Source organism: Finegoldia sp. P3-F-LR (assembly GCF_052932165.1).
The window spans coordinates 1-57,671 of the sequence record NZ_JBRFJE010000003.1 but is presented as its reverse complement, the minus strand read 5'-3'; the positions used below and the strand labels follow the sequence as shown (position 1 = coordinate 57,671).

General features: G+C 33.1%; 60 protein-coding genes (1 of these 60 running past the window's edge). 55 read left to right on the top strand and 5 right to left on the bottom strand.

Annotation, left to right across the window (positions count from 1 at the left end; translation table 11 throughout):
• The 14 genes from ACU68U_RS02185 to ACU68U_RS02120 all read left to right on the top strand — a co-directional run.
• Positions 1-273: the final stretch of an ABC transporter ATP-binding protein gene (locus ACU68U_RS02185; protein ID WP_094207573.1), read on the top strand. It extends 723 nt beyond the left edge of the window; only the last 273 of its 996 coding nucleotides appear in the window; the start codon falls outside the window, past its left edge; the stop codon is at positions 271-273.
• 9 nt (positions 274-282) lie between these two features.
• Positions 283-1,221 carry an ATP-binding cassette domain-containing protein gene (locus ACU68U_RS02180; RefSeq protein ID WP_446762630.1) on the top strand — a complete coding sequence of 313 codons (939 nt, stop codon included), beginning with the start codon at positions 283-285 and terminating at the stop codon, positions 1,219-1,221.
• A 1-nt stretch (position 1,222) separates the two neighbouring features.
• Positions 1,223-2,191, top strand: a complete 969-nt coding sequence (locus ACU68U_RS02175; protein ID WP_094207571.1) for an ABC transporter permease — start codon at positions 1,223-1,225, stop codon at positions 2,189-2,191.
• 9 nt (positions 2,192-2,200) lie between these two features.
• Positions 2,201-3,121 (top strand): ABC transporter permease, encoded by a 921-nt coding sequence (locus tag ACU68U_RS02170; RefSeq protein ID WP_316530980.1) that lies wholly within the window; start codon positions 2,201-2,203, stop codon positions 3,119-3,121.
• 11 nt (positions 3,122-3,132) lie between these two features.
• Complete coding sequence (locus ACU68U_RS02165; protein WP_227930618.1) at positions 3,133-4,986, top strand: oligopeptide ABC transporter substrate-binding protein; 1,854 nt, start codon at positions 3,133-3,135, stop codon at positions 4,984-4,986.
• 138 nt (positions 4,987-5,124) lie between these two features.
• The gene (locus ACU68U_RS02160) at positions 5,125-6,081 is read left to right on the top strand and encodes an SH3 domain-containing protein (RefSeq protein ID WP_094224326.1); all 957 of its coding nucleotides are present in this window, start codon (positions 5,125-5,127) and stop codon (positions 6,079-6,081) included.
• A gap of 259 nt (positions 6,082-6,340) precedes the next feature.
• Positions 6,341-7,384, top strand: coding sequence for a DNA polymerase IV (locus ACU68U_RS02155; protein WP_446762629.1), 1,044 nt, complete (start codon positions 6,341-6,343; stop codon positions 7,382-7,384).
• Between the two features lie 68 nt (positions 7,385-7,452).
• Positions 7,453-7,767, top strand: coding sequence for a PadR family transcriptional regulator (locus tag ACU68U_RS02150; RefSeq protein ID WP_002835632.1), 315 nt, complete (start codon positions 7,453-7,455; stop codon positions 7,765-7,767).
• Complete coding sequence (locus tag ACU68U_RS02145; protein ID WP_446762628.1) at positions 7,768-8,802, top strand: DUF4097 family beta strand repeat-containing protein; 1,035 nt, start codon at positions 7,768-7,770, stop codon at positions 8,800-8,802. It abuts the gene before it with no gap.
• Between the two features lie 131 nt (positions 8,803-8,933).
• Entirely contained in the window at positions 8,934-10,055 is a 1,122-nt protein-coding gene (locus tag ACU68U_RS02140) for a THUMP domain-containing class I SAM-dependent RNA methyltransferase (protein ID WP_446762627.1), read from the top strand.
• Positions 10,056-10,067: 12 nt separating this feature from the next.
• Positions 10,068-11,174 carry a PP2C family protein-serine/threonine phosphatase gene (locus ACU68U_RS02135; RefSeq protein ID WP_094208196.1) on the top strand — a complete coding sequence of 369 codons (1,107 nt, stop codon included), beginning with the start codon at positions 10,068-10,070 and terminating at the stop codon, positions 11,172-11,174.
• 8 nt (positions 11,175-11,182) lie between these two features.
• A complete protein-coding gene (locus tag ACU68U_RS02130) occupies positions 11,183-12,460 on the top strand; it encodes a glucose-6-phosphate isomerase (protein ID WP_446762626.1) in 1,278 nt (425 codons plus the stop codon).
• A 1-nt stretch (position 12,461) separates the two neighbouring features.
• The gene (locus tag ACU68U_RS02125; RefSeq protein WP_446762625.1) at positions 12,462-12,971 is read left to right on the top strand and encodes a hypothetical protein; all 510 of its coding nucleotides are present in this window, start codon (positions 12,462-12,464) and stop codon (positions 12,969-12,971) included.
• Positions 12,972-12,986: 15 nt separating this feature from the next.
• Positions 12,987-14,438: a helicase HerA-like domain-containing protein gene (locus tag ACU68U_RS02120; protein WP_446762624.1), complete on the top strand. Its 1,452-nt coding sequence runs from the start codon at positions 12,987-12,989 to the stop codon at positions 14,436-14,438.
• 44 nt (positions 14,439-14,482) lie between these two features.
• Here ACU68U_RS02120 and ACU68U_RS02115 read toward each other — a convergent pair whose 3' ends face one another.
• Positions 14,483-15,187 carry a class I SAM-dependent methyltransferase gene (locus ACU68U_RS02115; RefSeq protein WP_316524186.1) on the bottom strand — a complete coding sequence of 235 codons (705 nt, stop codon included), beginning with the start codon at positions 15,185-15,187 and terminating at the stop codon, positions 14,483-14,485.
• Between the two features lie 113 nt (positions 15,188-15,300).
• Between ACU68U_RS02115 and ACU68U_RS02110 the strand changes: the two genes are divergently transcribed.
• The 37 genes from ACU68U_RS02110 to fusA all read left to right on the top strand — a co-directional run bounded on the left by ACU68U_RS02110 (position 15,301) and on the right by fusA (position 49,481).
• Positions 15,301-16,281 (top strand): C39 family peptidase, encoded by a 981-nt coding sequence (locus tag ACU68U_RS02110; RefSeq protein ID WP_316524185.1) that lies wholly within the window; start codon positions 15,301-15,303, stop codon positions 16,279-16,281.
• A complete protein-coding gene (locus ACU68U_RS02105) occupies positions 16,282-16,986 on the top strand; it encodes a TrmH family RNA methyltransferase (protein WP_316449927.1) in 705 nt (234 codons plus the stop codon).
• Positions 16,986-17,681 (top strand): HAD family hydrolase, encoded by a 696-nt coding sequence (locus ACU68U_RS02100; protein WP_446762623.1) that lies wholly within the window; start codon positions 16,986-16,988, stop codon positions 17,679-17,681. Before ACU68U_RS02105 ends, ACU68U_RS02100 begins: the two co-directional genes overlap by 1 nt.
• Positions 17,653-18,273 carry an epoxyqueuosine reductase QueH gene (locus ACU68U_RS02095; protein ID WP_446762622.1) on the top strand — a complete coding sequence of 207 codons (621 nt, stop codon included), beginning with the start codon at positions 17,653-17,655 and terminating at the stop codon, positions 18,271-18,273. The genes ACU68U_RS02100 and ACU68U_RS02095 overlap by 29 nt, the downstream gene beginning before the upstream one ends.
• 115 nt (positions 18,274-18,388) lie before the next feature.
• Positions 18,389-19,141: a formate dehydrogenase accessory sulfurtransferase FdhD gene (fdhD, locus tag ACU68U_RS02090; RefSeq protein WP_446762621.1), complete on the top strand. Its 753-nt coding sequence runs from the start codon at positions 18,389-18,391 to the stop codon at positions 19,139-19,141.
• A 2-nt stretch (positions 19,142-19,143) separates the two neighbouring features.
• On the top strand, positions 19,144-19,779 hold the full coding sequence (locus ACU68U_RS02085) for a formate/nitrite transporter family protein (RefSeq protein WP_094205250.1): 636 nt from the start codon (positions 19,144-19,146) through the stop codon (positions 19,777-19,779).
• A gap of 10 nt (positions 19,780-19,789) precedes the next feature.
• Entirely contained in the window at positions 19,790-20,971 is a 1,182-nt protein-coding gene (locus tag ACU68U_RS02080) for a molybdopterin molybdotransferase MoeA (protein ID WP_446762620.1), read from the top strand.
• Positions 20,968-21,975 carry a molybdopterin-guanine dinucleotide biosynthesis protein B gene (gene mobB, locus ACU68U_RS02075; protein WP_446762619.1) on the top strand — a complete coding sequence of 336 codons (1,008 nt, stop codon included), beginning with the start codon at positions 20,968-20,970 and terminating at the stop codon, positions 21,973-21,975. The genes ACU68U_RS02080 and mobB overlap by 4 nt, the downstream gene beginning before the upstream one ends.
• A 9-nt stretch (positions 21,976-21,984) precedes the next feature.
• Positions 21,985-22,440 (top strand): NUDIX domain-containing protein, encoded by a 456-nt coding sequence (locus ACU68U_RS02070; protein ID WP_446762618.1) that lies wholly within the window; start codon positions 21,985-21,987, stop codon positions 22,438-22,440.
• Entirely contained in the window at positions 22,440-23,348 is a 909-nt protein-coding gene (locus ACU68U_RS02065) for a DMT family transporter (protein ID WP_446762617.1), read from the top strand. The genes ACU68U_RS02070 and ACU68U_RS02065 overlap by 1 nt, the downstream gene beginning before the upstream one ends.
• Positions 23,341-24,081 carry an NAD-dependent protein deacylase gene (locus ACU68U_RS02060; protein ID WP_446762616.1) on the top strand — a complete coding sequence of 247 codons (741 nt, stop codon included), beginning with the start codon at positions 23,341-23,343 and terminating at the stop codon, positions 24,079-24,081. The genes ACU68U_RS02065 and ACU68U_RS02060 overlap by 8 nt, the downstream gene beginning before the upstream one ends.
• Positions 24,071-24,469, top strand: a complete 399-nt coding sequence (locus tag ACU68U_RS02055) for a hypothetical protein (protein ID WP_094205255.1) — start codon at positions 24,071-24,073, stop codon at positions 24,467-24,469. Before ACU68U_RS02060 ends, ACU68U_RS02055 begins: the two co-directional genes overlap by 11 nt.
• A 220-nt stretch (positions 24,470-24,689) precedes the next feature.
• Positions 24,690-25,844, top strand: coding sequence for a TlpA family protein disulfide reductase (locus tag ACU68U_RS02050; RefSeq protein ID WP_446762615.1), 1,155 nt, complete (start codon positions 24,690-24,692; stop codon positions 25,842-25,844).
• Positions 25,845-25,859: 15 nt separating this feature from the next.
• Positions 25,860-26,012 (top strand): CD1871A family CXXC motif-containing protein, encoded by a 153-nt coding sequence (locus tag ACU68U_RS02045; RefSeq protein WP_002835608.1) that lies wholly within the window; start codon positions 25,860-25,862, stop codon positions 26,010-26,012.
• On the top strand, positions 26,005-26,901 hold the full coding sequence (locus tag ACU68U_RS02040; protein WP_316532427.1) for a 4Fe-4S binding protein: 897 nt from the start codon (positions 26,005-26,007) through the stop codon (positions 26,899-26,901). The genes ACU68U_RS02045 and ACU68U_RS02040 overlap by 8 nt, the downstream gene beginning before the upstream one ends.
• A 101-nt stretch (positions 26,902-27,002) precedes the next feature.
• On the top strand, positions 27,003-27,761 hold the full coding sequence (locus ACU68U_RS02035; protein WP_278735048.1) for a rhodanese-like domain-containing protein: 759 nt from the start codon (positions 27,003-27,005) through the stop codon (positions 27,759-27,761).
• A 54-nt stretch (positions 27,762-27,815) separates the two neighbouring features.
• Positions 27,816-29,297 (top strand): TIGR04282 family arsenosugar biosynthesis glycosyltransferase, encoded by a 1,482-nt coding sequence (locus ACU68U_RS02030; protein WP_446762614.1) that lies wholly within the window; start codon positions 27,816-27,818, stop codon positions 29,295-29,297.
• The gene (locus ACU68U_RS02025; RefSeq protein WP_278731480.1) at positions 29,269-29,931 is read left to right on the top strand and encodes a TIGR04283 family arsenosugar biosynthesis glycosyltransferase; all 663 of its coding nucleotides are present in this window, start codon (positions 29,269-29,271) and stop codon (positions 29,929-29,931) included. The genes ACU68U_RS02030 and ACU68U_RS02025 overlap by 29 nt, the downstream gene beginning before the upstream one ends.
• Positions 29,906-30,853, top strand: a complete 948-nt coding sequence (locus ACU68U_RS02020; protein WP_446762613.1) for a heterodisulfide reductase-related iron-sulfur binding cluster — start codon at positions 29,906-29,908, stop codon at positions 30,851-30,853. The genes ACU68U_RS02025 and ACU68U_RS02020 overlap by 26 nt, the downstream gene beginning before the upstream one ends.
• Positions 30,850-31,770, top strand: coding sequence for an arsenosugar biosynthesis radical SAM (seleno)protein ArsS (gene arsS, locus ACU68U_RS02015; RefSeq protein WP_446762612.1), 921 nt, complete (start codon positions 30,850-30,852; stop codon positions 31,768-31,770). The genes ACU68U_RS02020 and arsS overlap by 4 nt, the downstream gene beginning before the upstream one ends.
• On the top strand, positions 31,763-32,203 hold the full coding sequence (locus ACU68U_RS02010; protein WP_094204092.1) for a C-GCAxxG-C-C family protein: 441 nt from the start codon (positions 31,763-31,765) through the stop codon (positions 32,201-32,203). Before arsS ends, ACU68U_RS02010 begins: the two co-directional genes overlap by 8 nt.
• 295 nt (positions 32,204-32,498) lie before the next feature.
• Positions 32,499-34,043 (top strand): NAD(P)/FAD-dependent oxidoreductase, encoded by a 1,545-nt coding sequence (locus ACU68U_RS02005; protein ID WP_446762611.1) that lies wholly within the window; start codon positions 32,499-32,501, stop codon positions 34,041-34,043.
• Positions 34,044-34,113: 70 nt separating this feature from the next.
• Positions 34,114-35,067 carry a 1-phosphofructokinase family hexose kinase gene (locus ACU68U_RS02000; protein ID WP_446762610.1) on the top strand — a complete coding sequence of 318 codons (954 nt, stop codon included), beginning with the start codon at positions 34,114-34,116 and terminating at the stop codon, positions 35,065-35,067.
• A gap of 188 nt (positions 35,068-35,255) precedes the next feature.
• Positions 35,256-36,707 carry an IMP dehydrogenase gene (guaB, locus tag ACU68U_RS01995; protein WP_094207541.1) on the top strand — a complete coding sequence of 484 codons (1,452 nt, stop codon included), beginning with the start codon at positions 35,256-35,258 and terminating at the stop codon, positions 36,705-36,707.
• A 9-nt stretch (positions 36,708-36,716) separates the two neighbouring features.
• Positions 36,717-37,190 (top strand): 5-(carboxyamino)imidazole ribonucleotide mutase, encoded by a 474-nt coding sequence (purE, locus tag ACU68U_RS01990; protein ID WP_094205267.1) that lies wholly within the window; start codon positions 36,717-36,719, stop codon positions 37,188-37,190.
• Positions 37,190-38,215 (top strand): phosphoribosylformylglycinamidine cyclo-ligase, encoded by a 1,026-nt coding sequence (purM, locus tag ACU68U_RS01985; RefSeq protein WP_294684137.1) that lies wholly within the window; start codon positions 37,190-37,192, stop codon positions 38,213-38,215. Before purE ends, purM begins: the two co-directional genes overlap by 1 nt.
• A gap of 58 nt (positions 38,216-38,273) precedes the next feature.
• Entirely contained in the window at positions 38,274-39,389 is a 1,116-nt protein-coding gene (locus tag ACU68U_RS01980; RefSeq protein ID WP_278731035.1) for a uroporphyrinogen decarboxylase family protein, read from the top strand.
• Positions 39,390-39,524: 135 nt separating this feature from the next.
• The gene (locus ACU68U_RS01975; RefSeq protein ID WP_446762609.1) at positions 39,525-41,120 is read left to right on the top strand and encodes an ABC-F family ATP-binding cassette domain-containing protein; all 1,596 of its coding nucleotides are present in this window, start codon (positions 39,525-39,527) and stop codon (positions 41,118-41,120) included.
• An 8-nt stretch (positions 41,121-41,128) separates the two neighbouring features.
• Positions 41,129-42,661 (top strand): glutamine-hydrolyzing GMP synthase, encoded by a 1,533-nt coding sequence (gene guaA, locus ACU68U_RS01970; protein ID WP_446762608.1) that lies wholly within the window; start codon positions 41,129-41,131, stop codon positions 42,659-42,661.
• A gap of 254 nt (positions 42,662-42,915) precedes the next feature.
• Positions 42,916-43,254 carry a PadR family transcriptional regulator gene (locus ACU68U_RS01965; protein ID WP_446762607.1) on the top strand — a complete coding sequence of 113 codons (339 nt, stop codon included), beginning with the start codon at positions 42,916-42,918 and terminating at the stop codon, positions 43,252-43,254.
• Positions 43,247-43,819 (top strand): DUF2812 domain-containing protein, encoded by a 573-nt coding sequence (locus ACU68U_RS01960; RefSeq protein ID WP_446762606.1) that lies wholly within the window; start codon positions 43,247-43,249, stop codon positions 43,817-43,819. Before ACU68U_RS01965 ends, ACU68U_RS01960 begins: the two co-directional genes overlap by 8 nt.
• Positions 43,820-43,897: 78 nt before the next feature.
• Positions 43,898-44,230 carry an RNA helicase gene (locus ACU68U_RS01955; protein WP_102164262.1) on the top strand — a complete coding sequence of 111 codons (333 nt, stop codon included), beginning with the start codon at positions 43,898-43,900 and terminating at the stop codon, positions 44,228-44,230.
• A complete protein-coding gene (locus ACU68U_RS01950) occupies positions 44,230-44,415 on the top strand; it encodes a DUF4926 domain-containing protein (protein WP_094210177.1) in 186 nt (61 codons plus the stop codon). The genes ACU68U_RS01955 and ACU68U_RS01950 overlap by 1 nt, the downstream gene beginning before the upstream one ends.
• A gap of 714 nt (positions 44,416-45,129) precedes the next feature.
• Positions 45,130-45,711 carry a DUF2254 family protein gene (locus tag ACU68U_RS01945; RefSeq protein WP_446762605.1) on the top strand — a complete coding sequence of 194 codons (582 nt, stop codon included), beginning with the start codon at positions 45,130-45,132 and terminating at the stop codon, positions 45,709-45,711.
• Positions 45,712-45,734: 23 nt separating this feature from the next.
• Complete coding sequence (locus ACU68U_RS01940; protein WP_446762671.1) at positions 45,735-46,418, top strand: DUF2254 family protein; 684 nt, start codon at positions 45,735-45,737, stop codon at positions 46,416-46,418.
• A gap of 438 nt (positions 46,419-46,856) precedes the next feature.
• A complete protein-coding gene (locus tag ACU68U_RS01935) occupies positions 46,857-47,048 on the top strand; it encodes a hypothetical protein (RefSeq protein ID WP_156850114.1) in 192 nt (63 codons plus the stop codon).
• Positions 47,049-47,423: 375 nt separating this feature from the next.
• Positions 47,424-49,481: an elongation factor G gene (gene fusA, locus ACU68U_RS01930; protein WP_446762604.1), complete on the top strand. Its 2,058-nt coding sequence runs from the start codon at positions 47,424-47,426 to the stop codon at positions 49,479-49,481.
• A gap of 357 nt (positions 49,482-49,838) precedes the next feature.
• On the opposite strand, the gene ACU68U_RS01925 is transcribed toward fusA, so the two are convergent.
• The gene (locus ACU68U_RS01925) at positions 49,839-50,504 is read right to left on the bottom strand and encodes a Crp/Fnr family transcriptional regulator (RefSeq protein WP_446762603.1); all 666 of its coding nucleotides are present in this window, start codon (positions 50,502-50,504) and stop codon (positions 49,839-49,841) included.
• Between the two features lie 108 nt (positions 50,505-50,612).
• Here ACU68U_RS01925 and cysK point away from each other — a divergent pair, with 108 nt between their 5' ends.
• The 4 genes from cysK to ACU68U_RS01905 all read left to right on the top strand — a co-directional run bounded on the left by cysK (position 50,613) and on the right by ACU68U_RS01905 (position 54,348).
• Positions 50,613-51,509 carry a cysteine synthase A gene (gene cysK / locus ACU68U_RS01920; RefSeq protein WP_446762602.1) on the top strand — a complete coding sequence of 299 codons (897 nt, stop codon included), beginning with the start codon at positions 50,613-50,615 and terminating at the stop codon, positions 51,507-51,509.
• Positions 51,496-52,020, top strand: coding sequence for a serine O-acetyltransferase EpsC (gene epsC, locus ACU68U_RS01915; RefSeq protein WP_446762601.1), 525 nt, complete (start codon positions 51,496-51,498; stop codon positions 52,018-52,020). The genes cysK and epsC overlap by 14 nt, the downstream gene beginning before the upstream one ends.
• A gap of 93 nt (positions 52,021-52,113) precedes the next feature.
• Positions 52,114-53,115, top strand: a complete 1,002-nt coding sequence (locus ACU68U_RS01910) for a hypothetical protein (RefSeq protein WP_446762600.1) — start codon at positions 52,114-52,116, stop codon at positions 53,113-53,115.
• A 141-nt stretch (positions 53,116-53,256) separates the two neighbouring features.
• A complete protein-coding gene (locus ACU68U_RS01905) occupies positions 53,257-54,348 on the top strand; it encodes a glycerol dehydrogenase (protein WP_094204076.1) in 1,092 nt (363 codons plus the stop codon).
• Positions 54,349-54,413: 65 nt separating this feature from the next.
• Here ACU68U_RS01905 and ACU68U_RS01900 read toward each other — a convergent pair whose 3' ends face one another.
• The 3 genes from ACU68U_RS01900 to ACU68U_RS01890 form a co-directional block, all read right to left on the bottom strand.
• Positions 54,414-55,988: an antibiotic ABC transporter permease gene (locus ACU68U_RS01900; RefSeq protein ID WP_446762599.1), complete on the bottom strand. Its 1,575-nt coding sequence runs from the start codon at positions 55,986-55,988 to the stop codon at positions 54,414-54,416.
• Entirely contained in the window at positions 55,975-56,715 is a 741-nt protein-coding gene (locus ACU68U_RS01895) for an ABC transporter ATP-binding protein (protein ID WP_110058804.1), read from the bottom strand. Before ACU68U_RS01895 ends, ACU68U_RS01900 begins: the two co-directional genes overlap by 14 nt.
• A gap of 284 nt (positions 56,716-56,999) precedes the next feature.
• A complete protein-coding gene (locus tag ACU68U_RS01890) occupies positions 57,000-57,539 on the bottom strand; it encodes a DUF3783 domain-containing protein (RefSeq protein WP_278725352.1) in 540 nt (179 codons plus the stop codon).
• Positions 57,540-57,671 lie beyond the last annotated feature (132 nt).

Below are 57,671 nucleotides of genomic sequence, written 5' to 3'. Positions count from 1 at the left end.
GTGGATGAGTTGTTCAATAACCCTCTTCACCCATATACTAGAAGCTTATTAAATTCCATTCCACAAGCAGATAATGAATCTGATCAGTTACACGTAATAGAAGGTATGGTTCCTTCATTAAAAGATTTGCCAAGAAAAGGATGCAGATTTGCACCTCGTATTCCTTGGATAGACGATCATGAACACGAAGAAAATCCAGTATTACATGATGTTGGCAATGGACACTTAGTTCGTTGTACATGCTGGAAGAACTTCCATTTTAAAGACGAATAGGAGGAAAATATGGGATTTTTAGAAGTTAAAAATTTGAAAGTTCATTATCCAATTCGTGGTGGATTTTTTAATACAATTCAAGACTATATCAAAGCTGTTGATGGAGTTGATATGGATATTGAACAAGGAAAAACTTATGGATTGATTGGAGAGTCTGGTTCTGGGAAGTCAACTATCGGAAAAGCTATAGTAGGACTCGAAAAGATTACAGATGGACACATTTTGTATGAAGGAAAAGATGTTACAAGTAGATCTTACAGAAAAAAGATTAACTACAATCAAGATGTTCAAATGATTTTCCAAGACTCAATGAGTTCGCTTGATCCTAAAAAAAGAATTTTGGATATAATCGCTGAACCAATCAGAAATTTTGAAAAACTTACACCTAAAGAAGAAAAAGAAAAGGTGTTTAAATTAATAGACATAGTTGGACTTAACGAAAGTGCAATTTACAAATATCCATTTGAATTCTCAGGTGGTCAAAGACAAAGAATTGGTGTTGCAAGAGCTGTTGCATGTAACCCAAGATTGATAGTTGCAGACGAACCAGTTAGTGCACTTGACTTATCAGTTCAAGCGCAAGTATTAAACTACATGAAGTTGATTCAACAAGAGTTTAATCTAAGCTACATTTTCATCTCTCACGATTTGGGGGTTGTAAGACACATGTGTGATTACATTTATATTATGCATAACGGTAAATTTGTAGAAACTGGTAATCGTGATGAGTTGTACTCTGATCCTCAACATATTTACACAAAAAGACTTATCGCAGCGATTCCTCAAATCGAACCAAATAGAAGAAAAGAGCTTAGAGATGCTAGACAAGCTATTGAAAAGAAGTTTGATGAACAAAAAAATGTCTACTACGATGAAAATGGATCGGTGTACGATTTGACGAAATACAAAGATTCTCATTATGTAGCAGCTAGAAAGGGGGAAATATAATATGACTAAAACAATAATCAGAAGATTTTTAATAATGATTCCTCAATTGATAGTGTTAAGTTTATTTATATTCTTTGTAGCTCAAAAGATGCCAGGGGACCCTTTTACAGGGAAAATCACACCAAGTACTGGTAACTCAAAGGTTGAAGAAGAACTTAAAATAAAATCTGGATTTTACGATCCATGGTATGTGAAATATAAGAGATGGGTTGGAAATGCACTTCAAGGAGATTTTGGAGATTCTTATACTCAAAAGCTACCAGTGAAAGACGTTATTGGTCAAAGAGCTAAGAATACATTCTTCTTATCATTGTTTTCATTAATAATAATGTATGCAATTGCTATTCCTCTAGGAATAAACGCTGGTAGATACAGTGGGTCAGCCTTCGATCAGGGGGTTAACTTGTATAACTTCTTGGCATTAGCTACCCCAGGGTTCGTATTTTACTTAATAATGCTTTTAATATTCGGATACAAGTTAGGATGGTTCCCAACAAGTGGAATTATAAGCCTTGAAGCATCAGCAAAAGGTGGCATGGCAGCGGTATTAAGTAGATTTTATCATATGCTACTTCCTGCAATATCATATGCACTACTTACAACTATTGGAACTATTCAATATTTGAGAAATGAAGTTGTAGATGCAAAAAGTCAAGACTACGTAAGAACTGCAAGAGCAAAAGGGGTTCCTATTAAAAAAGTTTACAGTAAACACATTTTTAGAAACTCACTTTTACCAATAGCTGCATTCTTCGGATTCCAAATCACAGGTTTGTTAGCTGGTTCTATCATGATTGAAACAATTTTCGGATATCAAGGAATGGGTTCATTATTCGTTGACTGTATTAACCAAAGGGACTACTCAGTTATGACAGCTCTTGTAATGATTTATGGTTTCTTAACACTTTGCGGTTCATTATTAAGTGATATTATCATGAGTATAGTGGACCCTAGAATAAGGATAGATTAGGAGGTTTTTATGAAAGAAGTAAAAGTAACAGAAGAAAAGCTTGAAGAATATAAAGACCTTGCAAAAGATAATCCTACTGGATTTAAAGTAATTGTTAATGAATTCAAAAAAGATAAACTAGCTATAGTGTCATTGGTGGTATTAGCAGTTTTGTGGATAGGAATTTTCGTAGGAGCGATGTTACTTGATAAAGAACAAGTAATGAAAGTTGACATACTTAATTCATACGTAAGACCTGGAGAAGCTGGACACATACTAGGAACTGACCAAGGCGGTAGAGATTTATTTGGACAATTAATTATTGGAGCGAGAAACTCAATTGTAATAGGTATCGCCGTTACAATACTTACATCTATAATAGGAATAGTTGTAGGTTTATTGATCGGATATTACGGAGGATGGTTGGACAATATTATAATGAGAATTATAGACTTCATCCAAATTCTTCCAACAATGATGATAATCATAGTTTTCGTAACAATTGTTCCAAAATATTCTATGTTTACATTCGTAATGATATTTACGGTGTTCTACTGGACAGGGATGGCAAGACTTGTCAGATCGAAAGCTCTTGCGGAAAGTAAAAAAGACTACGTAAATGCTTCTAAAACAATGGGAACTAGCGATTTGAAGACGATGTTTACAGGAATTTTGCCAAATATTTCTTCAATATTAATTGTAGACATGACATTAAGTTTCGCCGGTAACATCGGTATTGAAACAGGACTTAGCTTTCTAGGTTTCGGGCTTCCACCATCAGATCCATCACTTGGAACTTTGGTATCATTAGCCAGAAAGCCAGAAGTTATTCAAGATAAATTATATGTATGGTTACCTGCATCATTATTGATATTAGTAATGATGTTGTGTATAAATTATATCGGTCAAGCATTAAGAAGAGCTTCCGATGCAAAACAAAGGAAAGGATAAGGGTGAAAATAATGAAAAAGAAGTTTAAATCATTATTGGCAATCTTTTTAGTATTGGCATTCGTACTTACTGGATGTGGAAATTCTAAGAAAGATAGCGGAAAATCGTCAGATTCTGGTTCAAAACAAGAATCTAGTACAGGCAAAAATGAAAACGCAGAAAACAAAGGCAACATAGTCGGAGAACAAATGGGCGGCGGTGTTCTTGTTGAAAATGAAGGCGAACCAATTAAAGGTGGTACATTTAGAGTAGGTATTCCTACAGATTCACCATTTAAAGGTATATTCAATAATACACTACAAGACGATAACATCGACTGGACAATCATTGGACCTACAATGTACGGTTCAGCAAATAATGGAGAAAGTTTGGAATTGAGAGATTCTGGAGCTGAAAAATTTGAATGGGATGAAAAAGCAAAAACTGCTACTATCAAATTATCAGACTCATTCAAATGGAATGATGGGAAACCAGTTACTGCAAAAGACATTATCATCAACTACTTAATCATTGGACACAAGGATTATCCTGGTGTACGTTATGATGATGATATGATGAACATCGTTGGTATGGAAGAATATCACGCTGGAAAAACACAAGACATCGCTGGTGTTAAAGAAATTGATGAAAAAACAGTTCAAATTTCATTTAAAGAATGGAAACCTTCAATTAAATGGGGTGCTGGTATTTGGGCTGAACCAACTAATTATGAACAAGTAAAAGACATAGCTATAAAAGACATAATTTCTTCTGATCCAATCAGAAAGAACCCTAAATCAGCTGGACCTTTCTACATTTCAAATGTAGTTCCAGGACAATCAGTTGAATTTAGTGCTAACGAACACTTCTGGGGTGGAAAACCTAAAATCGATAAAGTTGTAATGGAAGTAGTTCCAACATCACAAATTTTAGCATCATTAAAATCTGGTAAATACGACTATATCGCAGGTGGAGCACCTTCAGATACATTCAAAGAAATATCAGAATTAAAAGGATACAAAGTTGCAAGAATGCAAGACATGGCATACACTTACCTAGGATTTAAATTAGGTAAATGGGATAAAGCCAAGGGAGAAGTTGTGGTAGATTCTAACGCTAAGATGGCAGATGTAAACCTACGTAAAGCAATGGGTTACGCAATCGACAACAACGCAGTTGGTGAAAAATTCTACCTAGGATACAGATCACAAGCAAAATCAGTTGTTATTCCAATCTTCAAAGATTACTTTGACGATAGCCTTAAAGGATACAACTACGATCCAGAAAAAGCTAAACAATTGTTAGACGAAGCTGGATACAAAGACGTAGACAATGATGGAATGAGAGAAGACAAAAATGGTAAACCATTGGTAATCAAATTCGCATCAATGTCAGGTGGAGAAATCGCAGAACCATTATCAGCATATTATATCCAATGTTGGAAAGAAATTGGATTGAATGTTGAATTAACAGGCGGAAGATTAATCGAATTCAACGCATTCTATGACAAACTTAAAAACGACGATCCAGAAATCGACGTATTCCAAGGAGCTTGGGCTGTAGGTACTAACCCAGACCCATCAGGATTATTCAGTAAGAATGCATCATTCAACTACTACAGATATACTAATCCAGAAATGCAACAAGCATTGGATAAGATAGCTGATGGTAAAACATCTGATGAAGAAAGAGCACAAGCTTACAAAGACTTTGCTAAAGTAATGGAAGACAATGTACCATTGATTCCAACACTTTACAGAGAAGCTTTATCTCCAATCAACAAGAGAGTTAAAAAATTTGATTTCAGATACGTTCAAGATCTTAACAAAGACGACTTCAGATGGAATGAAATCGAACTTACAGCAGAACAACCAATGAAAGAATAATAGTTTTTGAAGTTAGTGGGGTGTAAATTAACACTCCACTTTTTTCTGTGTAAAATATGTAAAAATACGTAAAATATAACGTTTTCGTTTATTGACTTATTTTAGCTTATTCATTAGAATATTAGAGAGGTGTAATGAATGAAGCAGAAGAATATTATTGCTGTAGTTTTGATAACTGTAGTAATATTTGTTGGAGCTTTTGTAGGATTAAATATTTTTAATTCTTCTAAGGCAGAAAAATTAGATAAATTGGCTCACCAATGTATAGTAGATGGTAATTACCAAAAAGCTGTAGATTATTATAGTGAATTGTACGATAGAACAAACGATGGATCTTATATAGATAAAAAACGTGAAGCTGTTGAACTTTTGTCTTCTAAAAATAATTACGATTATGGTGTGAATTATTTAAAGGAAATGAAGTATGTCGATGCAGCAAAAAGTTTCTTGAAAGTAAGCAACAAAGATAGCGTCAATTATCAAAAAGCGCAACAAAGATTGCAAGAAAGTACACAAGCTGTGATAATTGCAAGTGATTCATTTGCAGAAGACGACAACTTTGATGCAAGCTTGAATATGTTAAACTCATACGCACGTGTAATGCCACACGAAACTATTGTTATCGACAAGATAAAAGAAGTTGAAAAAGCAAAAAATCAATACAATGAGAAAAAACAAGACGAAGAAAAACAACGTGCATTGTCTGAGAAAAAGGAAAAAGAAGCCAGAGAAAAAGCTGAAAAACTTGCCAATGAATCAGCAGAAGAATTAAAGAAAGAAAAAGAAAGTACAAAAAAACCAGATAAAAAAGATGAAAGCTATGAAACTGATGATAACAAAAGACTTATCGATTTGTGCATTCGTTTAGTTGGCAAAACTTATTTGGTAACTACAGATAATGCCAAAATCTATGAAGAACCAAGCAATAAATCAGAAGTGATTTCCTCAATTCCTATGGGAAGTGAAGTGTACATTTATGAAGCAAAACCAGATTCAGGTCAAAGAGTATGGTGTCATGCGATAATTAAAAGTGCAGATTCACTAAAATCATACGATGCATGGATATCATCAAACAACTTAGAAATTAACGATTAAGCTCTCGATAATGAGGGCTTTTTGCACATTGCAAACCTTCATGCACGAACATCGGACTCAAAAAATTTGTGATTTCTAAATTTCAATCTTCTAAAATCCGTAACTCGCATTCGCTCAAACAGACGGATTTTTCAACGAAGATTTTCAATTTGAAATCAATTAAATTTTTATCGTATGATGTTCTTAGCATTACGGTTTGCAAGTTATAATTGAAACTGCTCTCGATAATGAGGGCTTTTTTAGTAGAAAGGGGTGTGTTATGGATTTAAATTTTTTGCATTTTGATTTGGATGCTTTCTTTGCATCTTGTGAAATTCTGGATAATCCAAAATTGAAACACGTCCCAATGGTTGTCGGTGGAAGAAGTCAGAGAGGAATAATTACTACTGCGAACTACGAAGCTAGAAAGTACGGATTGCATTCTGCAATGCCAATATTTCAGGCAAAAAAGATCGTTCCAAATCTTGTTATAGTTACTCCAGATTTTGAAAAATACAGAAGAAATAGCGAGAAAGTTTTCAAGGTTTTGTCTGCATTTTCTTCAAAAATTCAAAAGATGAGTATAGATGAAGGTTGCATGGATATTTCTCATATCGATATGGATAGGTTGAAACTGGCAAATCTAGTCCAAGAAAATGTCAGGATAAAAACGGGATTGTCTATCTCTATTGGGATTAGCTACAACATGAGCCTTGCAAAGCTTGCATCTGATTGGAACAAGCCTCATGGAATCAAAATTATTACACAAGATGATATTCCAGATATTTTGATGGACTTAAATGTGGGAAAAATTCAAGGAATTGGTAGAAAATCTGAGGAAAAACTAAACAATATTGGAATCAAAAAAGTAAGTGATTTGTATGATTTATCCAGAAATAATTTGCGAGAATTGTTCGGTAAGTTTGGAGAAGTGATTTACGATAGAATTCGTGGTATTGACGATAGACAGTTGGATTTGTCCAGAATTAGAAAATCAATCGGGGTGGAATACACATTTGAACGCGATTTGAGAAATTACAATGAATTACTAAAAAAAGCCAGTGAATTCAGCGAAGAGTTGGCGGAAGATCTTCATAAGAAAAATATTAAAGCGAAAACAATTAGGATTAAAATAAAGCTTAGCGATTTTTCGGTGATTACAAAATCAATGACTCTTGATGAATACATTAGTGATGTCAAAGATATTTACAGGATTGTAAAGTATCTTGTGGTTAACACTAAAATTGAAAAGCCTGTCAGACTTTTTGGGATTACTGCTGCAAACCTTAGCGACACGACTTTTGAGCAGTTAAAATTTTTATAGTAAAAAACTTTGCACAATACCTTGCATTATGTACTACTGTGTATTATAATGTAATCAGGAGGTAAGATATGAACACACAATTAAAAAAAGGGATTTTAGAATTATGTGTCTTATCGGTTATATCTAAACAAGACAGCTACGGATACGAAATTATAGATCAGATAAAAGATAAGATACCAATGAGCGAAGGAACAATTTATCCTATGCTTAGAAGATTGAAAAACGACAAATACTTGGAAGATTACACTGAGCAATCAGAGTCAGGTCCATCTAGAAAATACTACAAGATAACAGACGAAGGAAAAACTTATTTGCACTCACAACTTGAAGATTATAAAAAATTAGTTGAAAGTGTTAAGGCCTTGTTAGAGGAGGGTTTTTAAATGAATAAAGAACAATTTATGGAACTTTTAGATTATTATTTCAGAAATGTCGACGAAACAACTTACAGAGAAATCAAGAATGATTACGAAGAACATTTTAGAATCGGCGTTGAAAACGGAAAAACTGAAGAAGAGATTTCAACTGAATTAGGTAATCCAAGAGAAATATTCAACGAATGTAAAGAAGCTGGAATCATTAGAGAAAACAACTTATTCGGTATGTTTAATTTGGATAGCATTGGTGATTTCTTTAATTCCAAAATTTTTGACCAATCCAAAGACAAAGACTATGATTTGTCACAACAAACATTGGAATTTGACAATGATTTCCACAGAATTGAAGTTAAATCAAATGCGGACATAGATGTGTCAACTCACGAATTGGACAAAATAATCGTAACTTACACTACAACTGATGAAACTCAAAAGTTAGATGTAGATTATATGAATCACGTGTTGAAGCTTGGCAAAGTTAAAATGGAAAAATTCTTCCAAAAAAGTTTCATCAAATCAATTTCTATCAAAATTCCACAAGACAGTGATTTGGGATTAAACATCGCTACAGCAAGTGGAGATGTAAATGTAGATGTTATTAGTAACGATGTTACTTGCAACACTTCAAGTGGTGATGTAAATATCACAACACAATCGGACAATGTAAATGTCAATACTGCAAGTGGAGATGTTCAAGTTTCCAAATGCAAAAAAGAAATTTACGTTAATACTGTAAGTGGTGATGTGAAGGTGAATTCTGAAAATCCAGAAATCACAGTGAACACTGTAAGTGGCGATATCGAAATCGATGTTGACGAAAACAAAGATTTGAATGTTAGAGGCGTATCTAGCGATATTAACATTCACATTAAAGAAAAGAAAGGTTCAATAGAACTTAAAACTGTAAGCGGAGAAATTCAAATCGACAGTTACTACAAAGATAGTTCCAAAAAAATCAGTAAATCTCACGACCAATCATTCTCAAATGATGAAATCGAAATAAGTGCTGCAACAGTTAGCGGAGATATTACTGTAGATTAAATTTCAAATTGACTGCAATGATTTTTCGTTGCAGTTTTTTTATTGTAAATTTGCGGTTAAATATTATAATAACGTAAAAAAAAACATTGAAAATATGATAAAATAGAAGGTAATATGGAGGAATAATAATTTTGAAAATAATAGTAACTTGCGCATTCGGTTTGGAGAGCTTAGTCAAAAGACAATTTTTGGATATGGGCTATGAGAATTTGAATGTAAATGATGGAAGAATAATGCTTGAGGGCGATGAAAAAGACATCGCAAAATTAAATATAAATTTGAGATGTGCAGACAGGGTTCTAATCGAATTGGGTAACTTTAAGGCTGTATCATTTGAACAACTTTTTAAAGGCGTAGAAAAAATAAATTGGTTAGAAATTTTAGAAGCGGATTCTAATTTTATTGTAGAGGGCAGAAGTTACAAATCAAAATTATTTTCTATTAAAGATTGTCAATCGATTACAGAAAAGGCGATTATCAAATCTCTTCAGAAAAAATACAAGGTGGATTGGTTCTCAAAATCCAAGGGAAGATTCAGGATTGAAGTTAGTTTAGTAAAAGATATTTGTTCGATAACTTTGGATACTTCGGGAGACGGACTTCACAAGAGAGGATATAGAGAAGGATCGGTACTTGCACCTATAAGGGAAAACTTAGCAGCAGGAATTATCGATTTGTCGTTTGCGAATAGCGACAGACCTCTTGTGGATTTGTTCTGTGGTAGTGGAACTTTTGCGATAGAAGCTGCAAGAAAATTCAGAAATATTGCACCTGGGATTGACAGAAAATTCGATTTTATTAATTTTAACGATAAATTCAACAATGCCTACAAACAAGAGCGCACCAAAGCCTTGGAGAGCATTGATTACGACAAAAAGATAGATATTTTCGCAAGTGATGTGGACGGTTCAGCGATTGAAAAAGCAATAGCAAATGCAGAAAATGCTGGGGTCAGAGAAGACATTAGATTTGTGACGAGGGATTTCAGAAATGTTGTCTTGAAAGATAATTACTTCGTTCTAATATCCAACCCACCTTATGGTAAAAGGCTTGGCGAAAGAAAAGAAGCTGAGAAGATTTACGAGGATTTGGGAATTAAAATGGCGAAATTCAAGACTGCGTCACAATATATAATCACAGATTGTGAAGATTTTGAGAAATTTTACGGCAAAAAAGCATCTAAAAACAGAAAGATGTATAACGGAAATATGAAGTGTTATTTGTATCAATATTTTGGTCCGAGACCTAAATAGGAGGAGATATCCTTGGAGAAGAAATCAAGTGAAGATGTTAGTGATTTCAAAGGATCTGATTACGAAGTTCTAAATTCTATGAAGGATTTAGTTAGAGTAATAGATAAAGATGGGGTAATAATATTTGCCAATACTAGCATGATAAAATCTATGCCTATCAATCCAATAGGAGTGAATTGCTATTTGGATTATAGTGAAGATTTCCCAAAATGTTTAGCAGATAGGAAATACCGTTTGAACAGTACTATCAAAGAAAAAAGAAAAATAAATGGCGTGGATTATTCCATAACTTCTTCTCCAGTTATGGATAAAGATGGAGAAGTGGTAAGCACTGTCGAGGTTTTCAGAGATATTTCAAAAGAGGTCAAAACTCAGATTGATTTGATTAATGCGAACAAGGACATCAAGGATGAAATCATATTCGCCAAGCACATTCAAAGCAAAACTTTGCCTAGTAAGGGTGAGCATGTTGGTTTGGATTTGGATTACAGCTATATTTCATCTAGGGATTTGTCTGGAGATATCATCGATTGCATAGACATTGACGAAAGATTTGTGGGAATTTACATCGCAGATGTTGTGGGCCATGGGATTGCGGCATCTATTCTGACGATGTTTATCAGACAGACAATGAGGTATTTGGTAAGTAGAATTACAGATTCTAGACCAAAAAGAGTGCTGAAGGATTTGAATACCACATTTACTGAACTTAATTTATCGGTGGACAAATATTTTACGATTTTTTATGGGTTATACGATAGAAAACTCAAAATATTTTCATATGCAAATGCTGGTCACAATGGTATTCCATTTTTGATTTCCAATGATAAATTAGAAGAATTAAAAGTTACAGGTCATCCAATCTCTCCAATGTTTGAAGGAGTTGGGTTTGACCAAAGAGATATATTGGTCTCCAGTGGTGATGAATTAATTATGTACACTGATGGGATAACTGAAACTAGAGGATTTGACAACGAATTTTACGGCGAAGAAAGACTAAAAAGAGATTTAATGAAAGTTCCAGATAGAAGAATTGAATACGTGCTAAGCGAATTGAATTCTTTTAGATTTTTGGAACAGGATGACGATATTGTTCTAGTGAGTTTGAAGGTTCTATAGGAGGAAATATGTTCAAGCTAGATTTTTCAAATACGACAAGTCATAATTCTGTGGATACTTTGAGAACAGAATCCGTAAATGCTTTAGAAAAGCTTTTAAATAAATCCTGTGAAGGTAAGGAATTCACAGGATGGATTGATTTGCCTAAAAATTACGACAGAGAAGAATTTGAGAGAATTAAAAAATGTGCGAAGAAGATAAGAGAAACGTCTGATTGTTTAGTTGTCATTGGAATCGGTGGAAGTTATATGGGAGCTAAGGCGATTGATTATGCGATGAGCGATTATTTTGAGAAATCGGGCATCGAAATCATCTACGCTGGTTTCCAATTGTCTTCTACGTATTTGGCTGAACTTTTGGAATATTTGAAGGACAAGGATTTTTGTGTAAATGTAATAAGCAAATCGGGAACTACTACAGAGCCTGCAATCGCTTTTAGATTTATAAAGGAATTAATGGATGAAAAATACACAAAAGAAGAACAAAAGAGCAGAATTTTCGCCACTACTGATAAACATAAGGGTGCATTGAAGGAATTGTCTGATATCAATGGTTACGAAACTTTTGTAGTGCCAGATGACATCGGTGGAAGATTTTCCGTTCTAACTTCTGTTGGTTTGTTGCCACTTTGCGTAAAAGGATTGGACATCGACAAATTAATGATTGGCGCAGCAAATGCAATGGAAGATTTTACAAAACTTGATTACGAATCAAATTTTGCTTTGCAATACGCTTCATTCAGAAATGATATGTATCGAAATGGAAAAGACATTGAGATACTTATTAATTACGAAATGAGATTAAAATATTTTTCTGAATGGTTCAAGCAATTATTCGCAGAATCGGAAGGAAAAAACAACAAAGGAATATTCCCGATGATGTGTAATTTCACGACTGATTTGCATTCAGTAGGTCAAATGATTCAAGATGGACAAAAAAATGTATTTGAAACTGTGATTTCAGTAGAAAATCCACGCAAAGATTTGTATATAAAATCCGATGCTGATAATTTGGATAATCTGAATTATTTGAGCGGTAAATCAGTGGATTACGTGAATAAGATGGCTATGCAAGGAACACTTAATGCGCATTTGTCGTCAAATGTTGAAAGTGTTGTCGTCAAAATCGATACGATTAATGAAGAAAATCTAGGATATATGATTTATTTCTTCGAGATGAGTGTTGCGATTTCAGCGCTTGTTTTGGGAGTGAATCCTTTTAATCAACCAGGAGTTGAAGAATACAAGAAGCAAATGTTTAAATTATTAGAAAAGCCGGGTTATTAATATGAAAGAGAATTTAAAGAAAATAATTTTGTACGAGAAAAGTTACGAGGTTTCGAAAATAATATTAGTTTTATTGACATCTGTTATATTTTTGAAATGTGCGAAGGTTGACCATGTTTTTGTTAAATCGTTTTTTATAACTGTGTTTTCATTCGTGCCAATAATAGGAGCGGGAGTGTATTTTATTCCAGCAATCATTCTTAATTTATTAGAATCAAATACGCTCTATCTAGCGATGTATGTGTGGTTGTTATTGGCAGTAATATGTATTGACAGAATACTCTACAGTGTTTTTTATGATTTGCCGTTTGATTACAGCCCGATATCTTATGTGATTATGGGAATGATTTTGTATTTGATATTTGGCAAATACATATTGATGGTGTTTAGTTTGTTTGTTTACGGAATAAACGTGTACAACAATTACAACAAGTACAAGAAAACAAAAGCTTTTTACAATAAAGCTTTGTTCAATTTCATTGATTTGAAACAAATTATTCAAGAAAATTAGAATGCGGAGGAAATTGTGGAAAAATTATTGATTGCAAGAGGAAACGAAGATATCGAACTTCTTTCAAATAAAGTAAATCAACATGGACTTATCGTAGGAGCGACAGGAAGCGGAAAGACAGTTACATTAAAAGTGTTGTGCGAATATTTCTCCGATTTGGGAGTGCCTACTATTTTGTCAGACGTTAAGGGAGATTTGTCAAACTTAGCATCGGTTGGTGAAATGAACGATAACCTTAAATCTAGACTAGATGAAATGAATATCACTGATTTTAATTTCAAAAACTATCCTGTAAATTTGTGGGATGTTTACGGAGAAGCTGGACTTCCATTGAGAGTTTCAGTTTCTGAAATGGGTCCGATTTTGTTATCGCAAATTTTGGATTTGAACGATACACAAGCCGGGATTTTGAATATTGCATTTAGGGTTTCAGATGAGGAAGGACTATTGTTGTTGGACATAAAAGATTTGCGTTCAATGCTTAATCATTTGTCTGATAACAGGGAAGTTTATTCAAAAAAATACGGAAATATCACCACTCAAAGTATTAGCGCAATCATGAGAAAATTATTGTACATCGAAGATATGGGTGCAGATAAATTCTTGGGAGAACCAAGTTTGGATATAAGAGATTTGATGATGACAGATTCTGATGGACGTGGATTTGTGAATATAATTTCTGCGGCAAGACTTATTAACGACAAAAACTTGTATTCGATGTTTTTGTTGTGGCTATTGTCAGAACTTTTCGAATCACTACCAGAAGTTGGCAATCCAGAAATCCCAAAGCTAGTGTTCTTCTTTGACGAAGCACATTTGTTATTCGATAATGCAAACAAGATGATAATGGATAAAATTGAACAAGTTGTAAGACTTATTCGTTCAAAAGGTGTGGGAATATTCTTCATAACACAAAACCCACTAGACATTCCAGATTCGATTTCTTCGCAATTAGGAAATAGAATTGTGCATCAATTGAGAGCTTTCTCTCCAAAAGAATTGAAGGCTGTGCAAAAAGTTTCTGAAACTTTCAGAGCAAACTCAGATATGAATGTAAAAGATGAAATTGTAAACTTACGAACAGGTGAAGCGTTGATTTCATTTTTGGATGAAAAAGGAGCACCAAGTATAACTAAAAAAGGACTCGTACTTCCACCACACTCATCGTTTACGCCGCTTTCTCAATCAGACGTGGATTATATTGTGAAAAACTCTGATTTGCATCAAAAATATTCACAATCAATCGACAGAGAATCTGCTTATGAAATACTGCAAACAAAATTGCAAAATCAAATCAAAGAAGAGCCGGAAAAACAAACTAAGAAATCCAAAAAACAAGAAAAATCTCCGATAGAAGATTTCGCGTCTAAAAGCATTAACTCCATGCTTGGTAGTTTTACAAGACAAATCGGAAGAGACATCGCACGTGGAATTTTCGGATCAATAAAAAAGAGCATAAAATTTTAATAAACCTCCCAGAAGGGAGGTTTTTAAATGTGCTAAATTTTATTTTATAGTTTTTCAGCGGCTAATACTAACGGTCTAGAATTTTCATTATCGAATTCTGATTTGTTAAATCCTCCGTATATTTTTATATTCTCAAAACCATTTTGTTCTAAAAGTGTTACTAATTCATCGGATGTTATTGGAAATAAATTAACGTCGTTTTCAATGGATTTATCACCTGCTGTCATAACTGTGTTAAATCGTATAAAATCACCATTTCTGAAATATTTTCGTACAAATTCCACTTTTTCATTTTTGATAGTAGGAAGATTTCCTAAGTAATCATCATCTACTTGTAAAAATGGATGGAAATTAATGATTTGAATTACAAGATTACCTTTTGTGTCTAACTTGTCGTAGCATTTTTTCAAGAATTCATTTATTTTTTCTGAAGAATCTAAGTGTACCAACGAATTTCCAATGCAATAAATCAAATCGAAATTATTTTTCAATTTGTCGATATTTAGCATATTCATACATTTAGCATCGATTTTATTTTCATTAATCGCTTTGTTCACAAACTTTTCTTCCAAATCAATCCCCATCACATCAAATCCATCATCTTGAAGTCTTTTCGCAACTTTTCCAGTTGCACATGCTACATCCAAGATTTTGCCGTGAGCAAGTTCTTCTAAGAAACTAATTTGCTTATCATTTGGCTGAAAAATATCTTCGTAATTATCTGAAATTGAATCGTAAAATTTACTCATATCATCACCTCTAATGTAATTATACCCAAAAGAATGTTACAATTTTATAAAGTTGTCATAATTTTGTAATAATTTCAAATCCTGTGATATAATTAGATAAATGAGGTGGAAACTTGATACGTAATAATCACGATAGATTTCTAGAAGAAAAAAGAAGACGTGCAGTAAAACGAAGGATTGTGTTTTCTGTATTTCTTCTAGTAATTCTATTTTCAATCATAAAAGTAAAAAACGATAGGCAAGAGCATGCAGCTGAACAAAAACAAGCTGAGATAGCTCAGGAGCAAAAAACTTCAGTCCAACAAAACTCCAAACCAGAAGAACCAGTGGAAAAAGAGAAAACTGATGAGGAAGTTTTTGAAGAAATCAAAAAAACTGAAAATATTTACCAAAACACATTTAAGAGAAATGAATTGTTGCACAATTTGGAAGTTTACGCTAAGTACAATCCTAATGCAAAATTAGTGATGAAAAACGCTGATGACATTCATCCATCTCTTTTAAAACTTGCTGGTAATAACTACACTGCGGTTAATTTCGTGGCGAAAACAATTGACTCTACAATTAAAAACGACTATTCATATCCAGAAAATGCAAATAATTCAAATGTGCCATTGTATTTGCAGTGGGACAAGAGATGGGGTTATGAAAAATACGGCTACGGAATTATAGGTTTTACTGGATGTGGCCCTACAAGTTGTGCTATGGCGATGTCGTATTTGAAAAACGATCCTTCAATCACTCCTGCAAAAATAGCAGAAGAAAGTGATCGCAACGGATATTCGTCATCAGAAGGAACAAGCTGGGGATTTTATCCTTATATCGCAAGAAAATACGGATTGAAAGCTGTGCAAATGGATGCGAATTATAATGTTATAAAAGAGAATATAAAAAAAGGAAATCCGATTCTAATTTCTGTAAGACCTGGTGATTTCACACAAACGGGACATGTTATGGTGATTTCGGGAATAGATTCAAATGGTAATATTATAATTAACGATCCGAATAGTTTTACTAATTCGCAAAAATCATGGAAATATGACAGATTACAACCACAAATCAAAGCGATGTGGGTGTTTAGTAATGGAGTATAAATGAAAAAATACACAAAATACAAAAAAGATCTTGAATATTCTTATACAATGGGACCTTTTCCAACTTATGAACTTATTGAAAATAAGGCTGATATTGTTGAGGAGGTCTTAATTTCTGAGGATTTCAATGACACAGAAAAACTGATAAATATATTGAATGATAAGAAAATTCCTTATACGATTTCAAGTAAACAAATAAACAAAATTTCATTAAAAGATAAGGAATACGTGATTGGAGTTTTCAAAAAAGAAAAATCAAAATTACAAGAAAAAAACCACATAATTTTGGACGGAATAGACAATATGGGAAATCTCGGCACGATTATGAGAAGTATGCTTGCATTTGGATATAAGGATTTGGCTTTGATATCAAATACGTGTGATGTTTACAATCCTAAAGTTGTCCGTGCCAGTATGGGAGCTTTTTTCAAATTAAATATCCAAAGATTTGATAATCTACAAGATTACAAGAAAAATTTCCCAGAAAATAAGATTTATTCGTTTTTGCTAGATGAAAGTTCAGATGAACTTGGCGATGTGAAGTTCGAACAACCATTTAGCTTGGCATTTGGAAATGAAGGGGCAGGGCTTCCAAAAGAATACTACAATGAAAATAAGATTTTCATCAATCAATCTAAGGATGTGGATTCCTTGAATTTACCGATAGCTTGTTCCATTGCAATGTATCAATCGAGGGTGATTTAATGAAGAGAGTATTTGTATTTGATTTGGACGGAACGTTGATAGATTCTATTGAAATGATAAATAATTGTTTCAATCATACTACACAGAAATTTGGACTCAAACCTGTAGAAAAGGAAAAATTTAATTATTTTCTTGGAGATGGACCTAAAATTTTGGTGGAAAAATCCCTGGATTATTTAATAGAGCGTGATAATTTGGATGAAGCAGTGATTAATTCGAAATTTACTGAAATCTACGACAGCTATATTGAGTATTACAACGGATATGACGATAAGAAAACGCAGCTGTATCCATACATTAGAGAAAGCTTGGATAAATTAAAAGAAATGGGTGCACTTGTTTGCGTATGCACGAATAAAACTCTTCCAGCAGCGGAGAAAATTTTGAACAATTTATTTCCACAAGGCTATTTTGATTATGTGTCTGCATTGGAAGATGAAACCAAAAGAAAGCCTAATCCATTTTTGCTAGAAAAAATCGTGGAGGATTTGGATATTAAAAAAGAAGAGATTGTATATTTTGGAGACACAGACACAGACATTAAGACGTGCAAAAATGCGGACGTAACAAGTGTCGGTGTTGAATGGGGATTTAGAGAAAGAGAAGAACTTGTAGAATCGGGAGCAGATTTTGTGATTTCTGATCAAAGAAGGATAGTTGATTTTTATGGAGAATTACCAAAAAATATTGGATAAAACAATTGAAAATCTAAATGGAGGAGAAACACTTCTTCTTCACAGTTGTTGTGGGCCTTGTTCTAGTTATGTTTTGGAATATTTGTCACAGTATTTTAAGATAACTATTTTGTTTTACAATCCAAACATTTCTCCACAATCTGAGTTTGATAAAAGAGTTGTGGAGCAGAAAAAAGTCATCGCAAATACAAAAGTAAAATATCCTATTGACATAATCGTTGATAAATACGATCCCGATGAATTTTATGAAAAAGTTGCTCCCTACAAGGATTTGGGAGAGAAATCACAGCGCTGTTATGAGTGCTACGATTTGCGAATCGACAGAACTTTCGACATTGCAGATGAGTTGGGTTTTGATTTTGTAACGACGACGTTATCGGTTAGCCCTCATAAAAACAGCCAATGGATTAATGAAATCGGAGAAAAATTAGAACAAACTCATAAAACTAAATTCTTGCATTCTGATTTCAAAAAGAAAAATGGCTACAAGAGATCAATCGAATTATCGAAGGAATTTGATTTGTATAGACAAGATTACTGCGGATGCGTTTATAGTAAACGAGAAGCAGAACAACGACATAATAATGAATGAATCGGTGATTTTTATCGCCGATTTTTTTTGAGAAATTTTCAAAACAAAATTGATAATGGTGTTAAGTATTTGTATCGGCTAAAGTTGTTTGATATAATTAAATAAAGGAGATTTTATGAATTTTGAAAAAAATGTAATGGTTAAGAAATATAACGATGGAGTTATAGAAGAAGTAGAAGATGTTATTTTGAGAGAATTTTTGTTGGATATCAATATTAATTCCAAACCGATTGTTAAACTTTTGTGTATTGAAAAGGATTTACAAGAACTTGTGACGGGATATCTTGTCACAGAAAATATTGTAAGGCCAGAAGATATACAAAAGGTAGATATACGTATTGATGGAAATATTTGTAATGTTGAGTTAAAAGATATCGATAACACTCCAAGTCACGTGACTACAGAAAGTGGAGATTACAAAAATGTTCCATACAATTTTACAAACAGAGATGAAAAAGTCACTCCGATTGATTGGAACGAAGAAACGTTGTTGAAGATTTCCAATTACAATTTATCGGGATCTCAATTATTCAAAGAAACTGGCAATGTGCATTCTGTTGTTTTGTCAAAAAATGGAGAAATAATCTGTCAATGTGATGATATTGGAAGATACAACGCTTTTGACAAAGCCGTTGGGACAGCTGTATTGAAAGGCGAAAAATTATCCGATCTGATTGCATTTACATCAGGGAGAATTCCTTCATCAATTGTTCAAAAATGTATCAATTCAGGAATTTCTGTCATAGTTTCTAGAAGTGCACCAACGGATATTTCTTTGGAACTAGCAAGCAAATATAATTTGTCCGTAATCGGCTTTTGTAAACAAAGTCGTTTAAATATTTATAGGGATTTTAGAAAGAAGGATTAGTTATGAAAAAATTAGCGGATTTTTTGTATGCCATTATGGCAGGGGCATTTATTGCTATGGGCGGAGTTGTGTTTTTGAGCCTAGACAATAAAATCGTTGGAGCATTTATGTTCAGTTTGGGACTTTTTGCTGTGTGTACTTTGAAGTATAATTTGTTTACGGGAAAAGTTGGATATCTGTTCTGTAATGATGTGAAAACTTATTTGCCATGGTGCTTGATGGTGTGGGTTGGAAATTTAGTTGGTAGTATTATCGTAGCGGAATTGGTTCGTCTTACAAGAGTTGCTCCAGGAATTATCGAAAAATCCACGAAATTGGTTCAAGTAAAAGCAGACGATACTTTGATTAGTTTGTTTGTTTTGGGTATTTTCTGTAATATTATGGTTGTTCACGCTGTGGATCAATACTTAAACAATCCTCACGAAATTGGAAAATATTTGGGAATTGTAATGAGCATTATGGTATTTATCCTATGCGGATTTGAACACTGTATTGCAGATATGTTTTACATTCAAATGGCAAGAATGTGGAATTCACAAACAATTATCGCTCTAATTGTCATTACTTTGGGTAATGTATTGGGCGGAATTTTGATTCCAACAATGAGAAATATCAACACAAAATTAAAAAGTGAATAAGGTTGAATAAATGTTATTACAAGTAGAAAAAGCTAAGGAAATTCTTAGAAAAATACAAAAAAAAGCATCTGAAATTGAGGAAATTGATATCGATGATGCTTATAACAGAGTTTTGGCGGAGGATGTGTTGGCGAAGTTCAACAATCCTCCTTATCCAAAAAGTGCAATGGATGGATATGCTGTAAGTAGCAAAGATTCTGACAAATTATCGAAAAAGAAAATTATTGGGACGAATTTTGCAGGTGATTGCAATGATTTTGATTACGAAGAAAATACTTGCGTGAGAATAATGACAGGTGCATTCGTACCACAAGGCTACGATGCAATTGTAAAACAAGAAGACTGCGAAGTAGTTGATGATTTTATTGAAATCAAAAAATCTTACGAACCATTTGATTACTACATCAAAGAAGGCGAAGATGTGTCCAAAGGGGATTTGTTAATTCCTAAAGACACTAGGATTTCTTCAGTTGATTTGTCGATTTTGGCTTCAAATGGTTATGCAAAAGTTAAAGTTTATAGGAAATTAAAAGTAGCCTTATTATCGACAGGATCTGAATTGTTGTATCCTGGGGATGATTATACTCCAGGTAAAATCTACAGTTCAACGACTTTTACATTGAAATCTATTCTAAAAAATTCGGGCGTAGAAGTTGTCGAACAAAAAAACTGCATGGATGATGAAAAATCAATTATAAAAGAAATAAAAAACCTAACTCAACAATCAGATATCGTTATAACAACGGGCGGTGTTAGTATTGGTGACAAAGATTTAATGGAAACCTGCATGAAACAAATCGGAGAAGTTTTGTTTCATAGAATTGCCATGAAGCCTGGAACTCCAGTGATGGCATCAAAAGTAGGTAACACAATTGTGTTGTCGTGTTCTGGAAGTCCGTTTGCAGCTTTTTGTAATTTCGAAGTTTTATTTTGGGATTTGTACAATAAATATTATGGATTAAATGTAAAACAATTTGAAAAAGGAAAAGTTGTAAAAGGATCGATGAAACCTTCGAAGCTTCAACGATACGTCAGATGTTTTGTAAAAGATTCTGAGATTACGATTTTTGATAAGCACAAAAATTCCATGCTACAAGATTTGACAAATTGTAATGCGCTTTTACTTCAAAAACAAAATGAAAGCTTGGATGTGGGTTCAAGCGTGGATTATATATATTTGGGTGAAATATGAGAGTTTCTGTAGGAATATTGGCTGGTGGGAAAAGTGTGAGAATGGGTCAAGACAAATTTGATTTGAACTTTTACGGTCACACTTTTATAGAAGAATTAATAGATAGGTTCAAAGACTACGAGGTAATTGTTTCATCTAATACAGCCGATTATTCTCCAATTAAAACTGTAAAGGACACTTATATTGATGCGGGACCTTTGAGTGGAATATTGGAGATTTTGAAAAATTCTACAAATGAATATGTATTTGTAACTTCTTGCGATATGATTAATGTGAAGTCTGATTTGGTGGATTTTGCAGCATCTATCGCAAGTTTTTCAGATGAAGCTGTAATTTTTGAAACAGATGAGAGATGCTATCCTACTTGCGGGATTTTTTCGAAAAAAATAATTCCTATTTTGGAAGAAATGCTTGAAAGTAAAGATTATCGTGTGATGAATTTGATTAATAAAATCGATACGAAATTTGTCAATTTGAAATATACAATTTTTGAGGATGAATTTGTTAATATCAATTATCCAGAAGAACTGAAACAAAATGCGACGCCTTTAATTTGTATTTGTGGCAAAAAAAATAGTGGCAAGACTACTTTTATTAAAAAGCTTGTTGGAGAATTAAAAAATAGGGGCAAAACCTGCTCGGTAATAAAACACGATGGGCACGATTTTGAGCTTGATTTCAAAGATACTGACACTTTTTTCTACAAGGATTACGGAGCTTGTCAGACCTTGATTTTTAACGATAAATACTTTAAATTAGATGGTAGGAGTAAAAATATTTATGATTTGATAAAATTATTAGACGATGTTGATTTGATTATTATCGAAGGAATGAAGGATTCAGATTTCATTAAATACGAATGTACTCTTACAGATGATTTGGTATGTAGCGATGTGAACAAATATGGAATTATTAGCGACAGAAATTTTAGTGGGTTCGATAATTTCGATATCAATAATCCATCAGAGTTTACAGACTACATTATCCAAAAATTTAAAATTTAGAAGGTATTTATGGAAAATATTTTGTGCAATATGATAAAAATCAATCATGGAAATGATGTTTTGGTTTTAGATAAAGTAAAAAAATACGGTTGGGAAGGGTTGACTTTTCCAGGAGGTCATGTCGAAAAGATAGAATCTATAACTGAATCTGTCATCAGAGAAGCGAAAGAAGAAACTAATTTGGATATTGAAAACATAAAATATGTTGGAATGATTAGCTGGTATGACATTGACAAAGACGACAGAATTGTTGGGTTTTTGTACGAAACTGATGATTTTTCTGGAGAATTAATAAAAGAAAATGTCGAAGGAACGTTGGAATTTATCGATTACGAAGAATTAAAAAATATGGATGGACATAGCGATTCTATGGGTGAAATTTTCGCTATTTACGACGGGAAATATTCTGAAATCGTGCTTTATTATCAAGATAATAAATGCGTAAAAAAGGAGTGTTATAAATAGTGAGAAAAGCTAAAGGAATGGTGTTCGCCATAATATCGGCGTTGATTTTTGGATTTACACCGATTATGGTCAGAGAGACGTTGACTAACGGAAGTAACGTAATTATGACTTCTTTTTTGAGGGGGTTTTTCGTAATTCCATTTTTGATTATTTCATTGAAAAGCAGAAATGTCAGCCTAAAAGTTACAAAGCAAGAACTGAAAAAACTGATTTTAATGTGTAGCATTGGTGGTTGCATCACAATGACAATGCTTTATGCTTCATATCAATACATTTCCGTTGGGCTTGCAACTTCTATCCATTTTATTTTTCCGACGATTGTTACAGTTTATTCGGTTATGTTCTTAAATGAAAAGATGACGAAATACAAATTCATCTCACTAATTGCATCTATAATCGGTGTGATTTTACTAGCAAATAATGTCGGTGGAAGCAGTAATTTTCCGTTGGGAATGTTCTTGGCTGTGGCATCTGGTTGTACTTATTCTTTTTATTTGATTTATATGGATGTATCGGGACTAAAAAATATGGATAGCGTAAAGGTTACATTTTATAATTGCACCATCAACTCCACAATGCTATTAGTATTTGGACTTATAACTGGCGATTTTACATTATCACTTTCAAAATATGCGTGGATAATAGCTTTTGTGATTTCAATTTTGGTATCGGTGTTTGGCACTTTATTTATTCAACTTGCGATAGTCAATGCAGGTGTCAGCACTTACACGATTTTTTCTACATTAGAGCCGATTACATCTGTGATATTAGGAATTATTTTATTTAACGAAACTACAGATCCAAGAAGATTGCTTGGCTGTTTTATGATATTTATGTCAGTGATGATACTGGCAGTTTCAACTAGATTTCAAGAAAGAAGAGCAAAGGGAAGTGTAAATAATGGATGATGTTGAAAGATTAAAACAAATTGTAGAACAAAGTGACAAAATCGTGTTTTTTGGTGGAGCAGGAGTGTCCACTGCATCTGGAATTCCGGATTTTAGATCAGCAACGGGACTTTACAACAAGAAAAACGACAGCGATTTTTCACCGGAATATATGTTAAGTCACGAATTTTTCGTGACACGTCCCGATTTATTCCAAAATTATGTATTGGAAAATTTGATTATCGATGGAGTAAAACCAAACAAAGCTCATTTGTCTCTGACAAAGTTAGAAAAAGCTAACAAATTACTTGGAGTAATCACTCAAAACATCGACAGCTTAGACAAAATGGCAGGGACGAAAAATATCGCAGAAATTCACGGCAATTTGAGAGATTATTATTGTGTAAATTGTGGTGCAAAATACGATTTGGATTATTACAAACAACAAAGACCATGCAAATGTGAAAAATGTGGAGGTGTTGTTCGTCCAGATGTTACATTGTACGGAGAAGCTCCACCACAAAGTGAATTTGCAAAAGCAATCAATTGGATTAACAAGGCAGACACGATGATTGTAGCTGGAAGTTCGCTTGTCGTGTATCCTGCAAGTGGTCTTATCAATTATTTTAGAGGAGATAATTTGATACTAATTAATCTAGATCGTACAAGCTACGATAATATGGCAAATATCGTGATTCACGACGATATTGCAAAAACTTTAGAATATGTGACGAGGGATATAGATGAAAGATAAAATCAAAAATTATTTGCAAAAAGTGTACGGAGTCGATTTTTTGTCAAAGACTATGATAGTAGTCGCTCTGATACTTTCTTTGATTAATTTAAAATTTAAAAATAGAGTTATAGAAGTCATTACGATGATTTTGATTGTGTATTTCGGAATTTTCAGAGTTTTTTCTGTTAATAAATATCAACGAATGATTGAGAATCAAAAATTCTCAAAGGCTGTAAAACCTATGACTGATTTTTTTGAAAAATACAAAATCAGAGCCGCAAATTCCAAGGACAAGAAGTATATTAAATGTCCTAACTGCAAAAAAGAAATGAAAATTCCAAGAAATAAAGGAAAAATCAAAGTAACTTGTCCTCATTGTGGGCATAAATTTGTGAAAAAAAGTTAATTATTTTGAAAAAATAAATATGCTAATAATGCTACAAATCTACTACGGAAAAAGTAGTAGATTTTTTATTGCTATAAATGAGGATTATAGTCTTATCAATTGCGACTTTATTTTTAAATAATAATTTCACAAGCATTTCATAAAACTATCGTAATATAATATCAGATCACACGAATGCGTGTTATCTAAATATGAACTTAGATATTTTATGGAGGAAATTATGAGAAAAAATGTATTAAAAGGAACTACTTTGCTACTAGCTTTGTGTTTTAGTGTTGGAGCGGTAGGTTGTCAAAAATCTAGTGGAAATAATGGAAAAGAAACTAAAGTGGTAAGCCCAAAAGAAGCGGGAATGAAGGATGATAAAAGCGGTGAAAACGAAAAATTCAAACCTTCTGATTATTCACTACAACCAAAAGATGAATTTGTATATGAGTTTTTGGGATTGAAGTTCAAGCTTTCAGAACAAGTTAAAAAAGATATGAAAGACAAGAAGATTGCGATGTTGGATGAACAAAGTCCTATCGACAAAGAATTGAAATACGCTATGCTTACTTTCAGTAAATTAACTGAAGAACAAAAAAATGCAGTAGTCGATAAAATGGGTGATGGATACGAAAAATGGCAAAAAGAGCTTGAAAGAGTTGGTACTATTGGAATGTTTGACAAGAACATGTCCGAAGCTGAGATTGCTAAAATCACAAAATGTGACAATCATAAGAAAATCGGCGAATCAAAAGATGGTAAGTTCACTTACTACATAAGTTCAAAAGGTAAAATGGATGAAGGTTTTGCAAAAGAATTCGCCCAAACTCAAATCGATATTATAGACAAAAAACCACGTCCTGAAAATGGATTTGTATTATCTGAAAAAACTGATTTGGAAAACACAGAAGCATTCGACAAAAAATCGGTTAAGGGTTTGAGCAATTTATCCACAAAAGACATCAATGGCAAAGATTTCTCAAGCAAAGATTTTTCAAAATACGACCTTACAATGGTAAATGTATTTGCCACTTGGTGTAGTGCTTGTGTGAATGAAATTCCTGATTTGAGTGAGGTTAAAAAAGAAATGAAGAACAAAGGTGTTAATATTGTAGGAGTTGTCACAGATACTGTGGACGATAATGGTACTAATAATGAAGCATTGCAAAAGGCAAAACTAATTCAAGAAAAAACAAAAGCTTCATATCCATTTTTAATGCCAGATAAATCAAACTTCAACGGCAGATTAAACGGAATTCAAGCAATGCCAGAAACTTTCTTTGTCGATAAAAATGGAAATATTGTAGGAGAAACTTATTCTGGTGCAAAATCAAAAGAAGAATGGAAACAAGTTATCGAAAAAGAATTAGCTAATTTGAAAAATAAATAAAATTAGGTGATTTAAATGTACAAAAAATTTATTCATAGCCGTATATTTTCAGTTACGATTTTATTTCTGTCTGTTGGGATGATTTATTACGGTTACAACAACGGCGAAGTAAAAGTTGTGTTGGATAAGGCTATAAGAATTTGCATGGAGTGTATTGGAATTGGATAAGATTAAAGATTTACTAAGGTTTGGAACGAAGAAAAACAGATATAAAATAATGGATAATTTCAGACACGCTTTCCAATCGCTGTGGTTTTTGATTACAAATTCTTATGTAGAAGGTTTTAAAACCGGAAAGATTTACGGTGGAAACCTCAAGAAAATTTGCGTTCCGGGGATGAATTGCTATTCTTGCCCCGGAGCCAAAGGCTCTTGCCCGATTGGTTCATTACAAGCTGTAATTGGAAACTCTAATTTTAAATTTAGCTATTACATAGTAGGATTTTTGTTTTTCATTGGAGCTTTGATGGGAAGATTTGTGTGTGGATGGTTGTGTCCGTTTGGATTGATTCAAGATTTGTTATACAAAATCCCTTTCTTCAAAAAGATAAAAACTTTTAAATACGATAAACATTTGAGAAAAATAAAATATTTAATTTTGCTAATTTTTGTAATAATTTTGCCGATGTTTGTGGTGGATATTTTGGGACAAGGCTCTCCGTATTTTTGCAAACTGATTTGCCCGATAGGAATGCTTGAAGGAGGAATTCCACTCGTATTACTCAACAAAAGTATGAGAGGAGCGATTGGATTTTTGTATTATTGGAAGGGAACTATTCTGATACTTACGATTTTACTTTCAATAATGATTTACAGACCTTTCTGCAAATATATTTGTCCTTTGGGTGCGATTTATTCATTTTTCAATCCGATTTCTATTTTTAAATATAGATTGGACAAAGACAAATGTATTAGTTGTGGAAGGTGTAAGAAAGTTTGCCAAATGAATGTGGATCCTACGAAAAACTGCAATCATAAGGAATGTATTAGATGTGCAAGATGCAAAAATGCCTGCCCTGTTGATGCGATAAGCTGTGGAATAAAAGATAAAAATTAATACTCAAAATCATTTATAGAAAATTTCAATAAATGAATCTTGGAATTTGTTGTGTCTGTATGATACAATGTTATCGAAAAGATTTTTAGGAGGAATTTATAGTGAAAAAACTTTTATTAACATTAGCTTTAGTATCAGCTTTAACTGTTACTGGATGTTCAAATAATTCAGATAAACCAGCTGACAATAATACTAAAACAGAACAAAATGCTGAAAAACCAGCAGAAAAGACTGAAGAAAAAGCAGCCATAAAAGAAATGAAAGGCGCTGATCTTGAAGCAATCGAACAAGACAAGAAGAAAAAAGAAACTGTATTGGTTGTTGACGTTAGAAGCAAAGAAGAATACGATCAAGGTCACGTTAAATGGGCTATCAATATGCCAATCGACACTTTTGAACAAGAAGTTTCTAAGTTAGATGCTTACAAAGATAAAGCTGTAATCACAGTTTGCAACAGTGGTAAAAAGAGCCAACAAGCTGCTGAAATTTTAGTAAATAACGGATTCAAAGATGTTACAAACGCAGAAGGCGTTAAGAAATTTGAATACAAATTAGTTAAATTCGCTAACATTTTACCAGAAGATTTAGTAAAAGCATCTGAAGATACTAACAACGTTATAGTTGATGTTAGAGATAAAAAAGATTATGATGCAGGTCATATCAAAAATGCAATTAACATTCCATTAGATGAAGCAGATGCAAGATTATCAGAAATTCCTACAGATAAACCAGTTTACACTTATTGCTATTCTGGAAACAAATCTGGTCAATTAGCACAAAAACTAATCGACAGAGGAAACAAAGACGTATTCAACTCTTTGGATGGAACTAAAGAACACGACTACGAATTAGTAAAATAGTTTTTAAAATTAATGCGGCTCATAATATGGGCCGCTTTTTTTACAGGAGATTGAATGAACGCAGTAATTTTAATGACTAAAATTCCAAATAAAAATTCTAAAACAAGATTATCTACAATTTTATCTGAAAAACAAAGGATAACGATGAGTAATAATTTGATAGAAAAAAATTTAAATGCTATCAAAAACTACAAAGTTTTTTTGTCTCTAACGCCAGATGAATTATTTGACGATTACACGAAGAATTCTCCTTATGATTGCATCAGACAAACGGGAGATGATATCGGTCAAAGGATGAATAATTCGATAAAAGAAGTTTTGTCATGTGGATATTCTAAGGTTATTTTAATCGGATCAGACATCATTGATTTTGATGGTGAGATTTTCGATGAAGCTTTTGACCAATTAGACACCAATGATGTTGTGTTCAGCCCAACTGAAGATGGTGGATACAGTTTGATTGGAATGAAAAAAGCGCACGATGCTTTGTTTGAGAATAAAAAATACTCAAATCCTAATGTAGAAAACGATTTGGAAAATAGTTTGATTGAACATGATTTGTCTTATTATAAACTGAAAGAAACGCACGATATTGACACAGATATTGATTTAGTAAAATACATATCCCAATCTGACAATGTGAAATTACTTGGTAAAGGAGAGTACAATTCGAATTATTTGATTGATGATGATTATTTGATAAGAATTGCGCGTGGATCACAAATGCATTTGGATAATCAAATTGAATACGAGTATAATGCGCTCAAGTTTTTAGAAAAATCCAACGTAACAGCCAAGGCTTACGATTTGAAAAAGGATAAATTATCAGGAATTTCTTATCTTACGGAAGAATATTTGATTGGCAAAGATTTGGATTATCATACTGATTTAAAAATCGCAGCATATTTGCTTTCACAAATTCACTCATTAGATGTGACAGGACAAGATTTTATAAAAGCAGGCAGTCCTTTTAATATGATGTTCGACGAATTTACACAGATGTTTTCTCATTATCAAAAATGGGATAAGAAAAACAATGCAACTGAAGAAAAGATTTCGAATATGCTAAAATACATCAAAAATTTAGGACTTGATTCTACACTTGAAAATCCATGTCTTATCAACACTGAACTCAACAATAAAAATTTCATCATAGGAGATAAATCTTACGTTATAGACTGGGAAAAGCCAATTATAGGAGAGCGTGAACAAGATTTGGCGCACTTTTTGGCACCGACTACGACTTTTTGGAAAACGGATGTAATTTTTGACAACGACATAATGGATGATTTCTTAGATGAATACGACAACTTATCAAAAACAAAAGTTGATAGAAAAAAATTCGTAAAATATTTGTTGTTCACATGTCTCAGAGGAATAACTTGGTGCTCAATGGCATACACTCAATATGTTGATGAAAACAGGGATAATGGATTTACTTTTGAGAAGATAAAAGCATATTTGTCTGATGAATTTTTGGATAATATATGGGAGTTTATAAAAGCGAATGATTTCAGTAATAGTGCCAGTGTATAATGAATCTGACAAAATCGATAGATTCATCGACCACCTGGATATTTTTGATGATGAGTTCGAGGTGATTTTTAGCGTAAGTGGAGATGACGACACGTTTGAAAAAATCAGAGACAGAGGATATAATCCAATTAGAAGCATCAAGGGTCGTGGCAATCAAATTATAAATGGAATTGCAAATTCAACAGGAGAAATAATTCTGATTCTTCACGCGGATACTTTCTTCAAAGAAAATCCAAAAGAAGAAATCAAATCAATTTTACAAAATTATAAAATGGGTTGTTTTAGCATTTCGTTTGTTCCAAAACAGTTCATAATGCAAATTGTCGCATTTAATTCTAGTAATCGTGTCAGACACAGAAACATCGCATTCGGAGATCAGGGAATGTTTTTCACGAGAGAGTTTTACGATGAGATGGGTGGATTCGAAAATATTGATTTAATGGAAGATTACGATTTTTCAATTAGAGTAAAGGAAAAAGGATACAAAATTTTTCTTTCAAAAATGAAGATATATTCTTCATCGCGTAGATTTCAGAAAAATGGGCCTTTTAGAACTATGTGGATGATGCAGAAATGTCAACATATGTATCGCAAGGGGGAAAAGGTAGATGATATCAAACAAAAGTACAAATGATTACTTACAAGAAGTTAAGGACAAGTGTATTGATTGTGGTAAATGCACAAAATGTTGTCCTTTTTTGACGAAATACAAGATTAATTTAAAAGATTTTGCTGACAGACAAGACTTGGCATTTTCTTGTTTCTTGTGTCAAAAATGCAAAGCGGTGTGTCCGGTTGATTTGGATGGAAAAAAGATTTCTCTTATTTTAAGAAAACAAAATCCTAAATTCGAATCAGTAAAAAAACAAAAAGAAAATTATTTCTTCAAAAACAAATCTAAAAGAAAAACAAAAGATTTGTTGTATTTGGGCTGTAATTTCCCAGCATTTTATCCAGATACTACAAAATATTTAATGGAATTGTTCAACAAAGAAGGATTTGATTATTCAATTGATTGTTGTAATCTTCCAAGTGATTATACGGGATTTGAAAATAATTATATGGAAAGATTTGAAAAAGAACTCAAAGACAAAGAAGTGGAAAGAATTGTGTGCGTGTGTCCAAACTGTTTCCACAAATTTTACAAAAATTTGTCGGTTGAAGTTATTACGATTTTCAAATGGCTTGAAGAAAGAGATATGATACAAGATATTGACGAGGAAGTAAATGTGTTCTTCCCATGCTCTGACAGGTACAATCACATAATTTTTGAAGAAATCAAAAGACATATCAAAGGATTTAACAATAAATACATAAGTACAAACTGCTGTGGAGCAGGTGGAATTGCAGGCAAAAGCGAAAAAGATATCGCAACTCAAATGCAAAACTCCATTAAAAACGAAAAAATGTATACTTATTGTGCGACTTGTTCATCCAAGTTTGTGGAAAATAATGAAGTGCACCATTTTGTAAGTACAATGGTTGGTATAGATGAAAAATGCGATCCAAGCTTTTTCAAAAATGCATTAAAAGGAAAATTTAGGGGGAGAAAATGAGGTTCGAAGATAGAATTTCTGAAAAATATAAAACAACTGGCGATATCACAACACTACAATTAAACATTACTGAAAAATGTAATTTGCGTTGTAAACACTGCCACGTTATGAAGAACAGCGAAAACTTAGAAATGAGCAAAAAAACTATGGAAGATTGCTTGAAGTTTTTGGATAACCACAAGATGAAAACTGTGGATATTACAGGTGGAGAACCAACAACACATCCAGAAATTGTGTGGTTTATGAAGGAATGCTTGAAAAGAGTAGACGAACTTATTATTAGAACAAACGCCACTGATATCGAAAAAAGCCATGAATTAATGGATTTATTTGATAAAGAAAAAATCAAAATTGTCGTATCTCTTCCTTGCTACACACAAGACAATGTAGATAGCCAAAGAGGAGATGGCGTATACGACAAAGTCATTGCAAATTTGAAGAGACTAAACGAAATGGGCTATGGAACTGAAAAAGAATTGGACTTGGTTTACAATCCACTAGGTGGATTCTTGCCACCTGAACAATCCAATCTTCAATCAGATTATGAACGCGAATTGAAAAAGAAGGATGTTGTATTCAATAATTTGTTCACTATTACAAATATGCCTATTGGATATTTCAAAGATTTTTTAATTGAAAAAGGCGAATACGAAGATTATATGAAATTGTTGGAAGATAATTACAATGAAGAAACTTGTGAAAATATAATGTGCAGATTCCAAATTTCTGTGGATAGCTTAGGAAATCTTCACGATTGCGACTTCCATTTAGCAGAAAAAGTCCCAATGAAAGACTACACAAACATCAAAGATTTAATCGATGTGAAGGATTTGTCCAGAGAAATCGTGTGGAAAGATTACTGCTACGGTTGTACTGCAGGAAGTGGATCAAGTTGTGGAGGTGCATTGGATGAGTAAATTAACTAACGAAGAAATTTGGCAACAATTTACAGAAGGCATAGATTGTGCGCAAGTAGTTTTGAGATATTTCGCAGATGATTTGGGAGTGGACAAGGAACTTGTTACAAAAATTGCATCACCATTTACAGGTGGAATGTACAAAGGAATGACATGTGGAGCAGTAACTGGTGCCTACATGGTTTTAGGAATCAAATACGGACATTCAAAGCCGAATGAAGGCGAAAAGAAAGTTGAATTAGTAAAAAAAATGTTCGAATTCGATACCAAATTCAAAGAAAAACAATCTACGATAATTTGTGAAGAAATATTGGGAGATAATATAGCAGAAAATCTTGAAAAAATCGAACAAGAAAACACGATGCAAAGAAAATGTCCACAAGCTGTGAACGATGCGATAGATATATTAGAGGAAATGTTTGAAGAAAAATAAAATGAGAGCTGTCTACTTCGGTAGGCAGCTTTTTTAGGTTAATATTTAAAAATCTAATGCACGAATATCTAGACTCCAAAAATTGTAGATTTCTAAATCTCAAAATCCTAAAATCGCAAACTCGCTTACGCTCAAACAGTGCGATTTTAGCCGGATTTTTTCTATTTGAAATCAAGTCAATTTTTTCCGTATGATATTCTTAGCATTAGGATTTTAAAACACCTTATTCTCTACCTATCAATAATTCTATTTAAATAATGATATAATACAAGTAGTAAATGAAAGAGAGAAAAATATGATTATTATTAGAAATATAAAATTAAAAAATGACGACGAAAACGAATTGAAGAAAAAAATCTCTAAAATGATCGGAACGAAAAACTTCAATTATGAAATCTACAGAAAATCAATTGATGCTAGAAAAGGAATTCTGTTTAATTACCAAGTTATCGTGGATGTTGATTTGTCTGATAAAAAAATAAAATCAATCAAAAATTGCGAGAAATATTTTGAGGAAGATTTTAACTTAGAAGATGTCGATAATTCGAAGAGCGTCACAGTTGTTGGAAGTGGTCCTGCGGGATTGTTTTGTGCGTATTTGTTAGCGAAAAACGGAGCAAAGGTGAAAGTTATTGAACGAGGAAGTGAAGTATCTAAAAGAGTTGACGATATCAACAAATTCTTGGAAACTGGTAAGCTTAACACAAACAGTAACGTTCAATTTGGAGAAGGTGGAGCTGGAACTTTTTCTGATGGCAAATTAACTGCACGTTCTAAAGACAAAAGAGTAAGAGAAGTTTTGAAGACATTTGTGGACTACGGCGCTCCTAGTGAAATTATGTATGACTCCAAGCCACACATCGGAACCGATGAATTGCAAAAAGTAATTGTGAACATGAGAAATGACCTTATCAAAATGGGTTGTGAATTTGAATTCGATACGTTGATCGACGATGTCGAAATTGAAAATGAAAAATGTGTGGGAATAAAATCACATAATAGAAAATTTCAATCTGACTGTTACGTTTTGGCTCTTGGCAATAGTTCAAGAGACACTGTGATGATGTTAGCCGACAAAATCAAAATGACGAACAAACCTTTTGCGGTTGGATTTAGGATTGAACACCCACAAAAAATGATAGATTTTGCACAATATAAATGCGACAGAGATCTTCCGAGTGCGACTTATCAGCTTTCTTATTCTGAGGAAAACAAAAGGGGAGTGTACACTTTTTGCATGTGTCCAGGTGGATATGTAATCAATGCTTCCAGTGAAGAAAATGAATTGTGCGTCAATGGTATGAGTTTTCACAAAAGAGACGGCAAGAACGCAAATAGTGCGATTGTGTGTGGTATAGATGAAGATACTTATGGACATAATTTATTAGACGGGATTAGATTTCAACAAGAAATCGAACGCAAGGCTTTTGAATTGGGAGGATCCAATTACAATGCACCAGTTCAATTGGTAAAAGATTTTATGGATGATAAAAAATCTGAAAAGATCGGAGAAGTTGAACCGACTGTGAAACCTGGATATGTTTTAAGCAATTTGAATGATATTTACCCAGAGCATGTTACAAATTACATTAAAACTGCGATTAAAATGATGGACAACAAGCTTCACGGATTTTCAATGGAGGATGCTATACTCACAGGAGTTGAAACGAGAACATCGTGTGCAGTGAGAATGGTTCGAGATGATTTGTTAAGAAGCGAAAATGTTGATAATTTGTATGTGATTGGCGAAGGTAGTGGATATTCTGGAGGAATCGTGTCAAGTGCGATTGACGGATTGAAGGCTGCTGAAGTTATTCTTACATCAAAGTTATCTAAATAATTTAAAAAACTAAATTATTGGGTATATTTATTAAAGATAAATTTTTAATTAATTTGAAGAGGGGAATAAAATGATACTTTGTATAACTGCGAATCCTGCTATTGATGTGATTTACGAAATGGATGAGCTGGATACTAATGGAGTAAATGTAGTTGATGATGCGTACAAAACGCCTGGAGGAAAAGGGATAAATGTGTCCAAAGTTTTAGATTTGTTGAGGGCAGATTTCATGGTTACAGGCTTTATCGGAGGAAGTAATGGAGATTATGTAATCGACAAGTTAGACGATGTGAATATCAAGCACGATTTTATTTTTACAAATGTCGACACAAGAAACTGCATTAGAGTGATTCATGGCGATAAGCAATTTGAAATCTTTGAAAAAACTAACAAAATTGATTCTAGATTTGAAAGAACTTTTATGTCACTTATTAAAGAAATCGGAAAAAATTACAATATAGCAGTAATCAGCGGAAGTTTGATGAACGGTTTATCCGAAGATTTTGTCGAAGAAACTATGGATATTCTAAAAGCTAACAGCAAGATTATTTTGGATACAAATGGACAAGTGACTAAAAAAGTTTTGGAAAATAATTATAAACCATTTGCTATCAAGCCTAATTTCTACGAATTTAAGGAAATCATTGGTTTAACAGAAGATATTTCTTCAAAAGATTTCATAAACAAAGATTCTGAGTATTTGAAGCACATCTTTGAAAACGAGTTGTTAGATGATATTGAAATAGTTTTGGTTACCAATGGAAAATACGGAGCAATTTTAAAATACAAAGATAATTTGTACAGGATTTCTGTTCCTCAATACAAAATTCAAAGAACCGTCGGAAGTGGAGATGCTACTGTGGCTGGCTTGGCGAAATTCTTGGATGATGAAGAAGGCGTAATGGAAACTGTTTTGAAGGCTTTATCTCTTGGCGTATTAAATGCGAGAGTTTCAGAAGTTGAAAAGCTGGACGCAGATAAAATAAACGAAGTAGCAGAACAAATAAATGTTGAATTATTATAGAAGATTTATGCATCAAAAAGTTTTTTTGGTGCTTTTTTCTTGCTCAAAAATTTGTATTTCTGATATAATAGCTGTAAAGAAAATAAAAGGAATAAATTTGCTTGACTTGTGATCATTTGTATGGTAAATTTATTCTCAACATTAAAAATTTTTAACAAAGTTTTTATTTATTTTATGAGGAGGGTATTATGCAATTTATCGGCGAAGGATTAACATTTGATGACGTACTTCTAGTACCAGGTCCATCAGAAGTGTTACCTAATGAAACTATCTTGAAAACAAGATTAACTAAAAAAATTGAATTGAACATTCCTATGATGTCAGCAGGAATGGACACTGTAACTGAGTCAAAAATGGCTATCGCTATGGCGAGACAAGGCGGGATCGGAATTATTCACAAGAACATGACTATTGAAGAACAAGCAAGAGAAGTAGATAGAGTTAAACGTTCAGAAAATGGAATAATTACTGATCCTTTTTACTTATCTGCAGATGACAAAATCGTTGATGCTTTGAAATTGATGAGTCACTACAGAATTAGCGGTGTACCTATAGTTAATGATGATATGACTTTAGTCGGAATCCTAACTAACAGAGATGTTAGATTCGTAAAAGACGAACAACTTCCAATTGGTGATGTTATGACTAAAGAAGGATTAATCACAGGTCACGAAAACATATCAATGGATGAAGCCTTGGAAAAAATGATGAATGCCAAGATTGAAAAACTTCCAATTGTAGATGAAAACTTCAAATTAAAAGGCCTTATCACTACAAAAGATGTTGAAAAAACAATCCAATATCCAAATTCAGCAAGAGATTCACAAGGAAGATTATTAGTTGGTGCAGCTGTTGGTATCACTAATGATATGATTGAAAGATGTCAAGCTTTAGTAGATGCAAAAGTTGATGTCGTAACTATTGATACAGCTCACGGTCATTCAAGAGGAGTTTTGAATGCTGTCAGAAAATTAAAAGAAGCTTTCCCAGATCTTCAAATTATCGCAGGTAATGTTGCAACAGCAGATGCTACAAGGGATTTGATAGAAGCTGGGGCAGATTGTGTTAAAGTTGGTATCGGACCTGGATCTATTTGTACGACAAGAGTTGTAACAGGTATAGGTGTTCCTCAAATGACAGCTATAATCGAATGTGCAAAAGAAGCTGATAAACACGGTATTCCAATCATTGCCGATGGTGGTATTAAATACTCAGGAGATATTACAAAAGCATTAGCAGCAGGTGCATCTGTTATCATGGCAGGTAGCTTGTTCGCTGGTACTGAAGAAAGTCCTGGAGAATTAGTTGTATTAGAAGGTAGACAATACAAAGAATACAGAGGAATGGGTTCGCTTGGAGCTATGAAAGCTGGAAGTGGAGACAGATATTTCCAAAATAACACTAAAAAATACGTTCCAGAAGGAGTAGAAGGTAGAGTTGCTTACAAAGGATCTGTAGCAGAAGTTGTTTATCAATTAGTTGGTGGACTTCGTTCAGGTATGGGTTATGTAGGAAGCAAAGACTTAGTTGAATTAAAAGAAAAATCAAAATTCGTGAAGATTTCTCCAGCAACACTTGTAGAAAATCATCCACATGATATTACAATTACTAGAGAATCTCCAAACTATACAAAAAAATAGGAGTAAACAATGGATATTAGATTAATAATGGGAAGCAGTTCAGATATTGAAGTTGCAAAAAAAGTTACTAAAATGTTGAAAAAATTTGATCTATCTTATGAAGTATCAGTTATTTCAGCACACAGAGCATTGGATGTTTTAAAAGAAACTGTTGAAAAAGACGACTGCAAAGTTTACATCACAATCGCTGGCAAAGCAGCACACTTAGGTGGAGTAACAGCAGGAATGACAACAAAACCAGTTATAGGAATTCCTGTAAAAGGATCTGCACTTGCTGGAATGGATGCTTTGTATTCAATAGTTCAAATGCCTAAAGGAGTTCCAGTTGCAACTGTAGCAATCGATGGTGGAGAAAATGCAGCTATCTTAGCAGCTCAAATGATTGCTTTGTCTGACGAAAAACTAGCTCAAAAATTAAAAGATTACAAAGAAGAAATGAAACAAGGTGTCATTGATTCTGACAGGGAGTTAGAAGAAATATAATGGGATTAACTTACAAAGATTCTGGTGTAGATAAAGAAAAAGGCTACGAAGAAGTTCAAATCATAAAAGAAATCGTAAAGAAAACTCATGGAAAAGAAGTTCTAACAGGTATCGGTGGATTTGCTGGTTTATTTAAACCAGAAATCTCCGATATGAAAGAACCTGTATTAGTTAGTGGAACTGATGGCGTTGGAACAAAAATCAAATTAGCCATGGAACTAGACAAACACGATACAGTTGGTATTGATTTGGTTGCAATGTGTGTTAATGATGTTTTGTGCCAAGGGGCAAAGCCATTGTTTTTCTTGGATTACATCGCTACAGGAAGCTTGAAACCAGAAAAAATGGCGGATTTGGTTCGTGGTGTAGCGGAAGGTTGCACTCAATCAGAATGTGCATTAATTGGCGGAGAAACTGCTGAAATGCCAGGATTGTACAAAGAAAATGATTATGATTTGGCAGGATTTGCAGTTGGAATTGTCGATCGAGACAAAATAATCGACGGAAGTGGAATCAAAGAAGGAGACGTTGCAATATCTCTATCTTCAAGCGGAGTTCACAGCAATGGATTTTCACTTGTAAGAGCAGCATTGGATATGGCAAATGTGAAATTATCCGACAAATTTGAGGATACTACAGTTGGAGAAAGACTTTTGGTTCCTACGAGAATTTACGAAAAAGAAATCTCAGCTTTATTAAAAGAAGTTCAAATCAAAGGAATTGCTCACATCACAGGTGGTGGATTGTACGAAAACGTGCCTAGAATGTTGCCTGAAAATATAGGAATAGAATTTGACTTAAAAGAATCGGAAATTGATCCTGTGTTCAAAGCTATTCAAGAATGGGGAAATGTCGAAACAAAAGAAATGTTCTCCACATTTAATATGGGAATTGGAATGGTAGTTGTAGTAGATGCAAAAGATGTGGATAAATCTCTTGAAATATTACAAAAAATAGATCCAAAAGCAAAAAAATGCGGAGTTTGCAAACAAACAGAAACAAAAGTTGCGATTAATTTGGACTAATGTAGGAATTAATCAAAATTTTCAAAAATAATTCTGGGTCAAAAAAGTGAGGGAGAATATGTCGAAAAAATTTATTTCATTTGTTGATGAAGGTCTTTTGAATATGACTTATACTTCCAGGTTACAATCATATTTGGAAGGAAATGTCGTGGATGTAAATCCTTTCGATCTTTTTGATGTGGAGACTCCACTGGCTATCAATTCCGGATATTCCAAGAAAGATATTTTAAATGATTTTGGGTTGTACACTGATATGGTTCATTTGAAAAAATCATTGTATGGAATTGATTACATGTATATAGGAATGGATCAAAAAGGAATTGGAAGCATTTTGGGAAGTGAAACCAAGATGACTGAAAAAGGCGATTCATTGACATCAGTGTATGCGCTTGATGATTACAAAGATTTTTCCAAAATGGAAAATATCGATATAAAATCTAGCGAAACTGTTGTAAATTTTATTGAAAAAGCTAAGAAAACAAAAGAAGCAATGAGAGGAATCACCATATTTGGTGCTGTGACAGGACCTCTTACGACAGCATCAGGAGTTAGACCTGTGGAAAAACTTCTTCGTGATACTCGAAAAAACAAGGAAGAAATCAAAAGACTATTGGAAATGTGCACAGATTATACTATAGAATTTGTAAAGATTTTTACAGAAGAAGTAGGTGGATGTTTTTTCAAAATTGCGGATCCAGTTTCTTCGTTGAATGTCATCAGCAAGAAACAATACGATGAATTCACTCAACCTTACATGGAAAAATTATCAGATAGTGTGTACGAAATCACTGGAATTAAGCCTATGGTTCATATCTGCGGCAAAACAGATAAAGTGTGGGATAATTTCAGGGACAGTAGTTTTTCAAGATTTTCTGTGGACAATATCGAAGATATTGAACAACTCAAAAACAGCCTCGGCGACAATATGATAATCGAAGGAAATATTGCGCCTATGGATATACTATTGAATTCAGATCCAGAGACTGTGAGAAACGAAGTCAAAACACTTTTGCAAAAGGCGTCAAACAGTCCAAAAGGTTTCATCCTAAATGCAGGATGTACTGTTTGTGATAACACTCCAATTGAAAACATTGAAAGCTACATCAGAGCTGTGTGTGAATTTGGAAAAGATGCTTCAATTGGAAATTTGCCAAAAGGATTGACCAATATATAAATTTATAAAATCAACAACCATTTATTTTTCAAAATTAAATGGTTGTTTTTGAATTGAAAAATGTATCCAAATATTGTGATATCAAGACTTGATAATACTTTTATGGTATAATATGTGAGTATTGGAGGGATTTAGATGTTAACAGTTAACAATTTAAGTGTCATATTCCCCGATAAAAAATTATTTGAGGATGTTAACCTAATTTTTAATCCAGGTAACTGTTACGGAGTTATTGGTGCGAATGGTGCTGGGAAATCTACATTCCTCAAAATTTTATCCGGAGAAAAAGAGCCTACAAAAGGCAATGTCACGATAGATAAGAACACAAGATTATCAAAACTTAACCAAGATCACTACGCTTTTGAAGAAAACAGCGTAATGGATACAGTTTTGATGGGAAACAAAAAGCTTTACGATATCCAAAAAGAAAAAGATGCTATATACATGAAGCCAGATTTCAGCGATGAAGATGGAATGAGAGCAGCGGAATTAGAAGCAGAATTCCAAGAACTTGGAGGATATGAAGCAGAAGCGGAAAGTTCATCTTTGCTGCAAGGTTTGGGAATAACGACACAACAACATTTTATGTTGATGAAAGATTTGAAAGAATCTGACAAGGTAAAGGTGTTATTGGCACAAGCTTTGTTCGGAAATCCAGGAATATTACTACTAGACGAACCTACAAATGGTTTGGATTTGAAAGCAATATTGTGGCTACAAGATTTTCTGATGGATTTTCCAGGAATTGTAATCATAGTATCTCACGATAGATATTTCTTAAACGAAGTGTGCACTCATATGGTCGATGTCGACTACGGAAAGATTAATATGTTCGTTGGTAACTACGATTTCTGGTATGAATCAAGCCAACTTGCACTTCGAATGCAAAAAGAGCAAAACAAGAAAAAAGAAGACAAAATCAAAGAACTTCAAGATTTCATTCAAAGATTTTCTGCCAATAAATCAAAATCCAAGCAAGCTACAAGTAGGAAGAAACTTCTCGATAAAATCACATTAGATGACATTAAACCATCTAGTAGACGTTATCCATTCGTTGGATTTGAACTTTCAAGAGAAGTTGGCAATGAAATTTTGAATGTGGAAAACTTGACTGTAGAACAAAATGGCAACAAGCTTATCGATAATTTGAGCTTCAGAGTAAACAAAGGAGATAAGATTGGATTCATCGGAAACGAAATCGCCATCACGAAATTCTTCGAAATAATCAACGGAAACGATGATGATTATACAGGAGAATACAAATGGGGACAAACTATAACTCACACGTATTTTCCAAAAGATAATACTAGGTTCTTCGAAAATTGCGATTTGAATTTGATTGATTGGTTGAGACAATTCAGCGAAGAAAAATCTGAAATTCACATCAGAGGATTTTTGGGAAAGATGCTTTTTTCAGGTGATGAAGCTTTGAAGAAAGCCAACGTTCTTAGCGGGGGCGAAAAAGTCAGAATGATGTTTTCCAAAATGATGGTAACACCAGCCAATGTCTTGGTGTTCGACCAACCTACAAACCATTTGGATTTGGAAAGTATCGAAGCTGTAAATAACGGCTTGATTACATTCAAATCAAATATTTTGTTCACATCACTCGATCACCAATTTGTATCTTCTGTTGCAAATAGAATTATTGAAATATTTGATGACGGAACTTATCGTGACGTATCAACAAATTACGAAGACTATATAGAAAAATATTTAACTAATAATTAGGAGTAGAAATGAAACATCAATTAGTTATTGTAGTAGATTTTGGAGGACAATATAATCAACTAATCGCTCGTCGTGTTAGAGATTTGAACGTGTACTGCGAAGTTGTTCCTTACAAAAAAGCATTGGATGTTATCAAAGAAAAACAACCAATCGGGATAATCTTTACAGGTGGACCAAACAGCGTTTACGAAGAAAATTCTCCACAAATTGACAAAGAAATTTTTGAATTAAATATTCCTATTTTGGGAATGTGCTACGGAATGCAACTTATCTCCAAAGATTTTGGTGGAGTTGTTGAAAAAGCAAAAAATCGTGAATTTGGTAAAACTAAGGCCAAAATTGCAAATCAAAGTTCTATCTTAAAAGATATGAGCGACGAAAGCATCGTGTGGATGAGTCACACTGATTTCGTATCAGAAAAACCAGAAGGATTTGACATCATTCAAATAACGGATTCTTGCCCAGTAGCAGCAATTGCAAATGAAGACAAGAAAATCTACGCTGTTCAATATCACCCAGAAGTTAACCATACAGTTGAAGGTAAAATACTTATCAAAAACTTCCTTTATGAAATCTGTAAAGCAGACGGAGATTGGACAATGGAAAACTTCTTGGAAGAACAAATCCAAAAAATCAGAAAAACTGTCGGCGACAAAAAAGTTTTGTTGGCATTATCAGGTGGGGTAGACAGTTCCGTATGTGCATCACTTTTATCAAGAGCAATCGGCAAAAACTTGACATGTGTATTCGTTGACCACGGTTTGATGAGAAAAAATGAAGGCGACGAAGTTGAAGCCGCATTCAAAAATGACGAATTGAACTTCGTAAGAGTAGATGCAAAAGACAGATTCCTAGATAAATTAAAAGGCGTATCAGATCCAGAACAAAAGAGAAAAATCATCGGAGAAGAATTCATAAGAGTATTTGAAGATGAAGCTAAGAAAATCGGATCTGTGGATTTCCTAGCACAAGGGACAATCTATCCCGATGTAATAGAATCTGGACAAGGCGATGCATCAGTTATCAAATCTCACCACAACGTTGGTGGACTTCCTGATGTAGTTGATTTCAAAGATTTAATCGAACCACTTCGTGATTTATTCAAAGACGAAGTCAGAAGATTGGGATTAGAATTAGAAATGCCAGAATATTTGGTATATCGTCAACCATTCCCAGGACCAGGACTTGGAATCAGAGTTATGGGAGAAATTACTGAAGAAAAATTAGAAGTGTTGCGTGAAGCAGACTATATATTCAGAGACGAAGTCGCAAAAGCAGGAATTGACAAAGACATCAACCAATACTTCGCAGTAATCACTAACAACAGAACAGTAGGAGTAATGGGGGATTTCAGAACTTACGATTACACATTGGCATTAAGAGCCGTAACAACAACAGACTTCATGACAGCCGATTGGGCAAGAATCCCATACGAAGTATTAGACAAAACTTCAGTAAGAATAATTAACGAAGTAGACCACATCAATAGAATAGTTTACGATATTACAAGTAAACCACCAGCAACAATTGAATGGGAATAATCGCAAAAAAATTAAAAACTTTGTAAAATCAATGGTTACAGAAGATTAAAAACTGTAACTGGGATTAAAATGGGAACATTTATAAAAAAGAATAAATTGAATAATAGTTCCAAGTGGTTTACATTTGGACAAAAAATTAGACCGTAGTTTCAAGCTACGGTCTTTTTAAAAATAATAATTACGCTATACATACTACTTGATACGTAGTAAGTTTGGTGATATACTTTAGATAATTAGATACGGGGGTGTTGATAATGGGTGATAATTTAGAGAAAAATATTCCTTTGACGGAAACGATGTTTCTAGTTTTACTAACAATGCTAGAAGAAAACTATGGCTATAAAGTTTCACAAGAAGTCGAAGAAATAACAGGAGGAAGAATTGTTTTAGGGCCAGGTACACTGTATGGTGCGATAAACAATCTTAGCAAAAAAGGCTGGATCAAGTTAGTTGATAAAGATAAGGAGAGTGGAAAAAAAGTCTATATAGCAACTGACATTGGAAAAAAATTAGTATTATTAGAGATTGATAGGATGAGAACTTTAGTCTTAGAGGGGGAAAAGAAATTAAAGAAGGAGGGAAATTATGAATAAAATAAGAGTTTTTATGAATCCAATAGAAGGCAGAGAAAAATACATTAATCAAATTGCAAGTGAAGGGTATCGTCTCGTAAAAAGTGGATCAATTTTACATGAATTTGAAAAAACTAATTCAGATCACAAATATTCAGTACAGTATGTCGGATATATGAGTAATACAGAAAGAAAAAAATACTCTGATTTTTTAAAGGAAATGAATTTTAAAGTTTTTACTGCTCCACTTAATATTGGAAAGTTTAGTTTAGGCAACGTGAAATTAAGACCTTATAACTCACCTAAAGGTATGATAGCGACTTATCCTGGAATGATTAATAAGGAAATCTTGATAATTGAATCAGATGGAAATAAAGAAATTCCAGTTTTTTCAGATAGGGAGAGTAAGAATTTAGATATTAATAGGAGAAAAGCACCATATTATTATCTTATCACTACCTCTGTTCTTTTGATGGTCTTAGGTTTATTTAAAATAATTGATTATAAATCAATAATTTTAGGAACATTTTTATTTATATTAGCAAGTCATGGCTTATATAAATGGTACTCAATTAAAGAAAAGTAAAGGAGAATATATTGTAATTACAGGAGTAGGAACAAATGGATTTATAGTATCAGTTTATCCAGGAGGAGGTTCAAGATAATGAAAAAATTAATAATAATGTTAGATTTTATATCTGGTCCACTTTGGAAGGATATATATGATACAAAAAAGAAAGAATTAGTTACAGGAATAGATGTTGTTGACGATGACGAATATATCCAAAAACTAAATAATGAAATTTCGAATTTATATTCATCATACTATAAAATCAATTACAATGATGAACCTGTGTATTTTGATAAGGAAAAAGAGAAAAAAGATAAATACAAAATGCTTGACCTGCTTGAGAAACTTATTAAAAGACTTGACGAATTAAATGATGGCTCTTTTGAAATTGATGATAGAGAGACTGAGAGGGTTAAAAATTTATAATGAAAGAATTAGATGAAGTAAGATTGAAAGAGGATTACAAAGAAATAATTAAAGGAACAAAGGGAACGATTGTTTTACTTTATAATGATAAAAATTGTGAAGTTGAATTTTTTGATAAAGATGGAGACACCATAGATGTAATTATGACTCCTTTAAATAAATTAGAACTAATAAATTCTTTCTAATATGATTTAAACTTTTGTAAATAGAGCTTGTAAAAAACGAATCATACAAGCTCTATTTTTATATCCATTTGAATTAATTACTTTTGTTAAACACCGTGTATTTTATCGTTAAATCACAAAGGATTGGGTAATGTCATCAAAATGTCTAATGGAAACTAATTGCTCAATAGAGAAATTATGTTATGATCATGATCAAGATTTATATCTCTGAAATTAAATTTAATTCTGGGACGGGGACGGGATTTAAAATTTAAAAACGTCCTATAATTAGGTGGATTTAGTGATACTCTAAAAAATAGAACCTATTATTTTGAATGTTTTGGGATATATCGGACGTTTGGAAAAGAAGAGTGGGAATAAATTTGCGGTCTAAATGGCGTATTAAACTTGTTTCGTCGCCTCACAACCTCGACGTACTAATTGTACGACTCGACTGCGAGGCTCCTCATCGGCGTCTAATCCATCCATTTATTTCCGCAAATTGTTGTAGCATTTTAAATGGTGAACTAGGCTTGTCTCGAAAGCACCTCATTGCGGCGTACTTGAGTAGTTTCTTTTATAGATTGATTGATGATAGATTGGGGAAATAAACGAGAAAATCGCCAGTGAATTTTCAATGACAAGGATATAAATATATAAATTCATATTGTACAAAAATCAAGTATATGATAATATAGTCTAATAATTACAATATTTAAACAGGAGGATTGATGTATGTTGTCCAAAATTAAATTGTGGTTTTTTAATCATAAGAATTTTTTAAGGATGTCAAGATTTTTAATTTTAACAGTGTCGCTTCTTTTAGTTACCTGGATTTTTGATCATCAATATATTGAAATTAAATCTTATATTCCCAAACAACTATTGTTGTCGGTTGAAGTTTCGATAGACTTCCTTTCTAATATATCTGGAATATTTTTGACTATAAGTACTTTTTGTTTTACAATTATTGTCACTGTACTTAATAAATATAGCAGTAGCATATCACCTAGGATGCTTCAGAGTTTCATAGATAGGACCGGAGTTCTTGGTTTATATGGTATATTTGTCAGTGGTTTTTTCTATTCAGTAATCAGTATCCTATTATTGCAAGATATTGCTCCATACCAACATGTTGTCGCTGGAAGTCTTGGAATTGCTTATTCCATAATTGCGATGCTAAGTTTTATCGCTTTCTCAAGACAGGTTCTTGATAATCTAAAAGTATCAAATATAATAGAAAATATTTTTAATGATTGCGAGAAACTTATTGATAAAGAGGTAGAACTAAGAAAAAAGCTAAGCATTATGAAGTAGATGACGAATCTACAAAGTTATCAATTGTAGCTGAGAGCTCAGGTTATTTATTTGAAATAAAAGCAGATGAGATTTTTAAAGAGCTTGATGGCATAAGAGCAGAACTTGTTATAAACAAAAGAATTGGTGAATACACAACCAAAGGAGAAAGCGTAGGGGAATTAAATATTTTTGAATGTGAGTTAGATGATAATAATAAAAAAGAATTAAAAGAAAAATTAAGTCCATTGTTTATAATTAATGCTTACAATAATAGAGAAGAAGATTATCATCGTGGAATTGTAAACTTAACGGAAATTGCGAATATGGCGCTAAGTCCTGGCACAAATGACCCAAATACTGCAATAATTTGTATAAATAAAATGTCATCATTGCTTGGGAAACTCTTATCTGCAGGCAATCATTTTATAATCATGAAAGAGGACGAAGATGTAAAAATAATTTATCAAAGTTATTCTGTGGAGGATGAACTATATCTTGGTTTCAGCCAGATAATTTCCTATTCAGCAGGTGATCCTTTGGTTACCAAAGCAATTTTAGAAGGAATTTTTATCATATACACAATGGCTGATATAGGTGCTAAAAAAAGCATAAAAGAATTTTTTGATGATAGTTATGAAATTTTAATAGAAAATTTTACTCACGAAATTCATTTGGATATTTTTAAAAGAATAAGAAACAAAATGGAAGAGCACGTAAGCTTATAGGAAAATACATCTGAATCGATTCAGAATAAAATGGAAAATGTGGTCATTTGATTGTAAATGTTAACCGAAAATTGATCTACATATAGTAGAAAGTTGACCACATTCGTCCTTTCCCATAAGGTAAAGGCGTTTACATACATTTAATAAATTATTTGACCACTCCATTGCATCTTCCATCCTATAACTTTATTCCCTGGACATATCCACAAAATGTGCTCTAAGAGTAAGTCTACCTTTTATAGCTTCAGTTAGCATAGGATAGTTCCTGCAATGCAGGTGTGATCCTAATTTTTATAATGTTAAAGAGGATTGATTAATTTCCAAATACAGGGATGATGTTACAAACAATAACTAATAAACATAAATGGATTTACTATACACTATAGTAAGAGTTGAGAGCATTTAATTCCAACATATATTAAAAGAACGGAGTAAAATGTGAAATTATTAGAATACAATGCACAATATATTAGATTAACAGATATAAAGGGAAATAGCTATGATGGGTATGCACACTATTGCGCAAAATATGACTATGAAGTCGAAGAAGATGTTTTAGAGATGAGAGTTAATGGAGATATTTGGGTTTTTTATGAATCAGACATCAAATCGATAGAAATATTAGACTAATTAAGCACACTAATTGATTTATACAGTTAGATCTTAGCTGTGCTTTTTTTGTACTCTTAAGTGTGTTGAGCGAATGATGTCAGAGAAAAAAACAACCTGTTATGCATATGGAAGACATTAGATTTAGCTTAAAGCAAAATAAAATCTCATTTAAAAAAATATAAATATGTAAGGAGGAATTTTTGTATAATATTTTTTAAATTGTTAGGAATTTTGATTTTTGGGTATATATATTTTAATAATATAAGAGAAACGTTGCGGTCATTTTGCAAACGATATTATAAATATTGTTTGGCAAATTTATTTATCAATTTGCGTATTAAACTATGCAATAAAAATGCAAATGTTTTCTTATAAATAATAGGAGGCACAATTATGAAATCTTATCCAACAAACAAAATCAGAAATCTTAGCTTGGTTGGGCATAGTGGAAGTGGAAAAACTCAACTCACTGAAGCATGCCTATACTTAACCAATGTGATTAACAGAGTAGGAAAAGTTGAGGACAAAAACACAGTTTCTGACTATTCTAAACAAGAAATGAAGAGGGGTATTTCTATATCCAGCTCTGTTATTCCAATCGAACACAATGACATAAAAATCAATTTCATAGACACTCCGGGCTATTTTGATTTCGAAAGAGAAGTGTATCAATCACTAAGAGCATCAGAAGCAGCGCTTATTGTTATTGATGCTGTTAATGGTATAGAAGTAGGAACAGAAAAAGTTCTTCGTTATACTCAATCAATAGATCTTCCAAGAATTATTTTCGTAAATAAAATGGAAAAAGAAAACGCTAATTTTAACAAATGCGTTAGTGATTTGCACGTTAAGTTTGGAAATAATATTATTCCGTTCACTTTGACTCTTGGTGAAGGCGAAGATTTTAAGGGAGTTATCGATGTTATCGACAAGAAAGCATATGAATACAATGGTTTCGAATTTAAGGAAGTTCCTATTCCGGAAGATAGAGTGGATGAAGTTAATGTCGTATTCGATGAAATTTGTGAAGTTGTCGCTCAAACAGACGACGAATTGATGGAAAAATATTTCAACGGAGAAGAATTTACACACGAAGAATTCAAAAAAGCTTTGGTATCAGCTTTACTTGAAGGTAGCTGTGTGCCACTTATTGCAGGAAGTGCGCTTACAGGAGTAGGTGTTGATGTTTTATTAGAAATTATCGAAAAATACATGCCAACACCTGACGATGAAAGAGCAAAATACGGATTCAGACATTCTGACGACAAGCAACGTAAGTTCTCTGTTGACGAACCAATGAGTGCAGTTGTATTTAAGACAATTGTGGATCCTTTTGTTGGAAAGATTTCAATTTTCAAGGTTATATCAGGTAAAATAACCAAAGATACTTTAATATATAATTCAAGCAAGGAAGTTGACGAAAAAATTGGTGATTTGTTCTTCTTACGTGGCAAGGAACAAATAAAAACCGATGAAGTACACGCAGGTGACATCGGTGCGATTAGTAAATTAGTTGAAACAGAAACAGGAGATACTATTTCTGACAAGAATGATCCAACAGTTTACAAACGTTTGAAATTAAAACCTGCAACATTATTCTTTGCAATTCAACCAAAATCAAAATCAGATGACGATAAAATTTCTAGTGCATTAACTAAATTGCAAACTGAAGATTTGTCATTTGTATCTGAAAGAAATAATGAAACTAAGCAATTATTAATCGGTGGACGAGGCAATGTTCAACTTCAAGTAATGATGGACAGATTAAAAGATGAATACCAAGTAGAAACGGAAGTTGTTCCATTGAGAATTGCATACCGTGAAACTATCAAATCAAAATCAGACGTCGAAGGAAAACACAAGAAACAATCTGGTGGTGCTGGACAATTTGCGGATGTATTTATTAGATTTGAACCATTGACAGATTCTGAAGAAAACTTCGTATTTGAAGAAGAAGTATTCGGTGGAGCTGTTCCTAAGAATTTCTTCCCAGCAGTTGAAAAAGGCTTGGAAGAATCTTTGGAAAAGGGACCTTTGGCAGGATATCCTGTAGTTGGCGTTAAAGCGATTCTTTACGATGGAAAATATCACCCAGTAGATTCAAATGAAATGGCATTCAAGATCGCAGCTCAAATCGCATTTAAAAAAGGAATTGAAGAAGCGAAACCAATTTTATTAGAACCTATTATGAAAGTTACAATCAAAATCCCTGAAGAATACATGGGAGATGTAATGGGAGATATGAACAAACGCCGTGGTAAAATATTGGGAATGGAATCTGACGAGGATGGTAACCAAGTAGTAATCGCAGAAGCTCCTCACAAAGAATTATTTGAATATTCAATAGATTTGAGATCAATGACTCAAGCAAGAGGAGAATTTGAAATGGAATTTGTGAGATATGAAGAAGTTCCTTCTAATGTTACAGAAGAAATAATTAAAGAACAATAAAATTAGAGATGCCCTTATCGTTTGATAGGGGCATTTTTGCGTGAGAAAAAGCTTGCTGACGTATGAGCAAAGTTTGAGCTAAGAGTTTTCGTCAGATGGGAATGGCTTGCTGACGTACGAGCAAACATCTCGCTATCGAATATCTCGCTTACGAAAATAAATAAATTCTAAGCTCGTTAGCCTAAAATTGTGAACTCGTGCTACGCACTCAGACAGCACAATTTTTTAACGACTAACTTCGCTTGAATTTATGATTATTTTCTCCAGAGGATATTCTTAAGCTTCAATTGTTTGCTGGAATGCTGAGAGATTTCACATAAAAATCCGTATTGTCAGATTCAGTAAGACTAGAACTGACTAGATTACGTAGAAGTATTCTTCCTTGAAGTTTTTGTAAAGTGAGAAGTGGTTTTTGTTGTAATCAAGTAGTCCTTCTTTTTTCATTTCCATTAGTTCCTTTGATAGTGCACTTCTGTCGATGTTTAGATAATCTGCGAGTTCTTGTCTATTAAATGGTATGTCGAATTCGTTGGTTTCTTTTTTTAGGGCGACAGAGCTAAGGTAGACGGATAGTTTTTGGCGAATTTTTTTGAAGGAGGATTGGCAAAGTTTTTGTGATAGTGAATAGTTGTCGTTCGATAATATGAGGAGAAGATTTTTGATTAATTTGTCGTTATAATCGTTGTGATTTGAGAAAATTTCATTTGTTTTTATGAACAAGATTTCACAGTCTTCACTTGCAACTACATCTATGATTAATTTTTCGCCGCTTATTGCGTAAGACTCTGCTATAATTTGAAATTTGTTTCTGTTTGAAAGTATAATTCTACTTCCCCAATAATTTGTGATTTCTAATCTAACTTTTCCTTTGAGTATTAATCCGAATGTGTCTGTTATGTTTCCGGATTTGTATATGTATTGGTGTTTTTTATAGGATTTTTGGTAAATAAAATTTGAGTTTAATAGTTGTTCGATTTCTTGTTTTGAGAAGTTTTTAAATAATTCTGATTTTAATATTTCCATTTCTACCTCTTATGTTGTTTTAACAACGTACTTTTTCATTAAATTATATTAAACTATAGACATAAAATCAAATGTGCTTTATTATATATGGAAACAAAGGAGAGAAAAATGAAAAATATTTTAGATACTATTGGAAATACAAGACTTGTTAGATTGAAAAACATAGGAAATGGAAATATTTATGTTAAGGTTGAAAAGGAAAATGCAACTGGTTCGATCAAAGACAGAGCAGCTCTTGAAATGATAAAAGGTGCGATTGATGATGGTTCATTAAAACCAGGCATGAAGATTGTTGAACCAACAAGTGGTAACACGGGAATTGCGATTGCAATGATTGGTAAAACTTTGGGATACGAAGTTACGATTGTTATGCCAGAATCAATGTCTATCGAAAGACGTAAATTGATGCAAGCTTATGGTGCTACAATTATTTTGACTGGCGAAGGTGGTATGCAAGCAGCTGTTGATAAGGCGAAAGAATTGGAAGCTACTGGCGAATATTTTATGCCAAATCAATTTGCAAATCCTTACAACACTTTGGCTCACGAAAAATACACAGGTCCTGAAATCTATTCTGAATTACCAGAGATTAAAGGATTTATCGCTGGTGTAGGAACAGGTGGAACTGTTAGTGGTGTTGGTCATTTCTTAAAGGAAAAGAATGAAAATGTAGCTGTGTGGGCAATTGAACCAGAAGAATCAGCGTTGTTAAGCACTGGAAAAGCTGGTGGACACAAAATCCAAGGAATTGGAGCAAACTTTGTTCCAGAAATTTTGGATAGGGATATGTTAGACGAAGTTATCACTGTAAAGGGTGATGATGCTTTGGATATGGCAAGAAGACTTGCAAAAGAAGAAGGACTTTTGGTGGGAATTTCTTCGGGCGCAAATGTATTCGGAGCATTAAAAATGTTAGAGAAAGTTGATGGTCCGATAGTTACTGTTCTCCCAGATACTGGAGAAAGATACTTGTCGACTGAATTATTTGAAAATGAGGCTAATTAAAAGATTATCTGAATACGGTGATTTTATTTTAAAGGAAGATCCTGCATGTCGCACGAAATTTGAAGCGTTATTTATGTATCCAATCGTGAGGGCTTTGATTTATCACAGAATCGCAAATTATTTTTATAGAAAAAAGCACACAACTCTTGCCAGATTTTTCTCACAAAGAGCGAGGCGTAAAACAGGAATTGAAATTCATCCAGGAGCGACTATCGGCAAGAATCTATTCATAGATCATGCGATGGCAGTTGTAATTGGAGAGACCGCGATTGTAGGGAATAATTGTCACTTTTATCATAACGTAACGCTTGGTGGTACTGGCAACGAAAAAGAACACCAACGTCATCCTATCGTAGGTGATAATGTTATAATTGGAACTGGAGCGACTGTTTTGGGGCCGATTAAAATAGGAGATCGTGCGAAAATAGGAGCAGGAGCAGTTGTTTTACATGATGTTCCAAGTGATTGCACAGCAGTTGGAATGCCTGCAAAAATAATAAGACACCATTAATAATGAATTTAAATCTCTTTGGTAAATTTATTTGCTGAGGAGATTTTTTTGTTTTGTGATAGAATGGATTTATAAGCTAGCAGGAGGAATTTTATGAAAAAGAAAATATTTGCAATTTTAATGGCGCTTTTGATGTTGAGCTCATGCAGCATTGGAAAGAGAGATGTGTATTTGTATGGAGAAGACCACGATATAAAACCTATTTATAATGAAGAATTAAACATTTTGAGAGATTACTACAAAAAAGGTGGTAGGAATTATTTTCTAGAGTCTCCTCATTATTGTGCACAATATCTTAATTTGTGGATGAAATCAGATAATGATGAATATTTGAACAAAATGTATGATTTTTTTAAAGAATATGGAAATTATGATTATGATTACACTATTGAATTTTATAAAACTATTAAGAAAGAAATGAATGATATTAGATTCTACGGTGTCGATGTGGGACATGCTTATGATATCATCGGCAAGGATTACCTAAAATTAGCAAAAGAAAAGGGCGACAAAGAAGATATTGAACTTACTGAAAGAGCGATAGAACAAGGCAAGAATTTCTATGGCAAAGAAAAAGTTGATCATTTAAAAGCTAGTGAGTACAGAGATAAAATGATGGCAGAAAATTTTATGGATACATATAACAAGACAAAAGGAGATGTTATTGGATTTTTTGGATTGGCACATATAGATGGAATAGGTTATGTTAATGATAATATGACGAAGATTATACAAGATAAAATTAAAAATCTTCACACAGTTAATTTGTTGAAAAGTAAAAATCTCAAACCAATCTCAACAGAAAAAATCACATATAATGGAAGAGAATTTGAAGCAGATTATTATGGAATTATAAGTCACAAGTACACCCTATATCCTCACGAAAAATTATACCGAATTAAAGATACGGAATACTTCAAAGATTTTACGACAATAGGTTACAATCAATCATTTCCGTATAATTTCAGCTTTGAAAAAGGAGACATCATATTAACCAGACAATACAACGATAAAGATCAAGAAGATGTAGTTGTAAGAGTTACAAGTGATGGAACAGAAGAACTTTTCTTAGTAGACTACATTCAACCAAAATAATTTCAAAATAAACAGCAATGAACGAAAAAAGTTTGTTGCTGTTTTTGTTTTATCTATTTGGGTATAAATATTTTAGAGGTTTTTTGGACATGAATGTTAAATAAATAACCTTGTTTATCAAAATTACGAAAGGAGAATTAAATGTTAAAATTAATTAGAACACCTCAAAAATACGTTCAAGGCAAAGACGCTTTGAATGAATTTGGTAAATACGCAAAAGATTATGGAAACAGGTTTTTGTTCGTATCTTCAAAAAGAGGATTGAATGATTGTAAGGAAAAAATCGAAAAAAGTTTTGAAGGAACTGACGCTTTTAGAAAATATGAAATTTTCTCAGGGATTTCTTCTAATGGAGAAATAGAGAGAATGAGAAAAATCGTCGTCGATGAAAAAATCGATGCAGTGGTTGGAATCGGTGGAGGATCTGCTATTGATACTGCAAAGGCTACGGCGTTTTATGAAAATAAACCAGTTTTGGTAGTTCCTACAGTTGTAGCGACTGATGCTCCATGTACTGGACTTTCTGTTATTTACAATGATGATCACACATTTGACAGATATATTTTCTATCCAGATAATCCTAACATGGTAATCGTGGATACTACAATAATTGCAAACGCTCCGGTGAGATTTTTGGTTGCAGGAATGGGCGATGCTTTGGGAACTTACTACGAAGCAAGAAGCTGTAAAAAGGTTGATGCACCTTCACTTGAAAATGGTGGAATCAGTGAGTCAGCTATGGCACTTTGCAAATTGTGCAATGAAATTTTGTTTGAACATGGAGAAATTGCCAAGAAATCTGTGGATAATCATTTGTTGAATGAATCTGTAGAAAAAGTTATCGAAGCAGCAACTTATCTAAGTGGCGTTGGGGCAGACAATGGTGGACTTGCAGCGGCACATTCTATCTACAACGGATTTACTGAAATAGAAGGTGTGTCTGCAATGCACGGAGAAATCGTAGCTTTTGGTACAATCGTGCAATTGTTGATGGAATCAGCTCCAAAAGATGAATTGATGAAGGTAATGGATTTCTGCTACAAAGTTGGACTTCCAATCACTTTGAAAGATATGAATATAAAAGCTGAAAATATAATGGTAGGTTGTGAAAAAGCCTGTGTTGAAGGAGAAACTATTCACAACGTAGTTGGAGAAATCACTCCGGAAAAATTAAGAGATTTCGTATTGACAGCTGATGTATTGGGAACAAGATACTACGAAGAGCACAAATAAATTTACACATTAATAGCATATTAAAAAATCATCCTCTATTTAAAAAGAGGATGATTTTTGTGTGTCTATTTTATTTTTCTCCAAAAACCGATTTGATTGTAAAGTTCAATTCCTATTACTATTAATGCCCATGGAATTAATATTCCTAAGAGAATCCATTTAATTGGAGCTGATTGGATGCTAAACATTACAATTGAGAATATTGCTATCGTCAAAAATGAAAGTCCCATCATTTTAATAACGTAGGCGAATTTGGATTGTCTGTTCATTATGTCTGAAATGCTGGACCAATTTACGTATTTGTGTTTGTAATCTCCAGCGACTTTGAATCTACAAAATACGAATATAGATATTAAATTCAACACAATTGCAACGATTATGAAATAGAATTTTACTCTGAAGAATATCGAGCATCCTAATATTGCAAGTGCGGATAATGCTCCCATAATTAGAGCTGAGAATTTTACTTTTTCGTTCAAATAAGTTTTCTTATTCATTGGTAGGCTCATCAAATAATCGTGATTTTGTCCGTCTAATGAAACTATTATCGATTGAAGGTTCATAGGAAATAGTCCAATGAACACACTGTACATAAATGAAATGCTGAGTGCTACTGCAAGTGATTGCAAATCGGAAATATTTGTACCGAGGTCACTTCTCATATTTGACAAGTTTGCAAATGTCATTATTATTGGAAACATTACTGGGAATAAAATACAAGATGTGATAGTTGTAGCATCACTCAAAAGCATTTTATTGTATTTAAACATTTCTTTGCCGATGTTACTTGGTTCTTTGTCAACTTTTGTTCTTCTAACAGAATTATTCCTGTTTTGAATATCGCTCATGTGTTCGTACAAGTTCTTCGATGCGAACTCTAGGATTGCCTTTCCTAATATCACCTCAACAACTGCCAATACAGCTATGAAAATAATCGCCGATACTGGATTGTGAAGTAATCCTGAAATAGGTCCAAGTCCCGTGGCATTTTTCATGATGTTTGAATTTTGGATAAAAATCACAAACACAACGGCAACAACTTGAATGAAAATATTAAGTCCAACCATTATTTGTGTGTTGAATTTGTACAATGCAGATGTTCTCACCAAAAGTTCTGCAACGACAATATTCAAAATTATTGTAAAAGCAAATAAAACTACGAAATTCAAAATTCCGAACAAAATTGCCAAGATTATATTGAATTTGAAATCAATGAAAAATTTTATCGACAACAACAAAATCGGACTTAGTATTGTCAACGAACTCAACATCGTTAAGAAAGTTTTGGATATGAACATTTCCTTTTGGCTAATAGGGAAATACGACATCTTCAACGAATCCTTGTTTTCATAAAACAGATTGAATACGCTGATGAAGTTTTGCAAAGTTCCCAGAATTACCAAGTAAAACACGAACAAATCATACGCCTTAGGGGCCTTGCTGTAATCAAATATAAGTCCGAACATAAGTCCGTAAATTACAAGCATCATCACAGCGGACATTATATATTGTCTGATAATTTTCTTGTAAATACTTTTGTTCTCAGCAGGCTTGGTCTTCTGTCTGATTTGACCTGTGAGCATAGGATTTATATTCAATAAGTCAATTTTCATCAATTCTTTTAATTTAGTTTTGTTCATTTGGAACCTCATCGTGTGATTTTATCATTTCAAGATAAATTTCTTCCAAAGATTTATCCGGATGTAAATCTTTTAGTTCTTGAACCGTACCTAAGAATATAAGTTTTCCTTTTTGCAAAATTCCAATTCTGTCGCAAAGTTTTTCTGCAATTTCCAAAATATGAGTTGAGAACAAAACAGTATTTCCTTTGTTGGCGTGTTCTCTCATCATTTCCTTCAAATTGTACGAGCTTTGTGGGTCAAGTCCAGTCAACGGTTCGTCCAATACCCACACATCTGGATCAGATAACAGAGCAGCTATTACGAAAACTTTTTGTCTCATACCATGTGAAAAAGATTCGATAGGTTGGAAGAATTCTGTCAAATCAAATTTTTCGGAAAGCATCTTGCAAGTAGCGTTGAATTTGTTTTCTTCAACTTCATAAATCGTTCCTACAAATCTCCAAAATTCGTAAGGAGTCATCTTCAAAAACATATCTGGACTGTCAGATACATATCCGATTTTTTTCTTAGCTTCCATTGGATTATCTTTTACATCAATATCGTCAACTTTGATAGTCCCTTCTTCAGGTTTTATAACACCAACTAAGGATTTTATCGTAGTTGATTTACCAGCTCCGTTATGTCCAATAAGACCGAAGATTTCGCCGCTATTAATTGTGAGATCCAGATTGTCCAAAGCGATTTTTTTGTCATATTTTTTTGTCACATTCTCAAAAGTAATCATAAATACCTCCTCATGTATCATAATCGTAGCACACTTGTGATATCGTGTCACATAAAAAAAGAATTAGCTATTGCTAATTCTAATACGTAAGCAAACCCTCATACACGAATATCTGGACTACAAAAATTGTTGATTTCTAAATCTTAAAATCCTAAAATCGAAAACTCACTTACGTTCAAACAGTTCGATTTTTACGGATTTTTTCGAATTGAAATCAAAGCAATTTTCTCCGTATGATATTCTTAGCATGAGGGATTATTACTTTGACTATGAGTTAAATAAATCTAGCCAATTCTTTCTATAACTGATTTTAAATGGTTGAATCTTCTGATAAGCTCATCTTTTTCAAATTCTTTCGGTTGCATATATTCAGTGACTTCGTTGATAGTTTCATAAAGTTCATCATCGTCATTTTCTTTGTACAATTGAATAGCTTGGGATCTAAGAGCTGCAAGTTCCTTGTAAATCGTCATCACCTCGTGCTCTTCCTTGTTTTCCAAAAGAAGTTGTTTAAGTGGCCAATTGATATTGTGCTCAGTTGTGACGCATTTATTCGGAATGTAGACATTCTCACGTTGCATATCTTTCAAAAATCTATTCAAAATTTGATTGTTGAATTTATTAATCATAAGAAAATTAATATCCACACCTTCTTCAGCACACTCAATTTTATCACCTTCTTCTTCTTTTAAAAGCACAGATATTTTAGTGCATAAATCAGAATCGTCACATTCAATTATTTCAAAATCGTGTTTCTCAGATTCAATCTTCAAAAATTCTTTAATATTTTCAGGCATATTGTAAATTAAAATCGATCTAGCCATAAAACCTCCTCGTATAATATAGTTGTAGTAATAACTACTACATTTTATTCTCAATCCCACTTTCTTATGGGATAATAATTGTATAGATAGAGGTCGTAGTCTCCCTCCTTGAAGCTAGTCTTCCTATTTAAG

Excerpts from the sequence above, each read along its gene's own strand:
- ACU68U_RS02160 (WP_094224326.1), top strand. The coding sequence starts at position 5,125 with ATGAAGCAGAAGAATATTATTGCTGTAGTTTTGATAACTGTAGTAATA.
- ACU68U_RS01950 (WP_094210177.1), top strand. The coding sequence starts at position 44,230 with ATGAAAGAATTAGATGAAGTAAGATTGAAAGAGGATTACAAAGAAATA.
- ACU68U_RS02080 (WP_446762620.1), top strand. The coding sequence starts at position 19,790 with ATGTTATTACAAGTAGAAAAAGCTAAGGAAATTCTTAGAAAAATACAA.
- ACU68U_RS02045 (WP_002835608.1), top strand. The coding sequence starts at position 25,860 with ATGTACAAAAAATTTATTCATAGCCGTATATTTTCAGTTACGATTTTA.
- ACU68U_RS02095 (WP_446762622.1), top strand. The coding sequence starts at position 17,653 with ATGGAGAATTACCAAAAAATATTGGATAAAACAATTGAAAATCTAAAT.
- fdhD (WP_446762621.1), top strand. The coding sequence starts at position 18,389 with ATGAATTTTGAAAAAAATGTAATGGTTAAGAAATATAACGATGGAGTT.
- ACU68U_RS01900 (WP_446762599.1), bottom strand. The coding sequence starts at position 55,988 with ATGAACAAAACTAAATTAAAAGAATTGATGAAAATTGACTTATTGAAT.
- ACU68U_RS02175 (WP_094207571.1), top strand. The coding sequence starts at position 1,223 with ATGACTAAAACAATAATCAGAAGATTTTTAATAATGATTCCTCAATTG.
- ACU68U_RS01945 (WP_446762605.1), top strand. The coding sequence starts at position 45,130 with ATGTTGTCCAAAATTAAATTGTGGTTTTTTAATCATAAGAATTTTTTA.
- guaB (WP_094207541.1), top strand. The coding sequence starts at position 35,256 with ATGCAATTTATCGGCGAAGGATTAACATTTGATGACGTACTTCTAGTA.
- ACU68U_RS02085 (WP_094205250.1), top strand. The coding sequence starts at position 19,144 with ATGAAAAAATTAGCGGATTTTTTGTATGCCATTATGGCAGGGGCATTT.
- ACU68U_RS01895 (WP_110058804.1), bottom strand. The coding sequence starts at position 56,715 with ATGATTACTTTTGAGAATGTGACAAAAAAATATGACAAAAAAATCGCT.
- guaA (WP_446762608.1), top strand. The coding sequence starts at position 41,129 with ATGAAACATCAATTAGTTATTGTAGTAGATTTTGGAGGACAATATAAT.
- ACU68U_RS02130 (WP_446762626.1), top strand. The coding sequence starts at position 11,183 with ATGTTCAAGCTAGATTTTTCAAATACGACAAGTCATAATTCTGTGGAT.
- ACU68U_RS02030 (WP_446762614.1), top strand. The coding sequence starts at position 27,816 with ATGAACGCAGTAATTTTAATGACTAAAATTCCAAATAAAAATTCTAAA.
- ACU68U_RS02000 (WP_446762610.1), top strand. The coding sequence starts at position 34,114 with ATGATACTTTGTATAACTGCGAATCCTGCTATTGATGTGATTTACGAA.
- ACU68U_RS02105 (WP_316449927.1), top strand. The coding sequence starts at position 16,282 with ATGAAAAAATACACAAAATACAAAAAAGATCTTGAATATTCTTATACA.
- ACU68U_RS01965 (WP_446762607.1), top strand. The coding sequence starts at position 42,916 with ATGGGTGATAATTTAGAGAAAAATATTCCTTTGACGGAAACGATGTTT.
- ACU68U_RS01955 (WP_102164262.1), top strand. The coding sequence starts at position 43,898 with ATGAAAAAATTAATAATAATGTTAGATTTTATATCTGGTCCACTTTGG.
- ACU68U_RS01925 (WP_446762603.1), bottom strand. The coding sequence starts at position 50,504 with ATGGAAATATTAAAATCAGAATTATTTAAAAACTTCTCAAAACAAGAA.
- ACU68U_RS02050 (WP_446762615.1), top strand. The coding sequence starts at position 24,690 with ATGAGAAAAAATGTATTAAAAGGAACTACTTTGCTACTAGCTTTGTGT.
- ACU68U_RS01980 (WP_278731035.1), top strand. The coding sequence starts at position 38,274 with ATGTCGAAAAAATTTATTTCATTTGTTGATGAAGGTCTTTTGAATATG.
- arsS (WP_446762612.1), top strand. The coding sequence starts at position 30,850 with ATGAGGTTCGAAGATAGAATTTCTGAAAAATATAAAACAACTGGCGAT.
- ACU68U_RS02155 (WP_446762629.1), top strand. The coding sequence starts at position 6,341 with ATGGATTTAAATTTTTTGCATTTTGATTTGGATGCTTTCTTTGCATCT.
- ACU68U_RS02010 (WP_094204092.1), top strand. The coding sequence starts at position 31,763 with ATGAGTAAATTAACTAACGAAGAAATTTGGCAACAATTTACAGAAGGC.
- epsC (WP_446762601.1), top strand. The coding sequence starts at position 51,496 with ATGAGGCTAATTAAAAGATTATCTGAATACGGTGATTTTATTTTAAAG.
- ACU68U_RS02020 (WP_446762613.1), top strand. The coding sequence starts at position 29,906 with ATGATATCAAACAAAAGTACAAATGATTACTTACAAGAAGTTAAGGAC.
- ACU68U_RS01975 (WP_446762609.1), top strand. The coding sequence starts at position 39,525 with ATGTTAACAGTTAACAATTTAAGTGTCATATTCCCCGATAAAAAATTA.
- fusA (WP_446762604.1), top strand. The coding sequence starts at position 47,424 with ATGAAATCTTATCCAACAAACAAAATCAGAAATCTTAGCTTGGTTGGG.
- ACU68U_RS02005 (WP_446762611.1), top strand. The coding sequence starts at position 32,499 with ATGATTATTATTAGAAATATAAAATTAAAAAATGACGACGAAAACGAA.
- ACU68U_RS02115 (WP_316524186.1), bottom strand. The coding sequence starts at position 15,187 with ATGAGTAAATTTTACGATTCAATTTCAGATAATTACGAAGATATTTTT.
- mobB (WP_446762619.1), top strand. The coding sequence starts at position 20,968 with ATGAGAGTTTCTGTAGGAATATTGGCTGGTGGGAAAAGTGTGAGAATG.
- ACU68U_RS01960 (WP_446762606.1), top strand. The coding sequence starts at position 43,247 with ATGAATAAAATAAGAGTTTTTATGAATCCAATAGAAGGCAGAGAAAAA.
- ACU68U_RS01905 (WP_094204076.1), top strand. The coding sequence starts at position 53,257 with ATGTTAAAATTAATTAGAACACCTCAAAAATACGTTCAAGGCAAAGAC.
- ACU68U_RS02145 (WP_446762628.1), top strand. The coding sequence starts at position 7,768 with ATGAATAAAGAACAATTTATGGAACTTTTAGATTATTATTTCAGAAAT.
- ACU68U_RS02170 (WP_316530980.1), top strand. The coding sequence starts at position 2,201 with ATGAAAGAAGTAAAAGTAACAGAAGAAAAGCTTGAAGAATATAAAGAC.
- ACU68U_RS02060 (WP_446762616.1), top strand. The coding sequence starts at position 23,341 with ATGGATGATGTTGAAAGATTAAAACAAATTGTAGAACAAAGTGACAAA.
- ACU68U_RS01910 (WP_446762600.1), top strand. The coding sequence starts at position 52,114 with ATGAAAAAGAAAATATTTGCAATTTTAATGGCGCTTTTGATGTTGAGC.
- ACU68U_RS01890 (WP_278725352.1), bottom strand. The coding sequence starts at position 57,539 with ATGGCTAGATCGATTTTAATTTACAATATGCCTGAAAATATTAAAGAA.
- ACU68U_RS02150 (WP_002835632.1), top strand. The coding sequence starts at position 7,453 with ATGAACACACAATTAAAAAAAGGGATTTTAGAATTATGTGTCTTATCG.
- ACU68U_RS02125 (WP_446762625.1), top strand. The coding sequence starts at position 12,462 with ATGAAAGAGAATTTAAAGAAAATAATTTTGTACGAGAAAAGTTACGAG.
- cysK (WP_446762602.1), top strand. The coding sequence starts at position 50,613 with ATGAAAAATATTTTAGATACTATTGGAAATACAAGACTTGTTAGATTG.
- purE (WP_094205267.1), top strand. The coding sequence starts at position 36,717 with ATGGATATTAGATTAATAATGGGAAGCAGTTCAGATATTGAAGTTGCA.
- purM (WP_294684137.1), top strand. The coding sequence starts at position 37,190 with ATGGGATTAACTTACAAAGATTCTGGTGTAGATAAAGAAAAAGGCTAC.
- ACU68U_RS02100 (WP_446762623.1), top strand. The coding sequence starts at position 16,986 with ATGAAGAGAGTATTTGTATTTGATTTGGACGGAACGTTGATAGATTCT.
- ACU68U_RS02180 (WP_446762630.1), top strand. The coding sequence starts at position 283 with ATGGGATTTTTAGAAGTTAAAAATTTGAAAGTTCATTATCCAATTCGT.
- ACU68U_RS02055 (WP_094205255.1), top strand. The coding sequence starts at position 24,071 with ATGAAAGATAAAATCAAAAATTATTTGCAAAAAGTGTACGGAGTCGAT.
- ACU68U_RS02070 (WP_446762618.1), top strand. The coding sequence starts at position 21,985 with ATGGAAAATATTTTGTGCAATATGATAAAAATCAATCATGGAAATGAT.
- ACU68U_RS02165 (WP_227930618.1), top strand. The coding sequence starts at position 3,133 with ATGAAAAAGAAGTTTAAATCATTATTGGCAATCTTTTTAGTATTGGCA.
- ACU68U_RS02025 (WP_278731480.1), top strand. The coding sequence starts at position 29,269 with ATGATTTCAGTAATAGTGCCAGTGTATAATGAATCTGACAAAATCGAT.